Raw genomic sequence first — 57,671 nt, 5'->3', positions numbered from 1 at the left:
ATGTACGAAATGGAACAAGTTGCGCATAATGCCCGAAAAGAAATGGATCACGATTTACAAGTAGCTTCCTTAATTTTAGTGCATAGCAGTCCTTTGGCAATTAAATTTCGCATGGACGAAAAGCAGTTTGATGTTGATGGCGCATACAATATTCGTTACGAAATTATTAAAAAACGTATCGATAAAGCGAATATAAAAAACACCACAGAACGCTTGACGGTGCCTGGAAAAATTGCTATCGTATATTCGCAAGACAAAGACGCGCTTGAGTACATAAAATATATCAAATACATGCAAGCCAAAAATTACTTTGGCGAACTTGAAAAGCTTGAAATAGAAGATTTACAAGGAGTTTCAGGTTTACGTGCGTTACGTGTAGAAGTGATATATCAAGAAGATTTTAATGAAAAATCATCGTTAACTATTGATCAACTCATGGAAGAACTCAAATAGAAATAATCAAACCATAAAATAGTTAAAAAGCCTTCTGATGTTCATATGCAGAAGGCTTTTTATTATGAAGTAATTATTGGTAGTGTTTCTGGACGCAATGCAAATGCTATTGCAAACGCTATTACGGACACGATAATTCCGATCATAAAAACCAAATATGTCAATCGCAGAATCTTATACTTTCTATTCAGTACTTTTCCTAAAAAATACAAATCCTTGGTAAGTGATCCATACAAATAATCTCTGTCTTGCATTACTTCGCCAATTGCCCATTCAAAATCGGGGAGACTCATCTTATGGAAATTTCCAAAAAACAATAAATTTACCTTCTTCGCTTCAACATCTTTCTTGTCAAATTTGCCTTCCGTTACATTTGGTCGCGTTGCTAGAATAGATAATACCATCGAAATTACGGTAAATAGCGTAAAAATTATTGTTGGTATAATCAAGTGTTCGTTATCAGCTTTATCCAACTTTGATACCAAGGTCGATAAAACCAAAGAAATAATAATGGCATTTACCGATAAAAGTATATTTGCTTTGGTATCAGCAATATTACTTAGTTCAATATGATTTTTTAATGTAACACGAAACATGGTTTCAATTCCACGTTCGGGAGTATTAATTTTTGTTTTCTTATACTTCAATTCGGCTTTCTTCTGCTTCAACTTTTTTACCTCTTTTGAAACCTTATTTTTTGTTTTCAATAATTTGGCGAGATTTTTTCCTTTGCGTTTCTGCCAATTTTTTGAAGCATATGTAGTGTGAAACGTATGATCTTCAGATAAAAACCTAATATTTTCCTTCAGCCAATCAGATTCAGAAATAGATTCGTTTTGCGTCAATTCAATTTCCTTTCGAAGCAATTCGGTAACTTCCTCAAAATTTTTGCTTCCAATATGTCCACAATCGGCATCAGAGATAATTTGTTCAAGCAGATTTTCAGGTTTACGCCCCATTTTTGTTGCCAAAATAAGATCACTAATCACTTGTAAATCAGCGTCTGAAATATTATGTTTTTTTAGAAACTCCGTAGCAATTCGTACGCTTTCAATTTCGTGGTCATTAATTCCGTTTACATATCCTGTATCGTGAAACCAAGCGGCAATAATCAGCTGATTTGCTTGTGTTTCTTCAATTTCAAGTCCTTCAATAAGCTCTTGCGTTTTGGCAACAACAGCTTTTGTGTGCGTTAAATTGTGATATACGTATGATTGATCTACTTTTTTATTCAGAAAATCAACAACATACTTTTCAACTTCAACAATAAGAGTTTCCATATAGGTTTCTTTAATTTGAGTAAAAATACTAAACTTTAATTAATGTTTGCGAAAGATGCATAAAACGTAGCGATAAAGTATTTATTTTAAGACATAATTTCTAAGATTTTTTGAAATATTTTTTATGTAAGTTTAACTAAAAGAGAAGACTATAATTATATGAAACATTTTCCTGAAATAAAATTATACGGAACGGCAAGTTGCCACAAAACTAATTATTACAAAGCGCTGCTTGAAGAGAAAGAACTTTCATATCAATTTTTAGATGTCAGAGAAAATGAAGCACACGCGGAAGCACTACGAAATCTATACGAAAATAGGAAGTTAAACTTTCCAACACTAACTATTGGACATAAAAAACTTCGAAATCCGCGTAAAGAAGAATTGGAAAAATGGTTGCAAAAACTAATCAAATGAAACTACTAGAAAAAATTCAACAATTGCCACTTGGGTATTCGGAAGTACATTATAATGACAAAAAATATGGTGTCACTAAAAGTGAATTTAACTCAGGCAATAGTTTCAAAATTTATGCGGAAGAATTAGGAGGAAACAATTTCATAAGTCTTAATTACTATTGTACAAGTCAGCATGAAATTTTAAAACCTTGTGAAATGCCCGAACAGAAAGTCATTCACTTTTTAGAAAACTACAGCATCATATATTAACATTTTGCAAATGAATCAGTATCTTTAAGGTGCTAAAACGCTAACCAATGATAAAATCGTTACAATCGGTAGGAATAATAGTTCTTTTATTAATGTTTACTGCATGCGCAACCTTCGAAGCACAATACGCTAATGATCAGGTTCCTAGTACTTTCCCTAAAGATAAGGAAATAAAACACTCTTTCTATTTAATTGGAGATGCAGGAAACTCTGCATTAGGTAAAAAAGCCATTGCCTTGCAGATGATGGAAAAAGAACTGCAAAAAGCTTCCAAAAATAGTACGGCAATTTTTTTAGGAGATAATATTTATCCTTTAGGTTTACCAAAAAAATCAAATAAAAAAAGAGAATTTGCGGCACATCAATTAGATGCGCAAACTAGCATTGTAAAAAATTTCGAAGGAGAAACTATTTTTATTCCTGGGAATCACGATTGGTATAGCAAAGGTTTAGAAGGACTAAAACGACAAGAAAAATATATTGAGGATATTCTTGGGAAAAACACATTTCTACCCGAAAACGGTTGTCCAATAGAAAAAATTCACATAAGTGATGACATAGAACTCATTTTAATTGATACACAGTGGTACATTACCAATTGGGATTACCATCCAACAATGAATGACGATTGTCAAATAAAAACACGCACAAAATTTCTAGAAGAATATAGCAGTTTGGTCAAAAAAGCACGTGGAAAAACTACCATAGTTGCTTTACACCATCCAATGTATACGTACGGACCTCACAATGCACAATACACCTTCAACACTCATATGTCGCCAGTTCCAATTTTGGGAACTATAAAAAACTTAGTGCGTTCTACTAGCGGAACAGCAAACGTTGATCAGTCCAACAAACGTTACAACGAACTAAGAAAACGCATCATTACCTTATCGCAAGAAAACGATAAAGTCATTTTTGTTTCAGGACACGAACACAGTTTACAATATATTGTAGAAGATAATTTGCGACAAATCGTAAGTGGTTCTGGAGCTAAAATGTCTGGAACTCGCAGAGTTGGTGGCGCAAAATTCACCTACGGAACGTATGGATTTGCACGTTTAGATGTCTTTAAAGACGGTTCATCATATGTGCGTTTTTACAGTGCGGTAGACAATAAAATTGTATATGAAACACAAGTCATCAGAAAAGAAGCAGCAGAAGTTGATGTTGTATATCCTGAAACATTTCCAAAAGAAGTTTCGGCATCAATCTATACAAAAGAGGAAACTAATAAGTCTGGATTTTACAAGTTTCTTTGGGGCGAACGTTATCGTGAACAATACAGCACACCAGTAACTGCGCCAACGGTTGATTTAGATACCTTGTTTGGTGGACTAAAACCTGTTCGAAAAGGTGGTGGAAACCAATCAAAATCGTTACGACTAGAAGACAAAAACGGAGCGCAATACGTTATGCGAGCCTTGCGAAAACAAGCACTACGCTATTTACAAGCGGTTTTATTCAAAGATCAATTCATAAAAGGACAATTTGACGATACGGTTACAGAAGACTTGCTTTTAGATGTGTTCTCTGGAGCACATCCATACGCACCATTTGCCGTAGGTACGTTGGCAGATGCTGTTGGCGTTTACCACACAAATCCTGTTTTATACTATGTTCCAAAACAAAAAGCACTCGGAGATTTCAATGACGATTTTGGTGGCGAATTGTATATGATTGAAGAACATACTTCTGAAGGTCACGATGACAAAGCGAGTTTCGGATTTCAAAACGATTTAGAAAGTACGGATGACATGCTAAAAAAGCTCGACAAAGATGAAGACGTTATATTAGATGAAGCATCTTACATTCGTGCGCGTTTATTTGATATGCTAATTGGTGATTGGGACAGACACCAAGATCAATGGCGTTGGATAGAATTCAGAGAAAACGGACAACGTGTATTTCGTCCATTGCCGAGAGATCGCGATCAGGCTTTTTCCAAAATGTCAGATGGATTCTTACTTTCTACAGCTGTAAAAATAATTCCAACTGCACGTTTATTACGAGAATACAGTGGCGATCTAAAAGATGTAAAAGGTATCAATGTTGAGCCATATCCATTAGATATGACGTTAATTTTACAATCAGGAAAAGATGTTTGGGATGCGCAAGTAAAAGCAATTCAAGAAGGCTTGACGGATGAAGTTATTGAAAAAGCATTCTTACAATTTCCAGAAGCTGTACGCGATGCGCAAATGGAATCCATTAAACAAAAGTTGAGTTCAAGACGCGAAAATCTTCAGGCGATCTCAGATCGTTACTATAAATTGCTCAACAAACTTGCTATTATAAAAGGAACCAACAAAGACGATTGGTTTGATGTGCAACGTTTGCCAAATGGTAAAACCAAAGTAACAGCATACAGAATAAAAGATGGAAAACGGAAAGACATCTTTCATGAACGTACATATAATAGTGAAGAAACAGAAGAAATTTGGATTTACGCTTTAGACGATGATGACGTTTTTGATGTATACGGAATAGGAGATGAATACATTAAAATTCGTTTAATTGGTGGCCAAAATAACGACACATACAAAATTAGAAACGGGAAAAAAATTACTTATTACGATTACAAATCAAAGAAAAATACCTTTCTAACGACAAAAGGAAACAGAATATTAACCGACAATTACGATACCAATGTATACGATTACAAAAAGATAAAAAACGGTGCTACACAAATATTACCAACTTTAGGATTCAATCCTGATGATGGTTTCAAACTAGGATTCGCTACAACCATTACTGACTACGGTTTTGAACGCAATCCATTTACATCGCGTCATACCTTTAGAGGTTCATACTATTTCGCTACTAGCGGATTTGACTTTGGATATACAGGCGAATTTGGAAACGTTATCGGACGTTGGAATTTATTATTAAATCTAGATTTTACCAGTCCAAACTACGCCGTAAACTTCTTCGGATTTGGAAATAACACGCCAAATCCAGAAGCAGATGAAAACGATGGTTTGGATGTCGATTTAGATTACAATCGTGTAAAAATACGAACCATACGATTTACACCATCATTAATATGGCGCGGTCAACTTGGTGGAAGCTTTCGAGCAGGATTATCATACGAAAGCAATGAAATAGAACGTACACCTGGACGCTTTTTAGAACAAAATTTCCCTGCAAATTCAAGTGTGTTTGATCAACAAGATTTCTTTGGCGTCAACGCAAAATATCACTTTAAAAATGTGGACAATGCAGCATTTCCAACCATGGGAATCGAAGTAAGTTTAGAAACAGGATACAAAAACAATGTAAGTACTTCCAAAGGGTTTGCGTATGTAATTCCAGAATTTTCTATAGATCATCGATTAATAGCAAGCGGACAATTAGTATTAGCGACAAAATTACGCGGACATGTTAATTTTGGAGACGAATTTGAGTTCTATCAAGGTGCTTCTTTAGGCGCACGCACGGGTTTACGAGGTTTCAGACACGAACGCTTTACGGGTAAAAGTGCCTTTGTACAATCTACGGACATTCGATTAAATCTTCGCAAAATAAAAACAAGACTGTTACCTGTAAATGTTGGTCTTTTTGGCGGATTTGATTACGGTAGAGTCTGGGCTGAAAATGATCCTTCAAAAAAATGGAATACTTCGCTCGGTGGCGGAATTTGGCTTAGTGGAGCAGACATGCTAACAGCGCGTTTCTCACTATTTAGTTCTGATGATGGCGGACGTTTTGCATTTGGTGTAGGATTCGGATTCTAACCAAATCGAACCATATGAAACTATTCAGAAACCAAAGAAGCCAGCTTTTGAAAAACAAAAAAATAGGGAAATACATCGCGTACGCTACAGGAGAAATTATTTTGGTTGTGATAGGAATTCTAATTGCAGTTTCACTAAACAATTGGAATTCTAGTAGAAAAGAAAAACAACAATTACTCAACATTTACGGTATTATTGAGAGCGATTTACAAAATGATTTAAAAGAAATAGACGAAATTCAAAGCTTTTACAAAACGGTTGATCCATTGTACACAAAAATCCTCAATGATTCTGTGCGTGCTATCGATTATGTGATAAATCCGCAGTACACATACCTAACCATTGGTTTTCCCGAAATTACATTCAACAAACGCGGATACAATCAGCTTACAGACTTTAATACCGATAGTTATACTGATAGTTTGCCAACGCAAATCATAGAATTTTATACAGAACGTTTGCGTGAAATAAAGATTGATGACGACATGCGTGCTACTGATTTCAAAGAAAACTACTCACACTTCAAGAAAAACTATACATGGTGGGCAGATTTAATCTCTTTTAAACCCAACAAAGAATTTGTAGCATATGCATTAAAAGATCCTGACTATAAAAACAGAGTTGCAACGATTTATTTCATAACCTATAAAGTATTCTTACCCGAATTAGAAAAATTTAAAAAACAAGCAAAAGTCATACTAGAAGAAATAGGGAAGCGAAAAAAAGAATGATTTTTTATAACCAAAACTACTGAAAACCATGAAAAAAACAGCAGCAGAAATCAAACAACTATTTTCCGATAACGAAAATGATTTGGCATTTGTCATAGGAAACGGAATCAATTTAAGTTTTCAAAAAGATAATATTTCTTGGAACGATTTGCTGCTTGATTTATGGAAAAAACACTCAGAAGAACCCATTTCGGAAATTCCAGCAGGGATATCATTTATAGAATTTTATGACGCGCTCAATTTGCAAAACGTAACCCAAACAGGATTTTCTACACAATTGCAAAAAGATGTACAAAGTAGTATGCGCGATTGGCAACCCAATAATGATCAAAATTTAATATTGGATAAAATAAAATCGTTTGATGCGCCAATTCTGACGACAAACTTTGACGATCTCATTCCAAAATCAATGCAATTATCAGCACATAAAATCTTAGGAACAAGTTTTACAGACTTCTATCCTTGGACTTCGTACTACGCGCCAAACAAACTAAAAAGTCCACTAGACGGTTTTGGAGTTTGGTATGTAAATGGAATGATAAAATACCACAGAAGTATCAAACTTGGTTTGTCTGAATATATGGGAAATGTAGAACGCGCTCGAAAATTGGTTAACAACAATTACGGTCAAACTATCACGGAAGGTGTCAATCCTTGGAATACGAACAACACGTGGATAGACATCATATTCAACAAATCGATTTGTATTTTTGGATTAGGCTTAGATGAAACCGAAGTTTTCTTCCGTTGGTTACTCATTCAACGTGCCAAGTTTTTCAAACGCTTTCCAAATTTCAGTCACAAAGGTTGGTATATAATGCCCGCTTCAGAAAACAATCCAGGAACTGCTGGAAAGAAATTTTTCTTAAAATCAGTTGGTATAGAAGTAGTTGAGGTTGATGATTTTTCAGTAATGTATAACGATATTTGGCAATAACCATTACACTTTTGAAGTCAAATATAGAATGTTCAGCTCTTTTTTCAACATTCAATAGTTCAAAAACCGTTCGGCATAAGCTAATTTCCGTTCGTCATAATTTCGTTGTGTAAAACGACGTTGCAGACTACTTTTACATCGTAATCAAAAAACAAACAGACATGCAATCATTTACTTTATACAAAATTGTTTTTACAATAGCGTTTTTCTTAGCTACCGTTTTAGCTTCCGCGCAAGACATTTCAGGAACTTGGAAAGGTGCTTTAAAAGTACAAGGAATGGAACTTCCATTAGCACTCAATATTTCAGAAGCTGATGGCGAATATTCGGCTACATTAGACAGTCCAAAACAAGGTGCCTTTGGAATTCCGATTGATAAAACTACGTTTGAAAACAATCAATTGACAATTTCACAAAGTCAAATGGGAATGGAATATACAGCAACCTATGAAGGTGGAATGTTCAAAGGAACATTTAAACAATCAGGACAAGTATTTCCATTAGATTTAGAAAAAGGCGAAAAAGTAGAAAAAACAGAAAAAAAACCAAAACCACAAGAACCTAAAAAACCCTATCCATACGCTTCAGAAGATATCACTTTTGAAAATGCTAAAGCAGGAAACATCAAACTTGCAGGAACCTTAACTTTGCCACAAAATGTGAAAAATCCACCAGTTGTAATTCTTATCAGCGGTTCAGGTCCACAAAATCGGAATGAAGAATTATTGGGACACAAACCATTTTTAGTTTTGGCAGATCATTTAACGCGAAACGGAATTGCAGTTTTACGTTATGACGATAGAGGAACCGCACAATCAGAAGGCGATTTCGCATCTGCAACGTCATTTGACTTTGCAACAGATGTAGAAGCTGCAATGGCATATTTACAAACAAGAAAAGACGTTGTTGATACCAATAAAATAGGTTTGGTTGGTCATAGTGAAGGTGGACTCATTGCACCAATTGTTGCTGCAAGAAACAACAATGTAGCATTTTGTGTATTGCTTGCAGGTCCTGGAGTTGATGGAAAAGAAGTATTACTAACACAAGCCAAAAGAGCTTCCGAGTTGGAAAATTATCCAGCAATTGATATAGAAAATTCTCAGAAAACATATGTCAAAGTATTTGAAATTATCGACAATTACAAAGGTGAAGCTTCAAAAAAAGAAATCACTAAACTCTTTGAAGAGTTACGTGCTAAGATGACTTCTGAAAAAGCGAAAACAGAATTTACAGAATCGGCTATAACTACACAAGTAACAATGATTACCGCTCCTTGGATGAGAACTTTTTTAGGATACAATCCACAAACAACATTACCAAAAGTAACTTGTCCTGTATTAGCGGTCAATGGAGAAAAAGATTTTCAAGTACTGCCAGAATTAAATCTAAAGTCTATTGAAAAAGGCTTGAAAAACAATAACGATGTTACCATCAAACAGTTTAAAGATTTAAATCATTTATTTCAAACTTCAGAAACAGGCGCTTTAAGCGAATACTCAGAAATAGAAGAAACATTTGCTCCAGTAGCGTTGACATACATTTCAAACTGGATCAACAAACGATTCTAATAACCAACCCAAAAAAATGCACTTTTTTGACGCCAAATAAAGTTCGTCAAAAAGTGCATTTCAAATTTTACAAGTATATTTAAGCCATGGCAAATTCATCCAAAATAAACACAATACTATTCTGGGTATTACAAATTATAGGTTGGGGATTTATAACCGCCGCAAATGTTTGGTCCAAAATGTACTTTGTGCCCGAAGAAAAAAGCAAAGCCATCTACTTTTTCTTTGAAGGATTGTTTTTTATCGTCTTAGGAATTGGGTTGACGACACTTCTTAGAAATTATCTAAAACGAATTAATTTTGTCGCCAATCAAAATCAAAAAAACTACATACGAGTATTCATCGCATACGGATTGGCTTCTTGGATTTTTACCATACTACTCATTGGAGGATCGTACTATGCATTTTCATATATCAACGGAAGATCATTAGAAATTTCAGCATTAGAATTCTTATCAACAACGCTAAATATTGCTATTTTTATCTTCTTTTGGCTCATCTTTTACATCGTAATCAAGTCATTAGCACGCTTGCGCAAAAACAAAATTGATCGTTTACGGCTTGAAACTGAACTAAAAGATTCACAACTAAATACGCTAAAAGGACAACTGAATCCGCACTTTATGTTCAACAGTCTCAACAATATTCGCGGATTAATGTTAGAAGATGTTGACAAAGCAAGAGACATGCTCACACGACTTTCGGAAATGTTACGCTATTCGCTAAACATGAATAAAGTTGATGTCATTCGTATCGAAGAAGAACTCGAAATTGTAGACAATTACATAGCATTATCCAAAATACAACTAGAAGATCGATTGGAATATGTGCAAGAAGTAAAAAATGAGCTCACACAAATTAAAATTCCGCCAATGATTTTGCAAATGTTGGTCGAAAATGCCATCAAACATGGAGTTTCCAATCAAAAAAATGGTGGAAAAATAACCTTGATTGTCACAGATAATAATGATAAAATTATCCTGCAAGTCAACAATACAGGAACGCTTCAAACGGAGACAGATTCTACTCAAATCGGATTAAACAATATTAAAAAACGCTTGGAATTACACTATGGAAATGATGCAAATTTTACACTAAAAGAAGTTGCAGACGAAGTACATGCCATCATTCAAATACCTGTATCGTAGTATGGAAAATATCACCGCAGTTATCGTAGAAGATTCTCGTTTGGCACGAAACGAATTAAAAGAATTGCTCAAAAAACATCCGCAAATTGAATTGCTTGGCGAAGCTGAAAATGTAGATAAAGCGTATGATTTAATAAACGATGTGCAACCACAAATTCTGTTTTTAGACATCAATATGCCAGAAAAAAATGGTTTTGAATTGTTGGAAATGTTAGAAAATGTACCACTTACAATTTTTACCACAGCGTATGATGAATATGCTATAAAATCGTTTGAATACAATGCGTTTGATTACTTGCTAAAACCCATCAATCAAGATCGATTTTCCAAAACAATAGAAAAAGTAGTGGCAACTATTGAAAAAGAAGCAACTGATGAAAAACCGTTTGAATTGCATCGTCAGATATTTATAAAAGATGGCGAAAACTGTTGGTTGATAAAAATTGCTGAAATTGCTGTTTTTGAAATCGTTGGAAACTACACACGTGTATATTTTGAAGATCACACACCGTTAATCTACAAATCGCTCAATCAAATAGAAGCGAAACTACCTGAAGAAACTTTTTTTAGAGTGAATCGACAACAAATCATCAATCTCAACCATATAGAAAAAGTAATTCCTTGGTTCAACGGAAAGTTAAAAGCCGTGATGAAAAATTCTGGACAACAAATTGAAGTTTCTCGACGTCAATCGTATAAATTTAAAGATATCTTTGGCTTTTAATACATCGCAATGCAACACAGAGAAATTATAGAAAATATCACAGAGGAACTATTGTTAGACGATATCAATTATCAATCACTAAGAGATAAGTTGCAAGAATTTATGAAGTTTTTAATAGAACTTACGCAATTGGAGTTTCATGAGCCCATCAAAGATGCAGACATTCAGTTTGAAAACGGTATTGCTTTAAACACACGAGATGCTGCCATGTGTGTGGTAGATATTATTCGTACACGACAATTTATTAGAGGAATTTTGAAAGCTGTACAACACGTGCAACAACAAAAATCGACAACAATAAAAATCATGTATGCAGGTACAGGTCCGTTTGCAATGCTCATTCTGCCATTACTCACAAAATATACGAGTGATCAATTACAACTAACGTTATTAGAAGTCAATAAGGATACAATTGCTTGTTTAAAAAGATTGATAAAGAAGTTAGAAATAGAAGAATACGTTGCGGAAATTATACAAGAAGATGCTTCCAAACACAAAACAAACAAAAAAGAAGAAATAGACATTTTCATAAGTGAAACGATGCAGTTTGGTTTGGTAAAAGAACAACAAGTGCCAATAGCACTAAATCTAGTTTCTCAATTGCGAAAAGATGTCATTATGATTCCGCAAAACATAAAGTTAGACTTGACATTGATGAATGCAGATACGGAATTAATAATCAACAATAAATTTGAATCACGATTTAAAGTGTTAAAAACCGTCTTGGAATTTGACACTGAGTTCATTCATACAAACGCAGAAAAAATAAAGCGAAGCAACCGAATTGAATTGTGTGAAGGGTTACAATTTATAGAAGAAACCAACAATACATTTGATAGATTGGCAATGTTAACGTCCATTCAAGTATACAGAGATGAATGGATTCATATAGATTTAAGTAGTTTGACAATTCCTAAAAGAATCTTGAACATTGCAGATGTCAAACCAACAGTAAATAGTATCTCCATGGACTATGTAATAAAGGAAATTCCTGATTTTGAATATAAGCTAACCTGATTTCGACGTTAAAAATTTAGTTCGATACTTTTCTTTTGTTTCTTTTCTTTGGGAAAGCAAAGAAAATGAAAATAAAATACTGAAAAAGTGGTGTTTAGTAAGGAGTTTCTAAGCTCAATTATAAATATGAATTGAATCACTTATATCGAACTGACGTTAAGCTACACTAAATACCTTATTAAGTTTTATCAAGATGCGTTTTTGAAGAATGATTTGTAGAATCATAAATACCTTGCAGTTCTTCCGCAGTCAAATCACGCCATTGTCCAACAGGAACATCTAATGGAATGTGCATAATTCGCGTACGTTTCAACTTTACCACATTATAATCCAAATACTCACACATTCTTCGAATTTGACGATTCAACCCTTGTGTTAAGATAATTTTGAAAGTATACTTCGTAAGTTGTTCCACTTCACATTGTCGTGTCAGCGTTCCCAAAATAGGAATTCCATCGCCCATTTTTTGAATAAAATCATCGGTTATAGGACGATTTACCGTTACTTCGTATTCTTTCTCATGATTATTTCGCGCACGCAAAATTTTATTCACAATATCGCCGTCACTTGTAAGGAAAATTAAACCTTCACTAGGCTTATCTAAACGACCAATAGGAAAAATTCGACTCGGATAATTAATATAATCAATAATATTATCCTTCTCAACTTTTGTGTCGGTTGTACACACAATTCCAACAGGTTTATTAAACGCCAAATACACAGGTTTCTCTTTCGGATCAGAAATCAATTTGCCGTCCACACGTACTTCATCGCCAGGTGCAATTTTAGTTCCCATTGCAGGCACTACACCGTTAATCGTAACGCGTCGTTGTTCAATTAATTTATCAGCAGCTCTGCGCGAACAGTAACCGGCTTCACTTAAAAACTTATTGATTCGTGTCAATTGTATATCGCTCATTTAATTTCCTTTCAAAATGCAAAGCTACGCAAAATAAACATGCCGTATTTACAGACTTAACTAGAAATGATACTTTGTGAAATAAATCGTTTCATAGCTTGTAAATTTCCATTAAAATAATCTTCATCCACCGTAACACCATTAATATTTCCTGTAAAACTATATTGCCATAATGTCCAATTTGTCCAATTAGTTGGCAATGTCGGTTCGGAAGCATCAGGATTGGCAACCCAAAGTGGATACGCGGCAAGTCGTTGATCGTTTAAATACTCGTTTGCCGTATTTGCATTGCTATAAATCATTGGAGTACGACCGTATTTTTGCGCTATAAGATTTAAAAAAGATAACAAATCTTCTACAATTTGACTTTTATCTGTCGTTTTAATACTCGATTCTTCAAAATCAACAATTGGCGGCAACGCGTCCGTTGGATAACTATTTCCAACGACATTAAAAAAGTTATCTGCTTGCGATTGTGCGGCATCGTTGGTATAATAAAAATGGTAGGTTCCTCTAATAAAACCCTTTTGAGGAATGGTTTCCCAATTGTGTGCAAAATCTGGATCTTGAATCGTAATTCCGCCAGTTGCTTTGCAAATTACAAACGATATATCGGTATTATTGGTGTCAATAGCATCAATCAAATTTCCTTGATTGTATGAAATGTCAATTCCTTTTACGTAGTTAGACATGGTGGTAATTTAATAGATTAATAACAATCAAATTACGGAAAAACTACTTCACAAGAAAATAATACCCATTAATCAAGTGGAAATACGTATAAATTTCGTCCTTTACCATGTGAGCCTTCGTCGGTAATGTATACCGTATTAGTGTCTTTAAAACAAATGCCTTCTTTCTGTGACTTGTGATCCAAATCAAACTTTGTCATCTTTCCATTCAAAAAGTCATCTCCTTTAAAATTGGTAAACTGCCATACATTTTCATGCGAAAGTAATACTACTTTTTTTCCATCAGGACTTATAGCGGCGGAAGTTACCCAACAATCCATGTCGTCACAAGTAGTAAATGTGCTAATAAATTGCGCTTTGTGTTTTCCAGCTGTTGCAGGAATTTTATACAAATTTGTACGTCCGTATGCTTTTTTTGAACGACTTTTTGTAAACAAATACAAGTTCCCATTATGGTGAAAAAACGACTCTACATCAAAATGTCTATCATTCTTCTTTGGTGGAAACTTTTTCTGATCTGGAAACGAAAACTCAATTGTTATCGGATCAATATTTTTCTTAGTTGCCAAATCCGATGCCGACAACTTATAAATTTTCAAATGCTTTCGTTCATTTTCGTTATTTCCAAAATCACCCACATATAAATTTCCTTCGGAATCAGTGGTTAAATCTTCCCAATCATTATTCTTTGCTTGAATATTTGCCGTTTTTTCAATCTTTCCTTTTGAATTTACAAAATACAATTTTGAACCATTTCCGCCATCATTTATCATATAAAAACCATTAGAATCACTTGTCATCTCAACTCCTGAAACCTCCTGTAAATCGCCTTGCAAATGGGCAATCATATTGAGTTGACCGTAATTAACAGTGCAATGTGTAAACAATAAAATAATCGATAAACGTTTAAAAAATGTAAGTATCATGTATCATGGGTTTTTGTAAAAATACTGCTTTCCTTACGGAAGACGAAATTTTACATGCGTATTAAGAAGAGTTTATGATTTAGAAATTATAAACGTAAAATGTTGAATTTTAAAATAAAAAGTATTTCTTTACGATCTTTGAATCTTTGAATCTTTTAATCAAATCAAACATGCAACCTATAGACGTACTCATCATTGGCGGCGGCGCGGCAGGATTTTTCACAGCAATTAACTGTGCAGAAAAACATCCTGAGAAATCTGTAGTTATTCTCGAAAGAGGAAAAGAATTTTTGACCAAAGTACGTATTTCTGGTGGCGGACGTTGCAATGTTACTCATGCTTGTTTTGATCCTAAAGAACTCACAAATTACTATCCAAGAGGCGAAAAAGAACTTTTAGGACCATTTCATCAGTTTTGTTGCGGCGATACGATGGGCTGGTTTGAAGAACGTGGCGTGGAACTCAAAATTGAAGATGATGGACGAATATTTCCCGTAACAAATTCTTCGCAGACGATTATTGATTGTTTTTTGCGTCAAGCGCGAATGTACAATGTAGATTTTAGAACCAACCATGCCGTAAAAAATGTGTCAAAAACAAACCATTTGTGGCAGGTAGAAACAAATCAGGGAACGCTGGAAGCTACAAACGTAATTTTCACAACAGGAAGCAATCCAAAAATGTGGAATTTACTGGAAACGCTCGGACATAAGATTATTCCTGCGGTTCCTTCACTATTTACATTCAACATAAAAGATCCGCGCATCAAAGATTTGCTCGGAATTGCGACACAAGCAAGTGTAACAGTTGTTGATACAAAACTAGAATCTAACGGACCTTTATTAATAACACATTGGGGAATGAGTGGACCAGGAATTCTTAAACTTTCAGCTTGGGGCGCACGAATTTTAGCAGATAAAAACTATAACTTTCAAATAAAAGTCAATTGGTTAGATGAGGTTTCAAAAGAAGATTGTATGACCAACATAAAAGACTTTAAAATAGAACTCGCTAAAAAAACGGTTCAAAAAAACAATCCATTCGAATTGCCAAAACGATTGTGGCATCGAATCATCGAAGCAGCTGGAATTAAAGATCAAACACGCTGGGCAGATTTAAACAAACAACAAACAGAACAATTGGCGAGTCAACTCACAGAAGCAATTTTCAATGTAAAAGGAAAAAGTACATTCAAAGAAGAATTTGTCACGGCTGGCGGCATTGATCTCAAAGAAGTAAACTTCAAAACCTTTGAAAGTCGCAAACATAAAAACCTATACTTTGCCGGCGAAATTCTAAACATTGATGCCATTACTGGCGGATTTAACTTTCAAAATGCTTGGACAGGAAGTTATATTGTAGCGAATAGTATTGAGTTTTGAGAATTGAGTAGTTAGAAGTGAGTATTGAGAAGAGCTTTCAAATGCAAAATGTTAAAGTATTTCAACAACTCAACAACTCAACAACTTGACAAAGAACAAAGAACATCATTCGTGACTAAAATAATAAATGCTGAATGTTGAATTATAAATATCAAAGTAGTTTTGAACACCGAACACCATCACTTCGAGTAATTTTGAAATGAAATAAAGAAAATTGTATCGAGAAGCAAACGCGAGTTTCTCATTTGTATTCCATAGCTTTTTAAGCTGTTAAGTACGTTCTACTTTGTGCTCATAGCGAAGCGATACTAAAATACTAACAGGCAAAGCCAATACGAATATACCAAAATCCTTATCTTTGCATAAATTTTAAAATCGTCCATGGAAATAGCTACATTTCTACCGAAAGCATACACAAAAAGTATTGAAAACGGAAACGTCACTTGGAAATCGCCAAGCAACATTGCATTAATCAAATATTGGGGGAAAAAGGAAGACCAAATTCCGCAAAATCCTTCGATCAGTTTTACACTTGATGCCTGCGCAACCACTACAACATTGACGTACAAAAAACGTGAAACTGTATCTGAAGAATTCTCTTTTGAATTATTCTTTGAAGGAAAACAAAAAGATGATTTTAAACCAAAAATCAATACATTTTTAAACCGAATAGCACAATACCTTCCATTTTTAAAAGAATACGATTTCACGATAGAAACCTCAAATTCGTTTCCACACAGTAGCGGGATTGCATCTTCTGCATCAGGAATGAGCGCGTTGGCGTTATGTTTAATGAGTTTAGAAAAAGAACTCAATCCGAGTATGACTGATGAAGAATTTAACAAAAAAGCATCGTTTTTAGCACGCTTGGGTTCTGGAAGTGCAAGTAGAAGTATAGAAGGCGATTTAATAGTTTGGGGAACACACGAAGATACGTTTGGAAGCAACGATTTATACGCGGTAAAATATCCGTACAAAGTTCATGATGTTTTCAAAAACTTTCACGACACTATTTTATTAGTCGACAAAGGCGAAAAGCAAGTCAGTAGTACAGTTGGACATAATTTGATGCACAATCATCCGTTTGCTGCACAACGTTTTGCGCAAGCACATGAAAACCTAACAAAAATTCAGTCCGTTTTAGCAGATGGCGATTTGGACGCATTTATCGCTATTGTTGAAAGTGAAGCCTTAACGCTTCATGCCATGATGATGACGTCAATGCCATATTTTATCTTAATGAAGCCAAATACGTTGGAAATCATCAATCGCATTTGGAAATTTCGTCAAGAATCAGGAACGCATATTTGTTTCACGCTCGATGCAGGAGCAAACGTTCATATATTATATCCTGAAAGTGAAAAAGATAGCATATATCCATTTATTCAGGAAGAATTGGTAAAATTTTGCCAAAATGGACATCACATTTGTGACAGAATAGGTTTTGGAGCAAAAAAAGCGTAATTTTACATATATAAAAAGCCTCAAACAAAGTAGCAATAATGAAAGGACCACTTTTTTATTCAAAAATTTTACTCTTTGGAGAATATGGAATCATCAAAGATTCTAAAGGATTATCTATTCCTTACAATTTCTACAAAGGAGCGTTGAAAATTGATGAAAATCCTTCGCAAGAAGCCATTGAATCAAACAAAAGCTTGGTAAAATTCGCAGATCATTTAGATGCATTAGATAATGAATTAGTAACGTTTGATATTGAAATCTTAAAAGATGATTTAGCGAAAGGAATGTATTTTGATTCTTCTATTCCACAAGGATACGGAGTTGGAAGTTCTGGTGCTTTGGTGGCTTCTATTTATGATAAATATGCACATGATAAAATTACCGTTTTAGAAAACTTGACGAGAGAAAAGTTGCTAAAATTGAAGGAAATTTTTGGTGCGATGGAATCATTCTTTCATGGAAAAAGTTCTGGTTTAGATCCACTAAACAGTTACTTGAGTTTGCCAATTTTGATCAATTCGAAAGACAATATTGAACCTACAGGAATTCCTTCTCAAAACGAAGTTGGAAACGGTGCCGTATTTTTATTAGATAGCGGAATTATTGGCGAAACTGCGCCGATGGTCAACATTTTTATGGAAAATATGAAGAAAGAAGGTTTCCGTAACATGCTAAAAGATCAATTTATAAAACATACAGATTCCTGTGTGGAAGATTTCCTAAAAGGAGATGTAAAATCATTGTTTGGAAATCTTAAATCTTTATCAAAAGTAGTGTTCAATAATTTCAAACCGATGATTCCAAAACAATTTCATTCGCTTTGGAAACAAGGAATTGAAACCAACGATTATTACCTGAAACTTTGTGGTTCTGGTGGTGGTGGATACATTTTAGGATTCACACAAAATATCGAAAAAACAAAAGAAACATTAAAAGATTACAAACTTGAAGTAGTCTATAACTTCTAAAGTTTAGACACACATGTTATCTAGAAAACGCAAGCTATTTTATTACAAACTCTTCAGCTTGTTCTCTGTTGTAAGAGGCTACAATATTCTCATTATCGTAATAGCACAATATTTGGCAGCTAAGTTTATTTTAGCGCCCAATAAAGGCTTTATGGAAGTTGCTTTTGACGGACATTTATTTGCGTTAATTTTTGCTTCCGCAGTAGCCATCGCCGCAGGATATATCATCAATAATTTTTACGATGCAGAAAAAGATTTAATCAACAGACCCAAAAAGTCCATGTTAGATCGTTTGGTAAGTCAGCGAACCAAAATTATGGCATACTTTACGTTGAATTTCATTTCGGCTGTCATTGCAAGTTTTGTCTCGTTGAATGCTGTAATTTTTTTCTCAGCTTACATTTTTGGAATTTGGTTCTATTCGCATAAAATGAAGAAAATTCCACTCTTAGGAAATCTTACTTCGGCAATGTTAGTCATTACGCCATTTTTTGCCGTTTTTATCTACTACGGAAATCTCAGCAGCGTTATTTTTGTGCATGCAACCTTTTTATTTTTGCTCATTCTTATTCGCGAATTCATCAAAGATTTGGAAAATATCAAAGGTGATTTGGCTCAGAATTACAAAACAATTCCTGTTATCTACGGCGAAAAAGTCTCCAAAGGATTCATCACACTATTTGCAGCTATTGCAATATTTGTAACGATATTTCTAACTTCTCAATATGATTTGGGTTACATGCGATTTTACTTTTATGGCAGCATTCTTCTATTACTAATTTCTATTTTCATACTACACAAAGCAACTTCAAAATCACACTATTTAATATTGCATAACATTTTAAAATTTGCCATTGTCGCAGGAGTTTTTAGCATTCCACTATTAAATATAGAAGCCATTTTAAATAAAATAAATACGGTTTTGTAATGTAAAGAAGAAAGTGATGTTCAAGAATTTTTTACGTTTCATTGAAAGCATCAGCAAAAATATCGTCAAACTATAAAAAATAAATCTATGTCATCTTCACATGAATTAAAAGTTGCCTTAGCGCAAATTGCTCCAGTTTGGTTAGATAAATCAAAAACATTAGACAAAATAAAACAGCAAATTCTTGACGCAAGTCAACAAAATTGTGAACTTATCGTTTTTGGAGAAGCACTATTGCCAGGCTATCCGTTTTGGGTTGCTAATACCAACGGCGCTGCATTCAATTCAACGACGCAGAAAGAAATTCATCGTCATTATGTGCAAAATTCAATTCAAGTAGAAAAAGGCGATTTAGATGCAGTTTGCAATTTGGCTAAAGAGCATAACATTGCTATTTATTTAGGTTTAATGGAACGCGCAGCAGATCGTGGTGGGCACAGTATTTACTGTTCGTTGGCATACATAAATCAAGCAGGAAGCATTGAATCGATGCACAGAAAACTAATGCCAACGTATGAAGAACGACTCACGTGGGCAAGCGGTGATGGAAATGGTTTGCGAGTGCATCCATTAAAAGATTTTACCGTTGGCGGACTCAATTGTTGGGAAAACTGGATGCCGTTACCAAGAGCAGCTTTGTATGGAATGGGCGAAAATTTGCACATTGCAGTCTGGCCAGGAAGCGAAGCTAATACCAAAGATATTACACGATTTATAGCCCGCGAATCACGTTCCTACGTAATTTCTGTGTCTAGTTTGATGCGTAAAAGTGATATTCCTTCCAATATTCCGCATGTAGACGAAATATTGAACAATGTACCTGACGAACTCGCAAATGGAGGATCGTGTATTGCAAGTCCTGATGGCGAATGGTTAATTCCGCCAGTATTGCACAAAGAAGGTTTAATTATTGCTACGCTCGATTTTAATCTCGTTTTAGAAGAACGACAAAACTTTGATGCTGTCGGACATTATTCGCGCCCAGATGTGACACAATTGACTCTAAACAGAGAACGTCAACGTACAATTAAAATTAACGATTCGTTTAGTAGTTGATGCTGAATGCATTATCTTTTCTAATACTATAAAACGAATAATTGAACTTAGATTCGTTTATCATAAATTAAAAAGTATCTTTGCGCAAAATTTATAGCATTAAGTACAATGGCAAAAGAAAGACACGGAAAGAGCAAAGCGAAGTCAGGCAGTAAAGATCCTGGAGGAAAAAAGCCTTTCAAGAAAAACAAAACTTCTGAGGAAAAACAATCTTTTCAAGGAAAGAAGCCTTTTGATCTAAAAAAGCCAAATTACAGAAAGAAATCAACAGCTCCAAAAGCGAAATCATCAAGCAATCCGAATGAAATTCGTTTAAACAAGTATATTTCAAATTCAGGTATTTGCTCACGTCGTGAAGCAGATATGCATATTTCTATCGGAAGCGTAACGGTTAATGGAAAAGTAATCACAGAAATGGGTTATAAAGTTCAGTTGACTGATGAAGTTCGTTTTGATGGACGTATTATAAATCCTGAAAAAATAGAATATGTATTACTCAACAAACCAAAAGGTTTCTTAGTGACTACAAAGGACGAAAAAGATCGTAAAACAGTGATGGATTTGGTGGCAGCCGCTACAAAATCTAGAATTGTACCTGTAGGACGTTTAGAGCGTCAATCAACCGGTTTGCTGTTGTTTACCAATGATGGTGAGTTGGCAAGAAAATTGACAGATCCGAATCAGAAAGTTCGTAAAATATACCATGTAGAGTTGGATAGAAATTTGAGTCAAGCAGATTTCAACAAAATAAAAGATGGTGTCAATATTCGAGGAGATGTGTATGAAGTTGATGAAATTTCTTGGATTCAAGGTGCTTCAAAACGTGAAGTTGGCATCAAGCTCAGCACAGGAAGTAATGGATTGGTAAAAGCTATTTTTGAACATTTGTCGTATACTGTTGCTCGGTTAGATAGAGTAGTTTTTGCGGGATTAACGAAGAAAGATTTACCGCGAAGTAATTGGCGACATTTGACAGCTCAGGAAGTCATAAATTTAAAAAACTTATAAAGGAAAGCCTCTCAATTTTGGGAGGTTTTTTTAGTTTAAAACGATTCACAAATATACTTTCGAATCATATATGGAGTTATTTTTTTCAATGTCTTTCCAGTTTCGGGATGTAATCCAAATGAACTAAAAAACTCTAATTGTCCACTTACAGACTTTTGATACCATAAATTTTCACTTCCATCAGGATTAAAAAAAGTGTAATTACAATCAGGTGTTACTTTTTGAAAACCCTTAATCCGTTCATGTTTGTAGAGCTTTAAATTTTTCATTCCGTACTTATCTACGTCAAAAGGTACTTCTACATAATGAGTATCATTCCAAATCATCCACCGTTGCCGATTAACTGCATACAACCCAAAATAGAGTAAAAAAATAAGCGAACAGAAAATGAGTGTTACCTTATTTTTATGAATTACAATTTTCAATTTTTCTCCAAAAGAAGTTGGTTCGGGTTTTACTGTTTTTGCGGTCTTTACAGGAGCACTAATTTTATGTTCCGTTACTGAGAACGTTTCTGCTTGTACATCATTTTTAATTACAAACTCTTCATAATTTTTATAGCCCAAATAGCAACAAAGACAGTTGGCTACAGCGCTTTTCAGCTCTAGATTTTCAGTAGCTTTCAACGCTAAATTATACTTATTTCGCAGGCTTTTTTCATGATATTGAAATCGACATTCTTCCAACATATAATCTGAAATTTTTTTAGCTAATGCGGTAACTGACATATTTACACCAGTTGCTGTTTTTGCTTCTTCTCTTGCTTTCTTAAAAGCACTTAATACTAATTCTCTATGCATGATTTGTAGTTTTAGGTTTCTTTTTTTAACAAAGCGTCAATTAGAATTACATAGAAAAATACAGGGAAATAACTTTCCCTAAACTTTCCCAAACTCTTCCCTAAACCTTCCATTAATTCCAGCAAATCCTCAGTTAATTTGCTTCAGAAATATTTCTCAAACTGAGGTTTTAATCAACTTGATCTCCTGCATTATACTCGGTTTATTCTTGAGATAAGAAGCAATAGGACGGCTCCTGGAAGTAGCTACTCTATTTGTTATTGTCTCTACACTTCCCAAAACACAAGAAAACGGCGCCTTTTCTATTTCGATGCGTTGCTGCACATGAATACCTGAGTATTTCTCGGACAGCAACACTTATGTCCAATTTTAATTCTAACAAAATGAAAAAATTCAGCTTAATAATACTTACGGTTTTCCTCAATGCGGCAATATTTTCTTGCACACCGACCTCAATTGCAGAGGACGAAATACAATTTGAACAACAAGCAACCGAAGGCGATGATGGAGAAGTCTCTGATGGAGGAGATCCACCAACAAAGGGAGACGGATCATAATTGTAATGATATTTTTACTATTTTAGAAGGATGAAACTACTACCAGTGACATCCTTCTTTTTATTTGTATTAGGAATGACCTTTTTTGTCTCTTGTGATGATAAAGTAACTACTGAAAAGCCTGTGTTTGCGCCTATTATCATTCAGCATGAAGATTCTGCGGCTATATATTTAAAGAAAAGAGAATATCAAAAAGCCGTTTTATTCCAAAAGAAAGCACTTAAAGAAGCACTTAAATTAAAAGACTCAATTTCTATACAATTTGAGTATTCTAGTCTATCTCATCTTTATGAAAATCAAAAAATGTATGATTCTGCATTTGCATATTCAGACAAATATTATGCATTTTCTGGAAAAATGAAAGATAGTTTTGGAATGGCGAAGGCTTTACATCGTAAAGGCTTTATTAAGAAAAGTATCGGGAATTTTGAATTAGCCTATAAAAACTATACCTCTTCAAAAGAATTATTTCTAAAAATTGGAGATGCAAAAGAAGTTGCTAATACGCTCTTGGCTATATCTGAACTTGAAAAAAAAATAGGAAGTTTTGGAGAAAGTCAGTCATCAGCATTAGAAGGATTAAAATATATTGAAAATACTTCTGAATATATACTCAAAAGTAAGCTTTACTATAGCATTGCTGTTTCTGCAAAAGAGCAGGGAGATTTAGCTACCGCGGAACATAGAATAAATCAAGCATTAAATTTAGTGAAAGCTCCAGAAGTTATTAAAAAAATAAAATTAAAAACTTTAATTGACTACAATAATACAAAGGCAAATATTCTTAAAGAAAAAGAATTATATGATGAGGCAATAAAAGTTTACGAAGATTTATTAGTAAATAAAAGAGACAAACTGTCTGAACAACAAATAGCACGTATTAATGGGAATTTAGCACATGCTATTTATAAGCAAAAGGGATATAATGAGAATTCTAATTCATTATTAATGAAATCTTTAGCTGTTAATAAAAAGTTAGGATATAAATCGGGTTTACATTCAATTTATTTAAAATTAGCGCAGTTATATAAAGAATACAACAAACCTAAAGCTATTGAATATATTAATGAATCTATTTTTTATGCTAGAGGATTAGAAAATAAAAATGCAGTAAGTGAAGCATTAGCAACAAGAATGGATATTAGTTTCAATGTTAGTGATTTTCATGAATATCAAAACATAAGAAAAAGAATTAAGCAAAAAGAGTATACAATGCAGAGTTTGATTGCGAATGTGAAATTTGACTTTGATTCCTCAGAAAAGAAAAGACTTGCGGCAGAACGGAAAGAACTAGAAACAAGTAGAGCTGCTGAAAAAACAAAAGCAGGTAATTTACTTTTATTGCTTACGCTGCTTATACTAATTATAGCAACCTACTTCATCTACCAAAAAATAAAACGTCGTCATAAAATTGAAAAAGTAAAAACAGTTCACAATACAGAAGTACGTATTTCTGCGAAAGTACACGACGAACTCGCCAATGATATTCATAATTTGTTGGCAAAATTAGAAACATCTGATCCAGATAAAGAAAATGTATTGGACAAATTAGAAATGATTTATCACAATGCACGCGATATTTCTAAGCAAAATAGAAGTGTAGAAACTGGTAAAGAATTCCCTGATGAATTGATCAATTTGTTTACTAGTTACCAATCTGATACCGTAAATGTGATTCTAAAACGCTATGATGAAACTATTTGGAACGGAATTTCTTCACATGTCAAAATTACCTTATATCGAGTACTGCAAGAATTGTTGACCAATACGAAAAAGCACAGCAATGCTACGCTTGTGGCGGTTTCTATAGAAAAAAAGAAAAAAGAATTATTGATTCAATTTTCGGATAATGGAGATGGTTTTTCAGAAAAAATTTCCAAGGGAGGACTTAAGAATGCGGAAAACCGTATTCATGCAATTAAAGGAAAACTTACTTTTGATACAGAATTTCATCAAGGATGTAAGTTTAATATCAATGTTCCATTATGATAGATTGCCTATGTTTACTAAAGTATTAATTGCCGAAGATATGGATGACATCAATACAGGTGTCCTAACTGCACTTTCCGAATTGGAAATCGCTACAATTGACCAAGCTCAGTATTGTGATGATGCTGATCTAAAAGCCAGAAAAGCTCGCAAAGACAATGCGCCGTACCAATTGTTAATCACAGATTTATCTTTTAAAGAAGATCACAGAAAACAACAATTAACTTCTGGAGAAGAGTTACTCATAAAAATAAAAGAAGATCAACCAGACATTAAAGTAATTGTATATTCCGTGGAAGATAAACTACAACGTGTACGTAGACTTTTCAACAAGCATAAAATTGATGCGTATGTGTGTAAAGGTCGTAAAAGTTTAAAAGAACTAATCAAAGCTATCAAAGCCGTTTCAAATGGAAAAACGCATCTTTCTCCTGAAGTAAAAATAGCGTTGAGCAATAAAAAGAATATGGAAATCGATGATTACGACATTGGATTGCTAAAATTACTTTCTCAAGGAATGAATCAAGATGAAATTGCAGAAGATTTACGCGAACGCAGCATTTCGCCAAATAGCTTAAGTACCATAGAAAAGCGTGTAAGTAAGCTTAAAATTTACTTCAAAGCCAACAATGCTGTGCATTTAATAGCTAATGCAAAAGATTTAGGTTTGATCTAAAAAAACAAAAAATCCGTTACTTTCTGTGCAAAACATTTGAAACGGATTTTTGTTATAGGATGTCGTATCTTTTGCTAAATAGACGCTAAATAGGTTATCAATTTCGCAAAATCTTCTTGTCTTTTTAATTTTAAATTTTCAGACTTTATATATTTTTTAATTTCCTCTTTCTTAGCTGGAAATAACTTCAAAATAGCTTTCTTTTTTGGATCAACTTGTACTGGTTTGGCACCATCTTTCACAATATAATAGCGATCGTATTGTGTAAATTTTGCCGCTCTATCTGCCTGATTTGCTGTTAATGCCTTCTCATTAGGAGAAAACACACATTTTTTTCGGAGTAATAAAGAAATATTTTCCTGTTCACTCAATACCAAAAAATAACCTTCTTCTTCGTATCCTTCTTCAGTATTATATTTGAATAATTTTAAAGTTTCATTTCCAAATTCAACTCTAGAATTTTCTACTTTTCTCAATGCGCCAGTTTCTTCTCCATCTTCAGTAAGTAGTTCAATTTCATCACTATAAGTGTTAAATCTCACCATTAATTGTCCATACGATTTATCTCCAATAAAAAATGTTCCTACTTTATATTTTTCATACAAATACGGACTTCCTTTTACATTATCCCAATCAATTTCATACGGATCTTTTTCTTTTTGATTTAAAAAATCTCGGAGTTTATCATAAATCTGTGACGTACTTTCAAACTCTCTCGGTGCGCCACTAATTTGTGCAAATAATGAAGCACTAAACATGAATAAAAAGGCTATTGGTAACAGTCGTACTATTTTCATAACAAAATAAAATATTGGTTTCACTATAAAATTACTGAAAAAAAGTGAAGAAAATCAGCGATTTAAGAAGAAAGTAGTGGTTTTTTCTTCGTCTGATTCCAAATTTCGTACACTATAAAACCATATACAACGACATATTCAAATGCTACAAACGCTAAATTTTCTGCATAACCTTCATTTCTATATGCGGTATAACTAAAAATGATCATAAATGACCAAACAACCGTAAAACGATAATTGGTAAAAACACTCAACACAAGCAAAGTTGCCAAATACCAAGGATGCATGGTTGTCGTCGTAAAAAAGTAAAACGAAAGCCCAAAAAGGAAGGCCGTAATCGTTTTTTGAAAACTTGTATTATTTCGAAATAGACTGATTCCGATAACGAAAAGCAATACGATAATTGGTATAATTTTACCAATAGTAGCAATCATATTCCAACCTACCATTTGATAACCAATCCAGCGTACAATGTAATATATACTTGCGTTGAATTCGAAATTTTGAAACCACAATCCAACAGTCGCTTGATAGTTTTCAATAAATTGTTGAGAAAGAAACGGTAAAAATAAAACGACAATGGTGCCGATGACAATTGCGTAAAAAACAAGCAATTGTAATATTCCTTTCCAAATGGTTGAAAAAGTATTTTTAGAGAATTCTGAAACTGTATGCTTGGTAAACCATTGAAAAAATAGCGGTAGAAAAATCAGCGGAATCAATTTTACAGAAATGGATAATGCCAATACAACGGCTGCCCATTTCCAAAATCCTTTGTGTAACAAATACAAACTCCAAACTAAAAAGAAAATCATAACACCTTCAAAATGTAGATTTCCTGTAAGTTCAATAATAATAAACGGATTCAGAATGTACAACCAAATATTTTTGATAGGAATATTTAAGCGTTCCAATAATTTCTTGCCGAAATACAGCGTTCCAATGTCTGCTGCAATGATGATCATTCGTAAAATGACAACGGAACCTAGGATGCTTTTTCCTGAAAAGAAACCAGCAATTGCAAAACACAATTGATTTATAGGCGGATAATTGGTGTAATGTGAAGCACTCAAATTGCCCATTCCGTCAAATAATTCTTGCGCTTCCGCGATTGGTGCCGTTCCAGAAGCCATCAAATCGTTTGGCAAGTACAAATACGGATTCCAGCCAGCAATGAGCATTCTTCCATCCCAAATAAAACGGTAAAAATCTTGTGATAAGTTTGGAATACTTCCTGCAAAAACCAATCTCAGCACAATGGCAATTCCCGTAAGGAACATAAAATTGGACTTTTCTAACGTAATCAATCCAAGAAAACTTAGAAAAGCAATACTGTATACCGAAATTAAAATGGTAACATCAGTTCGAATTAATGGATAGCCAATGTAGTAGTATACAAAGGCGCTGAGAAGCACAAGTACAATGGAAATTTTGTGATATTTCGCTGCGGAAGCAATCACACTTTGGAACGAATCGAATTAAAAAACACAAAGGCAAAGCCTAAGAATAACATTAAGTGAAACGGAAATAATCCGAAGTCATTTAACGGATATGCGCTGTACATTCCGAACAAAAAATAGATCATTAAAAACGCTTCAATAATCGTATTTGTTGAAATTTTCTTTTTGATGTATTTGTTGTTTTTCCAAGAATCTTTCAACGTTTTAATGTTGAATTTTGGTGTTCGTACAAATTCACTTCGTTTTCCCATATGACCTTCCAACACGGCAACTGAGTTGTGAACGGAAAATCCCATCGCTACAGAAAAAAAAGTAAAAAACATCTTTATATAATCTATAAAATTTAGGAAACCGCCACCTTGTACGCGTTTGTATGGAAACCAAAAACACACGAAAAATATGATGGTACTAATGATAAAGAAACTTGAAATGGTAAAGTAAATTTCTAAATGTCCGTAGGTGTTTTTGATGTATAACATGGGAATGCTCAACACGCCAACAATCAACACATTTAAAAACATGGTACTATTGAGTAAGTGTAAAATTCCGTGAATTTTTGTTTTAAAAGAGATGTTTTTTGAAAAAATAACTCGCTTTATCATTTTTCGGAAATTCTCTGCGCCACCTTTATTCCAGCGGAATTGTTGCGAACGTGCCGCACTAATCACTACAGGCAATTCGGCAGGCGTTTCTACATCTTCTAAATACTTAAACTTCCAGTTTTTCAACTGTGCGCGGTAACTCAAATCTAAATCTTCGGTTAAGGTGTCGCCTTCCCAGTTTCCCGCGTCAATAATGCAGGTTTTACGCCAAATTCCGGCAGTTCCATTAAAGTTGATAAAATGTCCTTTAGAATTTCTCCCTACTTGTTCTAGCGTAAAATGTGCGTCGAGCGCGAATGCCTGAATCTTGGTTAACAATGAATAATCGCGGTTTATATGTCCCCAACGTGTTTGTACCACGCCGATTTCTTCATCTTTAAAATACGGAATCGTTTGTTTGAGCCAATCTTTTTTCGGCAAGAAATCAGCATCAAAAATAGCAATGAATTCTCCTTTGGCGTCAACTAAGCCTTCTTTCAATGCACCAGCTTTAAAACCTGTACGATCTTCACGACGAATGTGTAAAATATCAAGTCCTTTTGCTTTGAGTTCGTTAATTTTTTCAGCTGTAGAAAGTACGGATTCATCTGTGGAATCGTCTAACACTTGAATTTCAAGTTTCTCGGTTGGATAATCGATTTCAGCAATATTATCGAGCAAACGTTCCATAACATACAATTCGTTGTACACAGGAAGCTGAATAGTTACATACGGAACTTCATTTGGATTGTTTAAATCAAACTTTGGGCATGTATCTTCATTCTTTTTTGCTTTCAAGTAATTGACTAACAAGTTCAACTGTGCCAAACTGTACATTAAAATCAGTATCAGCGCAATTGAATATATTGCCATTATAAAAAAAGACAACGCTAGTTTAAAAAACTCTGCATCAAATTCCATCTATTTAAAACTATATTTAAAAATCCAACCTAAAATTTTTACGCCAGCAAATATAGTACCTTTTACGGTTCCTGAAACTTTTGAGACGCCAATTCTCTTCTTATATTTTACAGGAACTTCTGTGTATGATAATTTCTGTTTCAATGCTTTGAGCTGCATTTCTACCGTCCAGCCATAAGTTTTGTCTTCCATTTGCAACTGTAAAAGCTTCTGGTATTTTATAGCTCTAAATGGACCTAAGTCTGTAAATTTAGCGCCAAAAAATAGTTTCATCAAAAAGGTAGCAAGCCAGTTTCCGAAGACTTGTTGTGGTGTCATGGAACCGTCTTCGCGTAATTTTTTTACTCTTGAACCAATAACAAAATCGATATCATCTTCAATAATTGGGGCAACTATTTTTGTCAATTCTTCTGGATAATCGGAATAATCGCCATCCAAAAACACTAAAATATCAGGTTTTACATGTTGATTAGCAATGTATTCCATTCCTTTTAAACAAGCATATCCATAGCCTTTTTGGGGTTCTTTTAAAACTGTTGCACCAGCCGTTTGTGCATTTAGTTCAGTATTATCTGTTGAATTATTGCTGACCACAATAACTTCCGTTACATTTTTTGGTATTTCCTGTATCACATTCGCAATAGAATCCTCTTCATTGTATGCAGGAATAATGACTTTTATAATCATATTATTTTACTTCTGTTTTGTCATTCCTGTGCAGGCAGGAATCTATATTTAATTCAAAGTGGATTCCGCATCAAGTGCTGAATGACACATCTTCTCAGTTTTAGTTTTTTTTTGGTATTTCTAGTTTTAAAAGGAGTTTTCGATAGATCCTAAATCAAGTTCAGGACATTCGAACTGACGTTTTGTTGAAAACCCAAGACCCAAGACCCAAAACCAAAAAACCAATCTACCTCAAATCCCAAACACTATTTTCTTTTTTAAAACTCTTCAAATCTGTCCACTCGCCAATTTTTTTGCCGTTTTTATACTTTTCAGCGCTTACGAGTTCTTCATTTTTATATCGTAAACAGTATCCATTTTTTTGATTGTTTTTCAATTGGCATTTATGATTTACTTTTTCATTTTCATCATAAAAAAGCCACCATTTACTTTTTACACCTTTCACATAATGTCCTTCGCGTAGCTTCGTTTTATTTTCGCGATAAAAGTACCAATATTTGTTTGGTTTCCCATTTTTGAAACTACCTTCTTTTTGCACAACACCATTTTCGTAATAAAACTTCCAATAGTTGGTTTTGATATTATTTTTCATCCAACCTTCTTCCTTCAATTGTCCGTTGTCGTAATAACTTTTATGATATTTTTTTTGTCCGCTTACGCTGAATGTGACGCAGAAACATATAATGATTAATAGGTGTTTCATAATTCTTATTCTATAATTTTGTCATTCCTGCGCAGGCAGGAATCTATATTAATAGTTCTTGGATTCTGCAATAAGTGCGGAATGAAAGTTCTATCTCAATACTAATTTCTCATTACTTATTATCCTCCAACATTTGAAACAAATCAACATCGTTTCCTAACATAACTTCAGGAACTTTGTGACGTGTTGCTCCGTCGTCGCTTCCATTTTCTAATTTTAAAACTCCTCTTGGGCAAACGGCACTACAAATTCCACAACCAACACATGATGATCGCACAATATTTTGTCCTTTTTGTGCATACGCTCTCACGTCAATTCCTTGTTCGCAATACGTAGAACAGTTTCCACAAGAAATACATTGTCCGCCATTCGTTGTAATTCTAAATTTCGATTTGAAACGTTGTACAATTCCCAAATAAGCAGCTAACGGGCAACCGAAACGACACCAAACTCTGTTTCCGAAAATTGGGTAGAATCCTGTTCCGATAACGCCCGCAAAGATAGATCCGATTAAGAATCCGTACGTATCTTGAACGGTTTGTGTTTTGATTCCTAATATCATATCTGCTCCCGTAAAATAGGCGTACAAAGTCATTCCTGTCATTATGATGGCAAAAACCAACACGCCATGAATCAACCAACGTTCTACTTGCCATGATCTTAAGGATTTGTCTGATAATTGTCGGTACGGATCTCCGAGTGTTTCTGCCAATCCACCACAACCACAAACCCATGAACAGTACCAACGTTTTCCAAAGAAATACACCATGACAGGCACGACGACGATCGTTAATAAAATTCCCCAAACAAGGATAAAAATTCCGATAGCGCCACTATTGATTAATTCTTTCAAGTTCCATTGGAAAAAGAAATCATAATCTAGTGGAAACGCATTTTTAAAATCGTACCAAGGCATTTCAAAACTTACCATTATTTCTGGAATCAAGAATGCAAATACAATTTGAAAGAACAATACCGAAGTCGTTCGTAGCATTTGATATTTATTATGACGATATTTTATATACATACGAATTGCCATTACCGTCATTACTGTACAATATAGGAATCCGTATAAAAACCATTGACTTGCCAAATTGCCGCTGATACTTTGACTTATCGGATCTACCAAATAAGTCCAGTTCACAATATAATCAGGGTAGAAGTAGAGCAAAATGTAAAATCCGACAAGGAACACAAAGACAAACCAAGCGATCCAACCTCTATTGGTGGAAGCATTGAGCCAAATTCCATTGTTTTTAATTCCAGGAATTGGTTTCAAGTAGAGTTGTGGAATGATGAAGAGTAAAGCACCAATTATTCCCAAACCGAAGGTTAAAAACCAAAACAATCCTTTATGTTCCTTTACAGGTCCTGAACCGACATCTTTGGCAATTTCGTATGAAAAACTGTGTGGTTTATTCCAAATTACTTTGTCCCACTCGCTATTTGCTTTGTGTTTTTCATTCGCGTCAGCAATGGCAGTTGTAATGTTTGATGAAAAAGAAAACGGATTTGAAAATTCTTTGTCAACTGTGGTTGCTTTTAAATCTTCAATAAACAATTCGCTTTTAATGCCTTTGTTTTTGACAATTTCGTCAAATTTTTCAGCGTTCAGTTCGTATGAACCTACAAATGGAAGTATGGTAAAAATGGCGAGTCCTACTAATAGTAAACTCAATCCTATATGTTGTAATGTTTTCATAATAGTTGGTTAAGAGAATTGAAAAATACGTTTCCAACTTCTCTTTTTGAGTTGGATATTTGTGTTGTTTTCTTTGTTGAATTGTGCTACGATTTCTTTTTCGTGAAGTTTGTAAAATTCAGGATCAAAATTAGCATCCGCCAAATGTTCCAACACATATGCTACCGAACGTCCTTCGTTGAGCCATGTATCAAAACTGTGATGACGCATGCGAATTCCAAACGTATTAATTCCTAAGAACTTGTTAGTTTCTTTGTGATACGCAATGGTAATGCAGAGATGTTGTTCAGGATGTTTCCAGTGAAAATGCTGTTCATAATCAGGTCGTCCACGTTCGCCAAAAACCCAACCGTAGGTTTGATATTCAATGTCTAAAAACTTCGCTGAATTGAACCAATGCCCAGGATTGTATTCCTTCGGATTTCCGCAAATGGTTTGTGCAACCGTTTCGCCCATCATACGACCTGTATACCAAACGGCTTCAATAGGTCTGCGATTTCCAATAGCTTCATGTTGTTCGGCACAATCGCCAATTGCATAAATGTCAGGAACATTTGTTTCTAATTTTCGATTCACTTTGACGCCACGTCCAATTTCAATATTGGAAGTTTTCAAGAAATCTACATTTGGCGAAACTCCAGCCGTTAATCCGACAACTGTGCATGGAATTTCTTCGCCAGTTTCTTTGATGATTATAGACTTTACTTTTCCGTTTTCGTCTGCTTTTATTTCTTGTAAATTCACGCCCAAGCGTAAATCAATATGATGTTCTTTTATATGTTGATTAATCATTTCTGATTCGCCAGCAGGCAACACGCCATTCCAAAAACTACTTTCACGTACCAAAAAAGTAACTTTAATATCTCTACTTTGAAGCATTTCTGCCAATTCAATTCCGATAAGTCCGCCACCAACAATAACCGCACGTTGACATACTTTATTATTAGGTGCATATGTTTCCAAATTTTCTAAATCTTGCTTGTGATACATACCCATTACGCCGTCTAAATCTTGTCCTGGCCAACCAAATTTGTTCGGTTTTGAACCTGTAGCAATGATTAACTTATCGTAACTCATGGTTTCTCCATTGACAAAAATCAATTCTTTAGAAGCGTCTTTTATCTGTTCCACATATCCTTTTTTAAGTTCGATACGATTCTTTTTCCAAAACCAATTTTCGTACGGTTGTGTATGTTCAAACTTCATATGTCCCATATAAATGTACATGAGCGCAGTACGTGAGAAGAAATATTCCGTTTCAGCGGAGATAATAGTAATCCGTTTATCGGAAAGTTTTCGGATATGTCTGGCAGCCGTAACTCCAGAAATTCCATTTCCTATAATAACAATGTGTTCCATATAAATGCGGTTGGTTTTTTAACTTCCTGTTGTGCAGGAATTGGTTTGTGTCGAGGATTCTGTCGCTAGTAAAGTTAAGAACTTATATTTTGAGTTTGAATTTAGAATAATTATAAATTAAAAATCAATTGTAAGGTTTTAAAGAAAACAACAACTCGTTTTGCGCTTGAAAATCAAATGCATACAGCGAAATTTTTTTTTTGAAAGATTTGTAAGTTCCTAAAAGTTTTGTGGACTTACCCAGCATTACAAATTGAAATTCATACTTATGAAACATATCACAATTACATTTTTAACGGTATTATTTACAACAGTAAGTTTTGCGCAAGATACCGCTACATTTTTTAAAGCTTCAGATGCTTTTTTTAAGGAACATGTAAAAGATGGAAAGGTAAATTATAAAGCCATTAAAAAAAATACAGCCGAATTGGATAAAATTTTAGCGTCTACCAATACGATTTCGGTTGCTAAAAGCGATGCCGAAACGTTTCAAGCATTTTGGATTAATGTGTATAATTTATCAGTAATTAAAGGAATTGTAGAAAATTATCCTGTAAAATCTCCGTTAGATATTAACGGTTTCTTTGATAAAACACAACATGCAGTTGGTGGAAAGAAAATTACGCTAAATGATATAGAACACAAGTTACTACGTGGAAATTTCAACGATGCACGATTTCATTTTGTATTGGTTTGTGCAGGTTTAGGTTGTCCGCCAATCATCGCGGAAGCATATATGCCAAACACTTTAGATTCACAATTAGACAGACAAACGCGAATCGCCTTAAATAACGATGATTTTATCAAGGTAAACGCAAAGAAAAAACGTGTACAATTGTCTGAAATTATGAAATGGTATAAAGAAGATTTTACGCAAAACGGAAATGAAATCGATTTTATCAACAAATATAGAGAAGAAAAAATAGCCGAAAAATCTAAAATTAGCTACTATCCGTACAACTGGAAATTGAATGAAACAAAGTAGCATCTCGACTGCGCTCGATGTGACATTGTAAATTTTAAATGTTGAATTGTAAATAATTTAAAACTCAACATTTAGCATTCAACATCAAACAAGAAATAAAAACTAATTACACTACTAAATACAAACTAACATGAACACTAAAAATTTATTTGTAACCATACTTGCCTTATTATTTGTAGGCGTCTCTTTTGCACAAGATCAAGATCAAGATGATGATACGGCAGATCAAAAAAATAATATTCAGGAGTTTACACCTTCAAAATTATTGAAAAAAGGACAATGGGATATAAAATTTTTCAATAGTATTTACACACAAACCGAACGAACCGATGCAGGAAATAATTCGGTAACAATTCCGAGAGAAACGTTTTTTACAAACACAACAGAAATTTACACAGGAATTAGTGATAATAGACGTGTAAATATTGGATTTATTTTTCAAGTACGATCAAATACATTTGGTGGCGCTGGCGCTTTAGACGTATTGCAATTTAAAGATAATGACAATGCTAGAAGCGGATTAACGACGATTGCGCCTTCTATTCGTGTACAACCTTTCAAAAATATTTCGAACTTCTCTTTTACAAGTTCTGTGTATTTACCAATCTTTAAAGACAAAGCAAATGCACCATATTTAGACAAACGAAGTGTATTTTGGGAAACTAAATTTTTCTACGATAAAACTTTCGGGCAAGACAAATGGCAGTTATTTACACAAGCTGATTTTGGATTCAATTTTGGAGAAAAAGGTAGCGATGCAGATCCAAACTCAGCGAACATAAGCGAGCGTTTTGCAAACAACAGTTTATTTTTACCATTGGCGGTATTTTTAAGCTACTTTCCAACGCCTGAGTTAACGTTTTATGGAAATACAAAACAAGCTTTCTTAATTGATTTAGGAAACGATTTTGCACAAAATTCAACCTCATTAGGAATTGGAAGTAAGTATCAATTAACAGATGTATTGAACGTAGAAGCGTCATTTGACAAATTTGTAAGAGGAAATAATTTTCAAGGATTAGGACAAACTTTTAGCATAGGTTTAAGAGCCATTTTTTAATAATAATAGTACATTAGAAGTCTAAAAAAATCATTGATGAAATGTAGACTTCTTTTCGTATGTGTTGGCTTATTGTTGTTTTCATGCACAAGTCAGTCCCAAAAAATGAATGGTGTAAGTTTTGTAGCGGCTCCAAACGCTATTGATCAAACGAATATTGATCCTGTCATAAAGCTTCACGCAAATTATGCCGCAATCATGCCATTTGGTTTTATGAAAAAATTGGCGGCAACTGAAATCATTCACAATACGGATCGACAATGGTTTGGTGAAACCAGAAAAGGAGCAAAGCAATATGCGGAACTCTTACAAAAAAACAATATCAAAATCATGATTAAGCCGCAAATTTGGGTTTGGAATGGTGAGTTTACAGGGTTCATTACAATGGAAAATGAAGCAGATTGGAAAGCGTTTGAAGCGTCATACGAACGTTTTATTTTAGAATACGCAAGTTTGGCAGAAGAAATCAACGCTGAAATGCTCTGTATTGGTACCGAATTGCACAAATTTGTTGCAGCTCGACCAGCATTTTGGAAGGAGTTTATCGGTAAAGTTCAAAAAGTGTACAAAGGAAAATTAACCTACGCTGAAAACTGGGATTCGTTTGACAAAGTTCCGTTTTGGGAACAACTTGATTTTATAGGAGTTGATGCGTATTTTCCATTGAGTGAAGAAAAAATGCCATCTGTTGAAAGTTTGCAAAAAGGTTGGCAATCACACAAAGAAAAAATGCAAGCGCTTTCCAAAAAGTTAAACCGAAAAGTGATTTTTACCGAATACGGATATCGTAGTGTAGATTACACAGGAAAAGAACCGTGGGATTCAAGCAGAAAAGGAAAAACGCTCAATTTGAAAGCACAAGAAGTTGCTTTGCAAGCCATGTATAATGAATTTTGGAACGAAGAATGGTTTGCTGGCGGATTCATTTGGAAATGGTTTCACAACTATGAAAAATCAGGTGGTTTGAAGGATTTTAATTTTACACCACAAAACAAACCTGCTGAAGAAATCGTTCGGCAGCAATATAAATTACATCAATAATAAACACATGAATACCTTTAAAACAATTGTAACCCAACTTATATATATCACATTGTTTTTTACAATTGTCTCCTGTGTGTCTGATGATGCTTCGGAATCAATTCAGATCGAAAATTCCCCAAGATTATCTCAAATCATAGACAATCAAATCATTGAAACTGGCGCTGTAATTGCTTGTGCGGCAAGTGATATTGACAATTCAGCAATCGTACATGTGTATTATTATTTAGAAGAAGGCGCTACCAATGTGCAGTTTTTTGAAACGAATACCCTAAATGTTGATCAAAATGACTATTCCAATTATAAAAAATTAGCCATTACCTCGCAACCACTTTATGAAGGTTTTATTCAGCAATTTATACGACCTTTTGAGTTGGAACAATGGATAATTATTACTTTTGAACTCAACGGCGAAGTAAAACTTTCCAATCCGATTAGAACTAAAAATATCTCGAAAGCTACCGTTTGGACAGACGATATTACTGTGAATCAGCAAACACCAAAAATGCCAAATTTTACTTGGGAACACAACGCAAATGGCGATAACGAAATATACTTTCAAGTAGTTTCAACGCTTGATAACGGACTGCTTTCAGGAACCTATACATATGATAATCACTTTCAATACTACAACACTTCCAATGTAGTTTTAAACATCACTCCCGAAAATCCACTAATGCTAACAACTGGAAATTCATATAAATTTTTAGTCATGGATGTCAGTGAAGATAATTGGGTAAATACAGTATTTCAGAGTATCTTTATGGCTGAATAGCTATGAAAAAAACAATACTTCTTTTACTATTTTTTTTAATTGCTTCCTACGGATTTGCGCAGGACAATATTGTGTATGATGTAAAATTTCAAGGACAAAAAAAGAACAAAGTTGGCTTTCTGAAAAAATATGTAAGCGTTCGTGCTGGCGATGTATTAGATTCGCTGCAGCTCGAACAAGATGTCATATTATTAAAACGTTTGGCTGGTGTTTCACATGCGTATTACCAAGTATTTCTATCGCATGATAACTTATACAATGTATTTTTTAATATAGAAGAAAACTTTACGCTGATTCCTAATGTGAATGTGTGGACAACTACAAATGAGCAAGTTGCATACAAAGTAGGTTTGTATGATTATAATTTTTTGGGAAGAAATATTGCTTTTGGCGGATTTTACCAAAATAACGGATTTGATTCGTATGGAATCAATTTACGAGCGCCAAATTTGTTTACCCGAAACTTTGGAGTTGCCATCAATCATCAAAATTGGACAAGTGAAGAACCGTTATTTTTTGATGGTGGTTCGGCAAATTACAAATACAGCAATACCTCATTTGAAGTATTGGCGTTGTATCAAATAAATTTCAAACATCGATTGCAATTTGGAGTTAATGTCTTTAAAGAAGAATATAGTTATCTCAATGGAATCACTTCGGATGCCATTCCGCAAAGTTTAGCATTGGACAAGCAAATGTTGAAATTTGTGTATGAATACGACAATTTAAACTACGATTATCAATATGTAGAAGGCATCAAAAACACCTTTTACTTACAATATGTTACGACTGAAAACGATTTTCAAGATAACTTTTTAATTGGTTGGAGCGACTTTTTATATTTTGAACGCGTAGGCGCGAAAGGAAATTGGGCAAACCGTTTCCGATTTGGTGTTGCTTCCAATAATGCAAGTCCGTTTGCACCTTTTTCCGTAGATAATAATTTGAATATTCGTGGTGTAGGAAACATTATTGATCGTGGAACGGCAAGTATGGTGTTAAATTCTGAATATCGTTATACATTGTATGAAAAAGGTTGGTTTATTCTGCAAGGAAACGGCTTTGTAGATGCAGGAACTTGGCGAAATCCAGGTGGCGATTTTGGCGATTTTGTAGAAAGTAGGAATTTCAGAATTTATCCTGGTGTTGGTTTACGATTTATTCACAAACGGATCTTTAACGCAATTTTCCGAATCGATTATGGTTACGGAATTACCAGAAAATCTAGTAGCGGAATTGTCTTCGGAATTGGACAGTATTTCTAATTCTCACGAAAGTGGAAATCTCAGTTGTTAGACCGCTTGTGCTGTTAGAATTTGGATTACTTTGCTTTTAGAGATGTTTCAGTAAAGCTTACATGACGGATCAATATCAAATTAACCAATACATGAAAAACACTTCCTATTGCTGAGAAGTGTCTTTAATTTTTTTTGAAAGAAAAGCTTATTAACGTACGATAAGTTTCTTTATTGTTGATTTTGAACTGTTGTCTTCAAGAATTTTCACTAAGTAAATACCAGCATTTAATGAAGATACATTTAATGTATTGTTCGTAACAGTTGTATTTACAACTTCTTTACCGAGCATATCATAAATTACCACAGAAGTATTTCTATTAGTCAATCCTTGGATAGTCAAAGAAGTTGCTCCATTTAAAGGATTTGGATACAATGAAAAATCTTTACCGATATTATTTTGTGGAGTAGATAATGTACTACTGGACATAAAATTCTCGCTCACGATTAGGTTGTCTACTGTGATTGTTTCATCAGATGAAGAATTTGATTGTCTGAAACAAAAGCTTGTTACTGCTGTTGGTGAAGTTGCAGATCCTAAAATGGATGTATCACTTTCTAACGATGGGTCAATCCATAATTGCGATTGTCCGCTAGTTTCATCATATCTTACTACAATTCTATATGTTACACCAAATGTTAAGTCAGTTGCCCAAGTTGCTTCTGCTGTACTCGAATTAGAAGCAATTCCTATTCTAAAATCCCCTGCTCCAGTTGGAGGAACTACATCTATACGCGCTCTGAAACCAGTACTATTAAAATGTGCAAAATACTCATTATCTGTTCCACTAATTGCCGCTCCGTTCGTAACAGTAATATCAAATCCAGCATATTTTACTGTGGACGTACTTGTAAAAGGAATGTTTACATCTTCCCTAACTCCACTTCCATGTAACATAGAAATTTCCCCGCTAGAGACTTGTATGGCATTTGTTCCCGCACCCGAATGCGACGCCCAAGTTCCGTTGCCTACAAGCGATCCATTCGGATAATCAAAATCTTCATCGATCAAAATTTGACCAAATGAAAGTGAAGTGATAAAAAGGAATACTAAAAAAGTAATTTTTCTCATAAGATTCTTATTATATAATTAGAATTCAAAGTTACGAAAATTGAGAAGGTAACTATATTAAGAATAATTTATTTAAAGATGAAGAAGAAGTTAAGTGTGTTTGTATTATCATCTTTAATAAGATGTAGCCTAGTTTTACATAGTTTTTAAGATAAAATCAAAAAATATTGCTTAGTTCAAAAATGATAATGACATATGTTGCTAAAAATAATGTAAATACAGTTAAAAGAACTGGTTGCTTTGTCGAAATATTTTATCTAAACCATCACAAAAAGTAATATCACTACTAAAAACAGATTCTTGTAAAGATTCCTTAAATTTACGCTCAACTAAAAACCAAATCTTGTGAAAACCATCTTTTCGCTTTGTCTTTTACTTTTATGTTTAGCAAGCTGTCAGACTTCAAACGACAACAATACAACCAACAATGATAGTGGAAAACTAACATTTCATAAATCGCACTTGCCACAACGACAAAATACACCGTTTAGTGCTGCTGTAGAAACGGAAAATTTATTGTTTTTATCGGGTCAAATAGGAAAAGATCACGCAAAAGGAATGTTGGCAACTGGTGGCATTGAAGCCGAAACCAAGCAAGCAATTGAAAATATAAAAGCAGTGTTAGCACAACACAATTCGTCATTAGATCGTGTGGTAAAATGTACAGTAATTCTTTCTGATATCAACGATTTTAAAGCGTTCAATAGCGTGTATGTGCAGTATTTTCCAAACAAACCTGCACGTACAACATTTGCTGCTGGCGGATTGGCCGCCAATGCAAAAATTGAAATTGATGTCATTGCTGCGAAGTAAGAAAATAATATATACTGAAAAGTATAACGAAGCTGTCTGAAAAGCTAAGTTTTCGTCAAGCCGAACTTGATTCGGTTTCTCATCATCATTGAAAATCAGTGTAATGAGATTCTGAATTGATACTGAATCAAGTTCAGCACATAGTTCAGAACGACGTTTTTTTATACTTTTTAGACAGCTTCGTTTTTTTGTTTCTGTTTGTGATTTCGTACTAGCAAGTTGGTTTCCAAGAAGTACAATTTCCACAGTTAGAATAGCTAATTGTCATAGGTCTTGGATCTTGTGGTACAGGCAATGGAATGTCTGGAATTGTCAATACTGTTGATTGTTGCGTAGTTGGCAATCCACCTTTAAGTTGACTTGTTTGCAAATCAGAAATGGTCGATTTTTTTAATTGTAAGCTAGTGTTGATTCTTAATTTTTTCATTTGTTTTCTATTTTTTAATTTCGGCACAAAGAAACGTTCGAATAAAAATTTTTGAAATAGGAAAAACACTAAGTTAGTTCCATATACAACCTTTTCTTTAGGGGAAAATACCTCTCAACTGACTAGCCAGCGATGTGTTTTTGATAATAGGAGTAAAGTTCGTCAGGCGTGGCACCTTTTGATTTTTTAATGTGAATCATCGCAAAATGATATTGCAATTTCCAAGTGCCTCTTTCACGATACTTGCGCGCAGAAGTTTTGACACTTTTTGGAATAATGGTAAATGTTTCTTTTTCATACACACGATTGATAAATTCACAATCTTCATAAATAATATAATCTTCATTGAAACCTTGTAAAGAGTCAAAAAATGACTTTTCAATGAACAATGATTGATCGCCGCCGCGACACCAATTTACATTAAATCGGGTAAAAAATTGAGAAACTAACAATACAGGATGTGGATAATCAAACTTCATGCGGAAACAACCTACTTTATTGCCTTTGGTTATTTCTTTGAGAATGTACGTATCGAAATATTTTGGCGGAATTGTGTCTGCGTGTAAAAAGTATAAAATTTCGTTTGAAGCTTTCTGCGCGCCGAAATTTAGTTGTTTTGCACGTCCTTTTTCAGAAGAAAATAGTTGAATTTGAATCGTAGTATTTTCTGTTTCAAACAACGAATCAATACACCTTTTTTTGTCAAAATGTTGTGCTGCTTGATGTTTTGAAATAAAAGAATTGAGAAGATTTACGGTGCCATCTGAACTTCCGCCATCAATCAATAAAATTTCATGATTTGTACGTTTTATACGTGTCAACAAAGTTTCTAAAAGCGGAATAATGCTGTCAGCTTCATTCAAAATTGGGATGATGATAGAAATACTATTCATTCAAAGTCCAATTGTAATCTTTGTAACTCTTCTTTGCAGTTGCGTTGATTTTGATGTCACTATATTGATTTAAAAAATCGATCAATGAACCATTTTCTTTAAAATCTGAAGCAAACCACTTGAAAATTCTTGAAATTTCAATTGCATCTGCTGTAATCGTATTGTGAGTTTTGTTTGCTAAAAAGTCTTTAGTTACTTTCGTCAATTGTGTTTCTAATTTCGTTTCCGTAAAGGCTACATTCAATAATGGCGGACACGAAAATGATGCGCAATTGATGGCAAAGTGAATTCTGGGTTCGTTCATTTTGCGCAATATGAAATGCTCTATTTCATCCAAATCGTACATTTTATCGCCCAATTGCCACAAACGTTGATGCCAAGGTTTGCGAATATCTTTGATACTTTTTAATGGATAATTTTTTAAAATTAAATCAACGGTCAACGCATTATACGCATTAATCCAATAGGCTAATTTTGCTTCTCGTGTCCAATTTTCCGTCGGTGTATTTTGCTGTAACGAAGTAATATACGTTTGTAAAGTAATATGATCTTTTTGGAAGTCAGTATAGCGCACCTTTCCGTCATCAGTTACGTGTTTTTGGAGTAAATCATTCCAAATTGTATGTTGAAAACTGTCCTTTTTTTGAGTAGTTACGGCAACAGTTTCTTCGTCTTTAAAAGGACCATTAAAGGTAATTTTGTCAAATTCTGAATTTACGGAGTCAATCGCTTTGTTGGATACTCTGGCAACATCATTCATAGAACTTTTTAACACTTCTTGCGCGCCATCACAGGAAATTATCAAGATTGAAATTGTCAAAATATATAGTAATCGCTTCATAAAATTAGTCTTTTTTTAGATTGATAGGATAGATTTCTTGTTGAATGAAATCTTGCGGAAAAGTTTCGTCGTTTGCAAAACCTAGTTCAATATCACGTCCGTTTTTTGGAACGTAATTCGTTTTAAATAGATAATCCCAAATACTTAACGTAAGTCCAAAATTGACGCCATAACGTACAGGCAATTCTTTACTGTGATGCCAAATGTGCATTTTTGGATTGTTGAAAATATATTTTAAAAAACCATAATCCCAACCGAGATTTGCATGGTTTAAATGTCCGATAGCAATGGTAAAAAAGTATACAAAAGCTACATAATTTACACTAAATCCGCCAATGATAGCAAGCGGAATGTACAACATAGATTTGTATACAACGGTTTCCATCCAATGATAACGTAAGTGTGCGGCAAAGCCCATTTCTTTTACAGAATGATGTACTTTGTGAAAGTTCCATAAGAAGTCAACTCGGTGCAACATTCGGTGTGTATTCCACTGTACAAAATCGGCCACAACGAAGAAGATGAGCAATCCTAACCAAGTTGGCAAATCGTCCACGTCAAATAGTTGAAAACTGTCAATTGACAAACCAACAACGCCTAAAATATCATTAAAAAATGCTGCGGCTGTATTGGAAAGTGCCACAAAAATGATGAGGTTAAAGATGAAAAAGTTGAAAAACATATAAAATGTATCTAACCAAAAGTCTTTACGAAAGATCGATTGATTTTTACGCCAAGGAAAGATAATTTCCAATACCCAAACGAGTAACGAAATGATAATTAAACCATAAAAATAGTTTTCCAAGTTTTGAAAAAATACTTGTCCTTGAAAGTAATTCCAATAGTCGCTATACGATTGTTTGATGATTTCGAGATACTTTTCCATGCAGTGCAAATTTACATATTCTTTTCCGTTTTTGTGCTGCTCATTTTTTGTTCGTTTGACAATATAAGCTTCTTAGAAAATATTTAAAATTTGTCGTTTTTTTGAAAGCAACCTTTCATTTAGTTATGTTGGATATCATTATTTACTTCAATCCAATAGTTGTCAGGATCTTGAAAATATACTTGTTTTATTCCATCGTTTCGGATGTAACCTTTGTTTGGCGTATTGCGCCAATCAGAATAGGGAATGTTTAGTTTTTCTAAGAATGATACAAAAGCGTCAAAATTCACGGTGGTTAGTGCAAAATGAACTGCTTTGTTGGTTTTTATTTCAGCATCTGGACGCGGAATGAGATGCAGTTGTTTTCCATCGCCAATTGCTAACCATCTTGTTGTAGAAGTAGAAGCTGTATTTTGAATTTCTTTGAATTGAAATATTTTTTGATAAAACGCAACTGATTTGTCAACGTTTGTTACGGAAAGTGCGATATGATTGAATGAAAATGTGTGCATTTGTAAAAGTTTGCGAAAGTTAGATATCAAATATCATATTTATTATAGTATCATTGAAAAGAATTGGTGTAAAATTTTCTTTCATAGAATTAACTTTTCAAGATCGTTTTAAAATGGATTCCGCATCAGGTGCGGAATGACAGGAAAAGAAAATGTACGTTGGATTTATTTTATTTAGATTTATGATGAATATATTTTGTTTCAAAGTACTTCTTGATTGTCATTGACTTCGTCGAATCTTCGATTTCCTGCGGTTTGTGCTGAACTAGATTCAGTATAGGCAGGAATCTAAAATATATAAAATGGATTCCGCATCAGGTGCGGAATGACAAGAGCACACATTTTATAAAGTACTTTATTTCGAAAAATTACTGAAGTGACGACACTAGTTTAAAGACTAAAAAATCTCACTACTAGTATCTCACTTCTCAATACTTTCCATTAACAACATCCGCCACCATCATAATGGTAGGTAGAATCTGAAATGAAGATATCATCTCTGCCTAAATCTGCTAAAGCTTGCGCTGTTTTGTCACAGATAGCAATTGGCTGATTTTTTAGTAGAATGTGTCCTTTTTCGTCATCAAAATAGTCTTCTGAACCAAAATAGATTGCTGCTTTTCCAGTAAAGATACATGGACCATCTGCTGGCATTGGATCTTTGATTGCAGCAACTTCAATTGATTCTATGTAGATAAGTTCGTCTGTTGGATAGTTTTTCGGATCTAAGATTCTGTATGGTTTACGTGCACGAATTTCGATGGTTCCAAATCCAGCATCGGTCAGCATTTTTACGTATTCTGCAATTGGCAAGCTTCCACTTAGACATAATGCGCGTAAGCGTTCGTCGTTGCGAAGTGTTTCGTTCATTGGTTGTTCGCAAGTTGGATCGCTCATGACGAGTTTTCCATTTGGTTTTAACACACGATACATTTCGGCAATTGCCTTTTTTAAATCGTCTGTTTTAAAGATGTTGAATAAACAATTTTGTGCGGCAACATCAATAGAGTTATCATCTACAGGTAAGTTGAGTGCATCTCCTTTTCGAAGGTCTACAAATTCACTTTTGAACCAATCATTTTGCGCTTCCGCTTCCACAAAGTTTTTGCGTGATGCTTCTAACATTTCATCAACGACATCTAAACCGATAACGCCACCTTTGTTGCGATTGAAGTATGCAAATTGCAATAATTCCATTCCGCCACCAACACCTACATATAACATGGTTGGGTTGTTTGTTAAATCGCGCGCATGTACGGTGCTTCCACAGCCATAGTTCATTTCTTGCATGATTCTCGGAATTTTTAATCCTGGCAATTCCCATATTGGATTTGTAGTGCAACACAGTCCAACATCAGGAGTTAATGCTGCTTCTTTGTATACGTCGTGTGTAGTATCTAAATAGCTCATGTATGTTTTTTGTTTTTTGTCAATTCGTTGATTTGTCGATTCGTTTGTTTGCCAATCTTTTTCATCTGTTTTTTTATGACTCACAACTATTTTGAGATTCTCATTTTCACGGGAACTTCTGCGTGAGCGATGGAGCTATTGTTGGAGCTCTTTTTAAAGCGACTAGCGAGAGCGCGGCGAAAACGCTTCACCGTAGTAGTGAAGCGTTTTGGACACGCCCAAATTTATAGTGTTTTGATTAACTCGCTGAAGAGTGTAATCATTTTTGGTTCTGTTTTTCCTGCAATTTCGATGATTTCGGCAATGTTTACAGGTGCTAAGTTATCAGGATCGCATTCGTCTGTGAGTACTGAAACTGCCAAACAAGGTACGTTGAGATGATTAGCAACAATGACTTCGGGCACTGTGCTCATTCCGACAGCATCTGCTCCGATTATTTTGAGCATACGATATTCGGCACGTGTTTCTAGTTGTGGACCAACGACACTTGCGTACACACCTTTTTGAATATCAATGTTTTGCTCTGCGGCAATTTGCTCCACTTTTGCAATCATATCGGCATCGTACGGCGCGCTCATATCGACAAAACGTTCGCCAAATTGGCTTACACCTTTGAATGCTAACGGCGAGCCACCTTGCAAGTTGATATGATCGTCAATAATCATAATGTCTCCTTTTTTGTATTTTAAATTGATAGCTCCCGCAGCATTTGACACCAATAGTTTTTGAATTCCTAATTGGTGCATGATGCGAATTGGGTACGTAATGTCTATAAAATCATAGCCTTCATACAAGTGAAAACGTCCTTGCATTACGATTACTTTTTTGCCAGCCAAGTTTCCAAAGATGAGTTTTCCTGTGTGAAATTCGACTGTTGCTAATGGAAAGTATGGAATGTTGTTGTAATGCGCTTCCGCGATGATTTCTATTTCGTCAATGAGTTTTCCTAAACCTGTACCGAGAACGATTCCGATTTCTGGTTTGTCAAATCCTTTGTTTAATAAGTATTCCGTTGTTTCTGTGATGTGTTTTAGCATACGTATGATTATGAAATGTATTTTTTAAATATTTGGTAAGGTACTAAATCTTCTGCATGATCTATATCGTTGAGTGTTTCTAACAAATGAATTGTTTGATTGCCTAGATCTTTTAGCGTATCGGCCAAGACGGTTTCTGTTCCCCAATTTTTAGGTGCAAATGTTTTTTCGTGCAGTGTTTTCATCCCTAATAAGTAATAACCGCCATCTTGTGCAGGACCAATGACAATGTCATTTTGATCTAAAGCTTCGATCGCTTCTTCAATGTGTTTTGGTTGTAAATCATACAAGTCGCTTCCGATGATGATTACTTTTTCATAGTTGTGTTGAAAAGCATCTTTGAATGCGTTTTGCATGCGTTCTCCTAGATCGTTCCCGAATTGCACCTTTTTTTGATAAGAATCATCACGCCATATATCGTTTTCTCGAACAGCCACCGAATACCATACACATTTGTCTGTCTGTATGTTTTGAAGTACATGTTCGGTATGTTCTAAAAGTTTGATGTAGACTTCTAAAGCGGCTTCTTTGCCAATACCTTTAGCTAAGCGTGTTTTCACTTTTCCGAGTTCAGGATTTCGTGTAAACGTCATCAAGAGCGTTTCGCTATGTTGCATGTTTATTGCTTGTCTTGTTTTGATTTTTTCTTTTCGAAGATTTTGATGCCTTTTTTGAGCCAAATGCTCCAATCTTCATTGAAAGTGTGCACATTTTCAGTAGCTTCTCCATCATTGTCAACTACAGGATTGTCTTGATTTTTCCATTCAAATATACCGCCGTATAGATTGTAAACGTTGGTGTATCCTGCTTTTTTGAGTTTTTCGGCAACATCTTCTGAGCGAATTCCTAAAGAGCAATACACAACAATAGGTTTGCTTTTATCTTTTGGAAGGAGTTTTTTTATTTTTTTGAGTTTGAATTTGTCATAACCTACACAGATAGCATTTTCTATGTGACTGGTTTCAAATTCTATTTTTTCACGACTGTCGAGCAGTATGATATTTTCTTTTTTGACTAATTCTTCCACCGTAATGTATGGAATGGATTGTTGATTTTCTTTTTGTAGAAGACTGTCGAGCGCCGTTTGTCCATTCGCGAAAGCGAAAGCGAAAACAATTATAAACGATAGTAGATATTTCATTTTTAGTTTTAATAGCATCTTGACTACGAACCGACAAGATTAATGATTTTCTATTGTGTTATTACGCAACCGTTCCTTGGCAACTACTTCCTGCGCCAGCTGTGCAACCGTAGCAATGTTGTGAGATGATGATGTTTCGTTTGCTTAAATCTTCTTCGTTGTATTCTGAGATGTGTTTTACTTTGCTGGCCACTTTTAGATCGAGCATTTGATTGAAATCACAATCGTATAACCAGCCGTCCCAACTTACGGAAATGGTATTGGTACACATTACATTGGCAACCGCACTTGGATTGAACGCTTCGACTAACGAATACATGTAATCTTCATAGTTTTCAGACGCAATGAGATAATCTAAGAAACGACTGATGGGCAAGTTTGTTATGGCAAATAGGTTATGAAATTGAATACCGAAATCGTCAAATAATGCTTTTTTGAAATCTTTTTCCATCGCTACTTGATCGCCAGGTAAAAATGCTCCAGATGGATTGTATACTAAGTCTAGTCGTAAGTCGCTATCAGGCATTCCGTAACCAACGGCATTGAGTTCCTGCAAGGCTTTGATTGATTTGTCGAAAACGCCGTCGCCACGTTGTTTGTCTGTTTTTCCGCGTGTCCAATGTGGCATTGAGGAAACGACATGTACGTTGTGTTTTTTGAAAAATTCAGGTAAGTCGTGATATTTTTTGTTTGCACGAATGATGGTGAGGTTCGATCGGACAATGAAATCTTTCACACCAATTTTTGAAGCTTCTTCTACAAACCAACGAAAGTGTGGATTCATTTCAGGCGCGCCACCAGTTAGATCGAGCGTATGTGCGCCCGTTTTTTCAATGACATCTAAACATTGTTGCATGGTTTCGCGCGTCATGATTTCTTTTCGATCTGGACCAGCATCTACATGACAATGTGAACATACTTGATTGCACATGTAGCCAACATTTATTTGAAGAATTTCGACTTTTTTAGGCGTTAGGGGAAATTGATTTGTTTCTTTTATTTTGTTTGCAAACGTTGGCAATTCGCCACTTTGAAATATTCCATTTGATAGAATTTCCAATTGTCGTTGCGTGCTTGCGAGTTCGCTTTCTCTTTTTTGTAGGGACTTTGTCGCCATGTATCAATTTTTGATTTTTGTTCCTATATTTTAATAGGATTTACTATTAGAAATATCCTTCGACTTCGCTCAGGATAAGTGACTTGTACAATTTTACGCTGCAAAATTAACAATCTACTTACATCTCTAATTTATTTACTTTGTTCATCATTTGTACGCCGTGAACCAAGGTTGCGCCACTTTTTATGGCGGCACCAACGTGAATGGCTTCCATCATTTCTTCTTTGGTAATGCCACGTTGCAAACCGTCTTGTGAATACGCATCAATACAGTATGGACATTGTTCGGTATGTGCTACAGCTAAAGCAATTAGTGATTTTTCACGCGGTGTTAATGCGCCTTCTTCGAAGACTTTTCCGTAGTATTCAAAGAATTTATTTCCAAGTTCTTCACTCCATTCTGTGATGGATCCGAATTTTTTTAAGTCTCTTGGGTTATAGTATGATTTATCCATGTGGTACGTTTTTTAATTTGAGATTTGCAAAAATACGCAAAATCAAACAGTCTACAGTAAGACGAATTTTTTTTAGAAACTTTACAGGGAAATGAAAGAAAATTTTTGTTGTTTTTTTTAAGATAAAAGATCGTTGTGCTTTTAGATACAAGAAGATAGATACATAAGATAAATGATTTTGTGAATTCAGTTAAAAGACTGTAACAATTTAGAGTTTGCTTTGCAAGCTTTTCAATCTTGTATTTTATTGAAATAAAAATCCTAAGTGCCAGACTTAGGATTTTCGGAAGTTCGATTTTAAAATGTACTTATAATTTTATGAATGACTACAACCTCTATTCACAAATACATTTCTGATCAGATTATTTTTCGAACTTTAAGCGTCAAATGTACGCGCTTCTAAGAAGTTAGAGATTAGGGAATACCTTAAAAATAAAAGGGAAAATAACCCTTGTTATGAAGTTTTGTTTGTAGGAATAAAAGTAAATCTCAACTCCTTTATACCAAAGAAGTTGAGATTTTATAGTTGCTAGTTGGTTGAATTATTTTTTATGGCACCAACGCAGAAGGAATATTGGTTGCATCTTCTAAACGTAAGTAAAACATGCCTGTTCCTGAAAGTCCTAACATGAGTCCAGGATTTTCTTGTTGTCCTATGGTTAATCCGCTAGGATCATTGACACCACTTGGAAATGTAACGCCTGTAGCATCGTATTGTGAAATACCAAAGTTACCTGCTTTTTTAGCGATTTCTACATATTCAGGAATGTTTAGTATTTGATTTCCATATAGTAGAATATCAGCATTTCCTGCCAAACCATGACATAGTGAAAAGTTTGATTTTGAGTTCGGATTCGTTTCTTGTATGACGGCTCTTTTCGTTGTTTCTAACGCAATTTTTGCTTCTTGCAAGAAGTATTCATGCTTCGTCATTTCGTATGCTTTGAGTTGTGCAATGGCAATTCCTGGCGCACCATGACACCACATTGTTCCGTAAGTTAAAGCTTTGTCTCCTTTGTATTCACGTAAGTCTGGCCAGTTTTGCGTTTGTTGGTTAAACCACTTTTTTTCGTAGTTATATCCGCCTATTGCCGCATGCCAATATTCTTCACTTTTTGTAGTAGCGTATAGTTCCATGAGAGCTGAGGCAATACCAGAAGCACCATGCGAATATCCTGTTAGAGCGTTTGTAGCATCAACCGTCATCCACGCACATGTATCTCCATTTTTGATGGTTTTATTTAAAAGAAATTGACCACATTTTTTTGCAATTTCTAAACATGCTTCATCTTGTTCAGCATAATGTAATTTTAATAAAGCAGAAATTGATCCTGCTGCGCCAGAAATGATATCTACTTCATAGTCAGCGACGTCTTTGTCTTTTACAGATTTAACATAGTTGAGTCCTTTGTCTGCAATTTCATCGTTTCCTAGTTTTTTTCCGATTTTCCACAAGGTATATCCAACACCAATTTTTCCTGAATAGTATCCGAAGTTGTTTACTTTATCCTTGTCAAGATTGAAATAAATTGTATTTAACGCACCTTGTAACGTATGAAAAATGATAGGATCTTGTGTTTTGGCATATAGTTCGGCAAGAAATAAGGCAATTCCTGTGAGTCCGCTATAGAGTTCAATACTGCATGCTTTTACGACCGTTTCGTATTTTCCATTTACTGGAGAAACTTCATGTCCTGTCCAATTGCACATATCTTTATACCAAATGGCTTCTTTTGCTAAATATTTACCAATGTTATGCGCTGTTTTTACATACATCTGCACGTCTTTTTTTGGTGTGGTTTCTATACTATTCATAAGTTGGGAACGTTGGAGTTAGTGTTGTGTGTTTGTTAAGGTGTAATCGATTTAATGTCATTCCTTTACGTGATAGAAAGTTGATTACAGTGTCAAGTGTTTCCTTTTTGCTTTTTTCTTGTTGAAACGCATCAACTAACGCTTCTGCTATGGTTGATGATCTGCTCATTCCAAAACTTTGCCCTTTCCCAGGATCTTCCGCGTAGCCAACACCTTTGTGAAGTTGTTTGGTAAACATCGGAATTTCGTCTACAAGATACGGTTCTAAATTTGGAATTACATTTTTTAGAATGATGGACACTAATTGTACGTGTTTTTTGCTGAGGTATAACACTGCGGAGTCCGAACGTACGTAAAGGTCAGGATGATTTAGGCACTTAAATTGAAACGGAATTTTATAATCATTAAGTGTAGTAGTAAGTAAATTGATGAGTGGTGCAGCGCCTTCAGGAGTTACGTTCCAATAAATTCGTCCGAGTTCTACTTCTTGTGGAAACATTTCATTACTGAATACATGGTAGAATACAGGTTGAATGTTTCGGTGTTCTTTTTGACGTGATATGTTAACTTTTGTGTTTACAGCCGCTTGTTTTTGTTGCGGATTTACAAATTGATAACCGTTTGGTTGCAACCAACGCAATTCGCCATTTTTTTGTACATATGCGGTTCCTGTTTTAGCATCAATGTTGTAAATATTCCAATGATAATCGAATCCGTTAGTAGTTGTGTTTGCTTGTGAAAGTTGATCCATAAAGGCTTCTCGTTCATTTTTTGGTGGAATTTTAGAAGTATAATCTCCATTTTTGATGCCGCAGTAAAATTTGGTGTATATCGTATTTGTAAGTGCGTTGACTAAGTTGATACGTTGTTGTTGTGCATCCACTGTAGCGTTACTTCCAAATGATTTAAAATCTTCTGCAAAAGTTTGATACGGCATCTGATTTTTTACATATTCTTCTTCTCCGTGAACTTTATACGTGCTTAACGAAGTAATTTTAATGGCTTCGGTAATTTCTTTTATTTGGTTTGAATGTGTAGTGTCTTTCATCTTCTTAGTCTATTAAGTTCCACTGTTTAGCAATTTCTTCTGGATTTTCTAGTACGTGATTGCAAAATTGTAAGATTCGTACAGAGTTTGGGTTCAATTGTTGTTGTGCTACATTGTTTTCGAAAGCCGTTTGAATCATACGAACTGTCATGTAAGAAAGTGTTTTTAGTAGCTTTTCTTTGGATACTGAAGGTGTAAATTTTTGTTGTTCAGCATAGGTGTTCCAGAGTAGTTTTACAACTGGCGTAATGGCATCTATAGTAAGAAATTCGCTTCCTTGCATTTGTTGATGATGTTGTATGTTTTGATTGTTGAAGCTTAAAACCCACGCGCTAAAGTACGATTGAAAAACGCCTGCAACATCCCATAAAGGATCGCCCAAATCGGCAATCTCCCAGTCTACCAATTTAACATCTTCATTGTTTGGCATTACAATAAAATTCATCCATTTGATATCGCCGTGAATTAAGCTTGTAGTTTCCCACTGATTTGCTACTTTTTCTATTTTTTTAACTAAGTCTTGGTGTTTGTGAATTTCGGCTATGACCGTATTTGTAATACCATTAGAGCTTGAATTTAGTAGTTGTCCTGTGTTTAATATCCAAGGCAATTGTTTGCTAAAAAATTGTAAAGAACTGTTGTCTTTAATTTCTTTTAAAATATCAAAATGAAAAGAAGCTAAAATATGCGCCATTTTAACTGCATGTGGTTTCGATAATTGTTTATCTCTATACGTTACTTCATGAATATTTTGGGTATTGGTAAAATACTCGGTAACTAAGATGTTGTGATACGGATCATATCCATAATAATCTGGAATGTGTTTCGCTGTTTCTTTGTATAATTCTGATTGATGAATTAAATAGTGACTTGTTGCATCTTTCTGCATTAAGTAACTATTGGTAGCATCTTGTGCTATAAGTTGCTTAACAAATAATCCTTTTTCTTGTTCTTGTTGAATTTTGAATATAGAATTTCTGCTTTGTGTTTGTGTTAGCATATAATCTCCTGACATGAAAGAAGAAGGTTCAAGAAAACCTTTGTCTAGTAGGTAATGAGTGATGTTTTTCTTTGTTAAGCGCATAAATGTAATTTTTTTGATTTTTTTTGAAAGCTGCCTGCAATTTACAGGCAGCTTTATATACAAAATAGCTTTATCTAATTAAGATAAGCTATGATTAACATGCTGGCCATGCTCCTGTACAACTACGTGTAGGAATACAGTCAGCTACTGGAATACTGTGAACTTGTGCTTGTGCATTTCCATCACTGTGACATCCTTCGTACCCTGTACATCCTAAAAGGTGTGTTGGTCCACATCCAATCTGAGTACATACTGTAGCTTCAGTTCCATGTTGTCCGCAACCTTGGTAAGCAGTATGTCCAAGTGTTTGTGCTTGTGCATTTCCACCATCATGACAACCTTCATATCCTGTACATCCTATAAGATGTGTTGGTCCGCATCCAATTTGAGTACAAAGTGTAGCTTCAGTTCCATGCTGTCCGCAACCTGGATAAGCAGTATGTCCAAGTGTTTGTGCTTCTGCATTTCCACCATCACATGCTACTTGAGTGCACACTGTAGCCAATGTACTTTGTTGGTGACAACCTTCGTATCCTGTGCATCCAATATGAGTTGGTCCACACATTGGCGATTGCGTACAAAGTGTAGCCGCAGTTCCATGTTGTTGACATCCTTGGTAGGCTGTTGGTCCTAACGTCTGTGCTTGTGCAGTACCAGTTGGTTGTGGGCAAACCGTAGCAGGAGGTGTTCCAGTTGGTGTAAGACATCCTTGGTATCCTGTACATCCTAAAAGATATGTTGGCTGTGGACAAACCGTTGCTGGTGGTGTTCCAGTTGGTTGAATACATCCTCTCCATCCTGTAATTCCTACATTTTGTGCTTGCGCAGCATTATTTTGCGGGCACGTTAAAGTTACTGGAGGTACTCCACATTGTCCAAACCAAGTTGGAGGTAAAGTTATTTGTGCTTGTGCATTTCCTCCTTGTGGACAAGGAATAGTTGGACAAGGCGTAATTGCAGTACAACCAATTGTGTGTGGTACACACGCTGGCGGTAATGTTGGCGGTAAAATAGTTTGCGCTTGTGCGTTTCCCCCTTGTGGACAAGGAATAGTTGGACAAGGCGTGATTGCAGTACAACCAATTGTGTGTGGTACACACGCTGGCGGTAATGTTGGCGGCAAAATAGTTTGTGCTTGCGCATTTCCACTAGTACGACACGGTGTAATTGCAGTGCAGCCTACTGTATTTGGTATACAGGCACCTACTGGTATTGTTGGCGGTAAAATAGTTTGTGGTTGTGTACAACCTTGCGTTCCTGTAGGTCCAACAACTGTGCATCCTTGCGTTCCTGTAGGTCCTAAACAGTGACCAGGTTGTGTACAACCTTGTGTTCCTGTAGGTCCAATTAAACAATGTGGAGGTACCGTAACAACAGTACAACCTTGCGTTCCTGTAGGTCCAAAACAATGACCGGGTTGCGTACAACCGTATGTCCCTGTTGGTCCTACATTTTGCGCATGTGCACCACCGCCATTACCGCAAGTAAGGGTAACAGGAGGTATTCCACATCCATGAAAAAATGTAAACATAATAATTAAATTTAAAGGTTAATAATATGATTTGTAACTCCTTATGATTTTCGTGTATTGAAGGAATTAAGTTTTCTTTGATGATTTATTTTCCACATTGACCGCAACCACAGATAGAACCTTGTGGTTGTGTAGCAGTATTTCCTTGCGCAGTATTTGCATATTGTTGATAGATATCTCCTTGAAAGAATTGTTGCGCGTGATCTTGTTGCGATTGTGCTGTGTTTCCTTGCAAATAACTAGACGCATTTTTAACCCAAATGATGGTTCCGCCAATAGCACTGTGTGTTTTTGTGATATTTACATCATGAATGATATCTTCATCTTTGATTATTACAGAAGTTTTTAGTAGTGTATCTAAGTAAAATGTGATATTGTCTTCATCAGGACCTTCTGCAACAAATCCGTAGATCATCATCACATCTTCTATTTTTTTTCCATCTATGATTAAGCGTTTAGGAAGTTCATCTAATGCTAATTTTTTTGCCATGATTTTGTGTTTTTGTGTGATTATAGGTGCTTTTAGTCCAAAGCATTAATAGCTTCCATGAGTTTTTTCCCGTCAGGAGATCCTAAACCTGTACATGCATTCCATCCTGAAGCTGCTTCATATAGGTTGTTGTTTCCTTCTAAAATTTGACGAAATGCATCAGAATTCATGATGGCATATAAGTGTTTACTAATAAATCCTAATCGGTAGCCAAGGTTTTGATTCATGCGAGCAACTAAAGCAGCCCAAAGTGGCGTTGCCAAACTTGTTCCGCCAATTTTTGCCCAGTTTCCTTGAAATAAAATGGCATAGCCTGTTGCATCTGCTGCATTTGCGGCAACATCAGGAATGCCTTTTCCGCCAGCTCTTTGGTACGGTTCAAATTGTGGGAATCGCTCAATGTATTCTTCTATGGCTTTTTCTTGATATTGTGGTGCAGCTACTCGTTGACTGAATCCGCCGCCAGTTCCTATTTGTGCTTGTCGTGTAGTTTCGTTCCAAACCGTTTCAGCAATGATTCTTTCTTCAAGTATTTCAAGTCGTGTTCCTCCACAGCCTAATACGTATTCGAAGTTGACAGGAACATTCACATTTGCATATTCTTTGTTGTTAAAAGCGCCATTGTCTCCTGAAGCACCTATAACGGTAATTCCTTTTAGCGCTGCTTCATGAAAAACATTATTTAGTTCCATGATTTCCTGTTGAGAGTATCCTAATTCTGATCCTGCCCAACTGATAGAAATTACGGTGAGTTTGTTTTTAGTATCTGCCAAAGCAGCTTTCATGGCACTTAAAATTGTAGTTCCGTAATACACAACCAATTTTGCTTTTGGAACTAATGCTCCTAAGACTTGAATGTCTGCCGTAACTTCTACATTATCATTTATGGGTGTTGTAGCTGGCTCACCAACGATTTGAATTTCTGGAACATCTAAATCATACGTTTTGAAGTAAGTTTCTAAATCACTTTGTTCAAATTTTCCGCCTAATTCTATGATTCCAATGGTTTGTTTTTCCCCATCGCCTTCAGGAAAGTTATAGGCTTCTGCAATTTCAATAGCACTATGTCCATGAGCTGGTTCTTGAATTGGTACCATATGTCCTTTACCAACTCTTTTTTCTGCATTATTTTTTATAAAACCTGTTTTTTGAGAAGGATTTAAAATATCTTCCGCATTAGCACCATCTTTTTCTTTTCCACTTGCATCAAGATGAATATCGCCTTGTTCGCTCAAGAATTTTAAGGCTTCCAGCGTTACAGGACTATCTTCGTTAGCAATGTCTTCAGAGTTTATTTTTATAGTAATTTCGCGTGCTATTTTATCAAATTGTACTTCCCAATTGTTTGCTTTGGCATGTTCAATAATTTCATCAGCATCATTTTTGCTAGGCGCGAAAATTTTAGAATGTGATGTGTTCGATAGGTATTTACGATCTTTAGGGTGTTTGTGAAGTGCATTGTTGATCATTCCTTGTTGTCGTTTTGTGACTTCGTTAATAGGAACGTATACTTTAATTTCTAATACATCGGTTTGTGGCGCGTTTTCTTGACTTGTTTCCATAAAAAATGATAAAGTTGGTTAGGTTCTCAAAGTTGCAAATAAGACCTGTGTAATAGATGCGTAGATTTACTTGGTTTTGAGATTGAGTATTATCACTTTTTAGGTAGTTAAAAATACCTAATGACGATTTTATGTTATTTATGAAGTGTTATTTTTTTATTGATTATCAATTGATTATGATTGTATTTAATGTGTGAAGCTTCTTTTTTATGATAACTAATACGTAATTGTTACGTCGTTTGCTTTGATGGTCTGCTATGATTAAAAGATGTGTTATAGCTATTAATATATTAGTCAAAAAAAGAAAAGTTCCAACATCTGTATTCGGTTAGATGAAGGAACTTGTCAGTTCAAGAAAATTGAAAAAAGTATTTTTATGATTTTAATCGATTCAAATAATTTGAAGGATTTACTCCTGTATGTTTCTTAAATGTTTTTGAAAATACTTCACTACTTGTAAAACCCAACTTTTTAGCCAATGTTTTTATTGTTTTGGTTTTTAACATTTGGTCATTTTGCAATTCTTTTAAAAGATATTTTA

Annotated in this window: 56 protein-coding genes (1 of these 56 running past the window's edge); 25 read left to right on the top strand and 31 right to left on the bottom strand. The window is 34.7% G+C overall.

Features of this window, described 5'->3' with window-relative positions; all coding sequences use genetic code 11:
* Positions 1-453: the 3' end of a GAF domain-containing protein gene (locus AA089_RS07390; RefSeq protein WP_046756295.1), read on the top strand. Its footprint begins 1,920 nt before the window's first position; 453 of the gene's 2,373 nt are visible here — the last part of the coding sequence; the start codon falls outside the window, past its left edge; its stop codon occupies positions 451-453.
* A gap of 62 nt (positions 454-515) precedes the next feature.
* Here the strand turns inward: AA089_RS07390 and AA089_RS07385 are convergent, their stop codons facing one another.
* Positions 516-1,733: a Pycsar system effector family protein gene (locus AA089_RS07385; RefSeq protein ID WP_046756294.1), complete on the bottom strand. Its 1,218-nt coding sequence runs from the start codon at positions 1,731-1,733 to the stop codon at positions 516-518.
* A gap of 159 nt (positions 1,734-1,892) precedes the next feature.
* Here AA089_RS07385 and AA089_RS07380 point away from each other — a divergent pair, with 159 nt between their 5' ends.
* From AA089_RS07380 to AA089_RS07340, 9 genes are all read left to right on the top strand, one after another.
* Entirely contained in the window at positions 1,893-2,150 is a 258-nt protein-coding gene (locus AA089_RS07380) for a glutaredoxin family protein (RefSeq protein WP_046756293.1), read from the top strand.
* On the top strand, positions 2,147-2,401 hold the full coding sequence (locus AA089_RS07375) for a hypothetical protein (protein ID WP_046756382.1): 255 nt from the start codon (positions 2,147-2,149) through the stop codon (positions 2,399-2,401). Before AA089_RS07380 ends, AA089_RS07375 begins: the two co-directional genes overlap by 4 nt.
* Positions 2,402-2,448: 47 nt before the next feature.
* Positions 2,449-6,138 (top strand): metallophosphoesterase, encoded by a 3,690-nt coding sequence (locus AA089_RS07370; protein WP_046756292.1) that lies wholly within the window; start codon positions 2,449-2,451, stop codon positions 6,136-6,138.
* 47 nt (positions 6,139-6,185) lie between these two features.
* Entirely contained in the window at positions 6,186-6,869 is a 684-nt protein-coding gene (locus tag AA089_RS23600) for a DUF6090 family protein (RefSeq protein ID WP_053002265.1), read from the top strand.
* A 28-nt stretch (positions 6,870-6,897) separates the two neighbouring features.
* Positions 6,898-7,806 carry an SIR2 family protein gene (locus AA089_RS07360; RefSeq protein ID WP_046756291.1) on the top strand — a complete coding sequence of 303 codons (909 nt, stop codon included), beginning with the start codon at positions 6,898-6,900 and terminating at the stop codon, positions 7,804-7,806.
* A 161-nt stretch (positions 7,807-7,967) separates the two neighbouring features.
* Entirely contained in the window at positions 7,968-9,377 is a 1,410-nt protein-coding gene (locus tag AA089_RS07355) for an alpha/beta hydrolase family protein (protein WP_046756290.1), read from the top strand.
* Between the two features lie 86 nt (positions 9,378-9,463).
* On the top strand, positions 9,464-10,525 hold the full coding sequence (locus tag AA089_RS07350; RefSeq protein WP_046756289.1) for a sensor histidine kinase: 1,062 nt from the start codon (positions 9,464-9,466) through the stop codon (positions 10,523-10,525).
* A 1-nt stretch (position 10,526) separates the two neighbouring features.
* Positions 10,527-11,249 (top strand): LytR/AlgR family response regulator transcription factor, encoded by a 723-nt coding sequence (locus tag AA089_RS07345; protein WP_046756288.1) that lies wholly within the window; start codon positions 10,527-10,529, stop codon positions 11,247-11,249.
* 9 nt (positions 11,250-11,258) lie between these two features.
* A complete protein-coding gene (locus AA089_RS07340; RefSeq protein WP_046756287.1) occupies positions 11,259-12,266 on the top strand; it encodes an SAM-dependent methyltransferase in 1,008 nt (335 codons plus the stop codon).
* Positions 12,267-12,444: 178 nt separating this feature from the next.
* Here the strand turns inward: AA089_RS07340 and rluF are convergent, their stop codons facing one another.
* The 3 genes from rluF to AA089_RS07325 form a co-directional block, all read right to left on the bottom strand.
* The gene (gene rluF / locus AA089_RS07335; RefSeq protein ID WP_046756286.1) at positions 12,445-13,185 is read right to left on the bottom strand and encodes a 23S rRNA pseudouridine(2604) synthase RluF; all 741 of its coding nucleotides are present in this window, start codon (positions 13,183-13,185) and stop codon (positions 12,445-12,447) included.
* A gap of 56 nt (positions 13,186-13,241) precedes the next feature.
* Positions 13,242-13,877: a GH25 family lysozyme gene (locus tag AA089_RS07330; protein ID WP_053002263.1), complete on the bottom strand. Its 636-nt coding sequence runs from the start codon at positions 13,875-13,877 to the stop codon at positions 13,242-13,244.
* A 68-nt stretch (positions 13,878-13,945) separates the two neighbouring features.
* Complete coding sequence (locus AA089_RS07325) at positions 13,946-14,803, bottom strand: NHL repeat-containing protein (RefSeq protein WP_046756285.1); 858 nt, start codon at positions 14,801-14,803, stop codon at positions 13,946-13,948.
* A gap of 170 nt (positions 14,804-14,973) precedes the next feature.
* Between AA089_RS07325 and AA089_RS07320 the strand changes: the two genes are divergently transcribed.
* The 6 genes from AA089_RS07320 (at position 14,974) to AA089_RS07295 (ending at position 21,609) form a co-directional block, all read left to right on the top strand.
* Positions 14,974-16,185, top strand: a complete 1,212-nt coding sequence (locus AA089_RS07320; protein ID WP_046756284.1) for a BaiN/RdsA family NAD(P)/FAD-dependent oxidoreductase — start codon at positions 14,974-14,976, stop codon at positions 16,183-16,185.
* Between the two features lie 381 nt (positions 16,186-16,566).
* Complete coding sequence (locus AA089_RS07315; RefSeq protein ID WP_046756283.1) at positions 16,567-17,649, top strand: diphosphomevalonate/mevalonate 3,5-bisphosphate decarboxylase family protein; 1,083 nt, start codon at positions 16,567-16,569, stop codon at positions 17,647-17,649.
* 38 nt (positions 17,650-17,687) lie between these two features.
* Entirely contained in the window at positions 17,688-18,617 is a 930-nt protein-coding gene (locus tag AA089_RS07310; RefSeq protein ID WP_046756282.1) for a mevalonate kinase family protein, read from the top strand.
* Positions 18,618-18,630: 13 nt separating this feature from the next.
* The gene (locus AA089_RS07305) at positions 18,631-19,545 is read left to right on the top strand and encodes a geranylgeranylglycerol-phosphate geranylgeranyltransferase (protein WP_046756281.1); all 915 of its coding nucleotides are present in this window, start codon (positions 18,631-18,633) and stop codon (positions 19,543-19,545) included.
* 87 nt (positions 19,546-19,632) lie between these two features.
* Positions 19,633-20,601 (top strand): carbon-nitrogen hydrolase family protein, encoded by a 969-nt coding sequence (locus AA089_RS07300; RefSeq protein ID WP_046756280.1) that lies wholly within the window; start codon positions 19,633-19,635, stop codon positions 20,599-20,601.
* Positions 20,602-20,709: 108 nt separating this feature from the next.
* Entirely contained in the window at positions 20,710-21,609 is a 900-nt protein-coding gene (locus tag AA089_RS07295; protein ID WP_046756279.1) for a pseudouridine synthase, read from the top strand.
* Positions 21,610-21,644: 35 nt separating this feature from the next.
* Here the strand turns inward: AA089_RS07295 and AA089_RS07290 are convergent, their stop codons facing one another.
* A complete protein-coding gene (locus AA089_RS07290) occupies positions 21,645-22,409 on the bottom strand; it encodes a hypothetical protein (protein WP_046756278.1) in 765 nt (254 codons plus the stop codon).
* Between the two features lie 383 nt (positions 22,410-22,792).
* On the opposite strand from AA089_RS07290, the gene AA089_RS07285 reads away from it, so the two are divergent.
* The 3 genes from AA089_RS07285 to AA089_RS07275 are packed head-to-tail and all read left to right on the top strand — an operon-like array spanning position 22,793 to position 25,631.
* The gene (locus tag AA089_RS07285; RefSeq protein WP_156168942.1) at positions 22,793-22,966 is read left to right on the top strand and encodes a hypothetical protein; all 174 of its coding nucleotides are present in this window, start codon (positions 22,793-22,795) and stop codon (positions 22,964-22,966) included.
* Between the two features lie 30 nt (positions 22,967-22,996).
* Positions 22,997-24,955, top strand: coding sequence for a tetratricopeptide repeat-containing sensor histidine kinase (locus tag AA089_RS07280; RefSeq protein ID WP_156168941.1), 1,959 nt, complete (start codon positions 22,997-22,999; stop codon positions 24,953-24,955).
* A gap of 10 nt (positions 24,956-24,965) precedes the next feature.
* Positions 24,966-25,631 (top strand): helix-turn-helix domain-containing protein, encoded by a 666-nt coding sequence (locus tag AA089_RS07275; protein WP_046756379.1) that lies wholly within the window; start codon positions 24,966-24,968, stop codon positions 25,629-25,631.
* A 74-nt stretch (positions 25,632-25,705) separates the two neighbouring features.
* Here AA089_RS07275 and AA089_RS07270 read toward each other — a convergent pair whose 3' ends face one another.
* The 7 genes from AA089_RS07270 to AA089_RS07240 form a co-directional block, all read right to left on the bottom strand.
* The gene (locus AA089_RS07270) at positions 25,706-26,428 is read right to left on the bottom strand and encodes a hypothetical protein (RefSeq protein WP_156168940.1); all 723 of its coding nucleotides are present in this window, start codon (positions 26,426-26,428) and stop codon (positions 25,706-25,708) included.
* Between the two features lie 62 nt (positions 26,429-26,490).
* Complete coding sequence (locus AA089_RS07265) at positions 26,491-27,888, bottom strand: mannosyltransferase (RefSeq protein ID WP_046756274.1); 1,398 nt, start codon at positions 27,886-27,888, stop codon at positions 26,491-26,493.
* Positions 27,885-29,390 (bottom strand): cellulose synthase family protein, encoded by a 1,506-nt coding sequence (locus AA089_RS07260; protein WP_046756273.1) that lies wholly within the window; start codon positions 29,388-29,390, stop codon positions 27,885-27,887. The genes AA089_RS07265 and AA089_RS07260 overlap by 4 nt, the downstream gene beginning before the upstream one ends.
* Positions 29,391-30,077, bottom strand: a complete 687-nt coding sequence (locus AA089_RS07255) for a glycosyltransferase family 2 protein (protein ID WP_046756272.1) — start codon at positions 30,075-30,077, stop codon at positions 29,391-29,393.
* A 226-nt stretch (positions 30,078-30,303) separates the two neighbouring features.
* Positions 30,304-30,780, bottom strand: coding sequence for a toxin-antitoxin system YwqK family antitoxin (locus AA089_RS07250; protein WP_046756271.1), 477 nt, complete (start codon positions 30,778-30,780; stop codon positions 30,304-30,306).
* Between the two features lie 112 nt (positions 30,781-30,892).
* Positions 30,893-32,482 carry a 4Fe-4S binding protein gene (locus AA089_RS07245; protein WP_046756270.1) on the bottom strand — a complete coding sequence of 530 codons (1,590 nt, stop codon included), beginning with the start codon at positions 32,480-32,482 and terminating at the stop codon, positions 30,893-30,895.
* A gap of 9 nt (positions 32,483-32,491) precedes the next feature.
* Positions 32,492-33,841, bottom strand: a complete 1,350-nt coding sequence (locus AA089_RS07240) for an NAD(P)/FAD-dependent oxidoreductase (RefSeq protein ID WP_046756269.1) — start codon at positions 33,839-33,841, stop codon at positions 32,492-32,494.
* Between the two features lie 268 nt (positions 33,842-34,109).
* Between AA089_RS07240 and AA089_RS07235 the strand changes: the two genes are divergently transcribed.
* The 5 genes from AA089_RS07235 (at position 34,110) to AA089_RS07215 (ending at position 38,967) form a co-directional block, all read left to right on the top strand.
* Complete coding sequence (locus tag AA089_RS07235; protein WP_046756268.1) at positions 34,110-34,826, top strand: DUF547 domain-containing protein; 717 nt, start codon at positions 34,110-34,112, stop codon at positions 34,824-34,826.
* Between the two features lie 130 nt (positions 34,827-34,956).
* Positions 34,957-35,886, top strand: coding sequence for a hypothetical protein (locus tag AA089_RS07230; RefSeq protein WP_046756267.1), 930 nt, complete (start codon positions 34,957-34,959; stop codon positions 35,884-35,886).
* 36 nt (positions 35,887-35,922) lie between these two features.
* Positions 35,923-36,927, top strand: coding sequence for a glycoside hydrolase family 113 (locus AA089_RS07225; protein WP_046756266.1), 1,005 nt, complete (start codon positions 35,923-35,925; stop codon positions 36,925-36,927).
* Between the two features lie 7 nt (positions 36,928-36,934).
* On the top strand, positions 36,935-37,702 hold the full coding sequence (locus tag AA089_RS07220; protein ID WP_053002261.1) for a hypothetical protein: 768 nt from the start codon (positions 36,935-36,937) through the stop codon (positions 37,700-37,702).
* Positions 37,703-37,704: 2 nt separating this feature from the next.
* Complete coding sequence (locus AA089_RS07215; RefSeq protein ID WP_046756265.1) at positions 37,705-38,967, top strand: BamA/TamA family outer membrane protein; 1,263 nt, start codon at positions 37,705-37,707, stop codon at positions 38,965-38,967.
* Positions 38,968-39,148: 181 nt separating this feature from the next.
* Here AA089_RS07215 and AA089_RS23595 read toward each other — a convergent pair whose 3' ends face one another.
* Entirely contained in the window at positions 39,149-40,069 is a 921-nt protein-coding gene (locus AA089_RS23595) for a T9SS type A sorting domain-containing protein (protein ID WP_053002259.1), read from the bottom strand.
* 345 nt (positions 40,070-40,414) lie between these two features.
* On the opposite strand from AA089_RS23595, the gene AA089_RS07205 reads away from it, so the two are divergent.
* Positions 40,415-40,882: a RidA family protein gene (locus AA089_RS07205; RefSeq protein ID WP_046756264.1), complete on the top strand. Its 468-nt coding sequence runs from the start codon at positions 40,415-40,417 to the stop codon at positions 40,880-40,882.
* A 211-nt stretch (positions 40,883-41,093) separates the two neighbouring features.
* Here the strand turns inward: AA089_RS07205 and AA089_RS07200 are convergent, their stop codons facing one another.
* The 18 genes from AA089_RS07200 to AA089_RS25790 all read right to left on the bottom strand — a co-directional run bounded on the left by AA089_RS07200 (position 41,094) and on the right by AA089_RS25790 (position 57,636).
* Entirely contained in the window at positions 41,094-41,309 is a 216-nt protein-coding gene (locus tag AA089_RS07200; protein ID WP_156168939.1) for a hypothetical protein, read from the bottom strand.
* A gap of 122 nt (positions 41,310-41,431) precedes the next feature.
* Positions 41,432-42,202: a TIGR04283 family arsenosugar biosynthesis glycosyltransferase gene (locus AA089_RS07195; protein ID WP_046756262.1), complete on the bottom strand. Its 771-nt coding sequence runs from the start codon at positions 42,200-42,202 to the stop codon at positions 41,432-41,434.
* On the bottom strand, positions 42,195-43,043 hold the full coding sequence (locus AA089_RS07190) for a DUF547 domain-containing protein (protein WP_046756261.1): 849 nt from the start codon (positions 43,041-43,043) through the stop codon (positions 42,195-42,197). Before AA089_RS07190 ends, AA089_RS07195 begins: the two co-directional genes overlap by 8 nt.
* A 4-nt stretch (positions 43,044-43,047) precedes the next feature.
* The gene (locus tag AA089_RS07185) at positions 43,048-43,929 is read right to left on the bottom strand and encodes a sterol desaturase family protein (RefSeq protein WP_046756260.1); all 882 of its coding nucleotides are present in this window, start codon (positions 43,927-43,929) and stop codon (positions 43,048-43,050) included.
* Positions 43,930-44,048: 119 nt separating this feature from the next.
* The gene (locus AA089_RS07180; RefSeq protein WP_046756259.1) at positions 44,049-44,441 is read right to left on the bottom strand and encodes a VOC family protein; all 393 of its coding nucleotides are present in this window, start codon (positions 44,439-44,441) and stop codon (positions 44,049-44,051) included.
* A gap of 441 nt (positions 44,442-44,882) precedes the next feature.
* Positions 44,883-45,851: an arsenosugar biosynthesis arsenite methyltransferase ArsM gene (gene arsM, locus AA089_RS07175; RefSeq protein ID WP_046756376.1), complete on the bottom strand. Its 969-nt coding sequence runs from the start codon at positions 45,849-45,851 to the stop codon at positions 44,883-44,885.
* A 224-nt stretch (positions 45,852-46,075) separates the two neighbouring features.
* Positions 46,076-46,888 carry a purine-nucleoside phosphorylase gene (locus AA089_RS07170; protein WP_046756258.1) on the bottom strand — a complete coding sequence of 271 codons (813 nt, stop codon included), beginning with the start codon at positions 46,886-46,888 and terminating at the stop codon, positions 46,076-46,078.
* Between the two features lie 8 nt (positions 46,889-46,896).
* Positions 46,897-47,505, bottom strand: coding sequence for a TIGR04282 family arsenosugar biosynthesis glycosyltransferase (locus tag AA089_RS07165; RefSeq protein WP_046756257.1), 609 nt, complete (start codon positions 47,503-47,505; stop codon positions 46,897-46,899).
* A gap of 2 nt (positions 47,506-47,507) precedes the next feature.
* Positions 47,508-48,029: a rhodanese-like domain-containing protein gene (locus AA089_RS07160; RefSeq protein WP_046756256.1), complete on the bottom strand. Its 522-nt coding sequence runs from the start codon at positions 48,027-48,029 to the stop codon at positions 47,508-47,510.
* 61 nt (positions 48,030-48,090) lie between these two features.
* Positions 48,091-49,146: an arsenosugar biosynthesis radical SAM (seleno)protein ArsS gene (gene arsS, locus AA089_RS07155; protein WP_046756255.1), complete on the bottom strand. Its 1,056-nt coding sequence runs from the start codon at positions 49,144-49,146 to the stop codon at positions 48,091-48,093.
* Between the two features lie 118 nt (positions 49,147-49,264).
* Positions 49,265-49,600, bottom strand: a complete 336-nt coding sequence (locus AA089_RS07150; protein ID WP_007095315.1) for an arsenosugar biosynthesis-associated peroxidase-like protein — start codon at positions 49,598-49,600, stop codon at positions 49,265-49,267.
* A 549-nt stretch (positions 49,601-50,149) separates the two neighbouring features.
* Positions 50,150-51,415 (bottom strand): lanthionine synthetase LanC family protein, encoded by a 1,266-nt coding sequence (locus AA089_RS07145; RefSeq protein WP_046756254.1) that lies wholly within the window; start codon positions 51,413-51,415, stop codon positions 50,150-50,152.
* Positions 51,408-52,463, bottom strand: coding sequence for a T3SS effector HopA1 family protein (locus AA089_RS23590; protein ID WP_053002257.1), 1,056 nt, complete (start codon positions 52,461-52,463; stop codon positions 51,408-51,410). The genes AA089_RS07145 and AA089_RS23590 overlap by 8 nt, the downstream gene beginning before the upstream one ends.
* 4 nt (positions 52,464-52,467) lie before the next feature.
* Positions 52,468-53,547, bottom strand: a complete 1,080-nt coding sequence (locus AA089_RS07135; RefSeq protein WP_046756253.1) for a phosphotransferase family protein — start codon at positions 53,545-53,547, stop codon at positions 52,468-52,470.
* Positions 53,548-53,641: 94 nt separating this feature from the next.
* The gene (locus tag AA089_RS07130) at positions 53,642-55,078 is read right to left on the bottom strand and encodes a hypothetical protein (RefSeq protein ID WP_046756252.1); all 1,437 of its coding nucleotides are present in this window, start codon (positions 55,076-55,078) and stop codon (positions 53,642-53,644) included.
* An 85-nt stretch (positions 55,079-55,163) separates the two neighbouring features.
* The gene (locus tag AA089_RS07125) at positions 55,164-55,568 is read right to left on the bottom strand and encodes a hypothetical protein (protein WP_046756251.1); all 405 of its coding nucleotides are present in this window, start codon (positions 55,566-55,568) and stop codon (positions 55,164-55,166) included.
* A 32-nt stretch (positions 55,569-55,600) separates the two neighbouring features.
* Complete coding sequence (locus AA089_RS07120; protein ID WP_053002255.1) at positions 55,601-57,130, bottom strand: S53 family peptidase; 1,530 nt, start codon at positions 57,128-57,130, stop codon at positions 55,601-55,603.
* A gap of 374 nt (positions 57,131-57,504) precedes the next feature.
* The gene (locus tag AA089_RS25790; RefSeq protein ID WP_156168938.1) at positions 57,505-57,636 is read right to left on the bottom strand and encodes a helix-turn-helix domain-containing protein; all 132 of its coding nucleotides are present in this window, start codon (positions 57,634-57,636) and stop codon (positions 57,505-57,507) included.
* Positions 57,637-57,671 lie beyond the last annotated feature (35 nt).

It is taken from the genome of Kordia jejudonensis (genome assembly GCF_001005315.1).
In the GTDB taxonomy this organism is placed as follows: Bacteria; Bacteroidota; Bacteroidia; order Flavobacteriales; family Flavobacteriaceae; genus Kordia; species Kordia jejudonensis.
Note: the sequence above shows the minus strand (reverse complement) of the source record. Positions and strands in the feature narration are given on the sequence as shown.

Excerpts from the sequence above, each read along its gene's own strand:
- AA089_RS07385 (WP_046756294.1), bottom strand. The coding sequence starts at position 1,733 with ATGGAAACTCTTATTGTTGAAGTTGAAAAGTATGTTGTTGATTTTCTG.
- AA089_RS07380 (WP_046756293.1), top strand. The coding sequence starts at position 1,893 with ATGAAACATTTTCCTGAAATAAAATTATACGGAACGGCAAGTTGCCAC.
- AA089_RS07375 (WP_046756382.1), top strand. The coding sequence starts at position 2,147 with ATGAAACTACTAGAAAAAATTCAACAATTGCCACTTGGGTATTCGGAA.
- AA089_RS07370 (WP_046756292.1), top strand. The coding sequence starts at position 2,449 with ATGATAAAATCGTTACAATCGGTAGGAATAATAGTTCTTTTATTAATG.
- AA089_RS07360 (WP_046756291.1), top strand. The coding sequence starts at position 6,898 with ATGAAAAAAACAGCAGCAGAAATCAAACAACTATTTTCCGATAACGAA.
- AA089_RS07355 (WP_046756290.1), top strand. The coding sequence starts at position 7,968 with ATGCAATCATTTACTTTATACAAAATTGTTTTTACAATAGCGTTTTTC.
- AA089_RS07350 (WP_046756289.1), top strand. The coding sequence starts at position 9,464 with ATGGCAAATTCATCCAAAATAAACACAATACTATTCTGGGTATTACAA.
- AA089_RS07345 (WP_046756288.1), top strand. The coding sequence starts at position 10,527 with ATGGAAAATATCACCGCAGTTATCGTAGAAGATTCTCGTTTGGCACGA.
- AA089_RS07340 (WP_046756287.1), top strand. The coding sequence starts at position 11,259 with ATGCAACACAGAGAAATTATAGAAAATATCACAGAGGAACTATTGTTA.
- rluF (WP_046756286.1), bottom strand. The coding sequence starts at position 13,185 with ATGAGCGATATACAATTGACACGAATCAATAAGTTTTTAAGTGAAGCC.
- AA089_RS07330 (WP_053002263.1), bottom strand. The coding sequence starts at position 13,877 with ATGTCTAACTACGTAAAAGGAATTGACATTTCATACAATCAAGGAAAT.
- AA089_RS07325 (WP_046756285.1), bottom strand. The coding sequence starts at position 14,803 with ATGATACTTACATTTTTTAAACGTTTATCGATTATTTTATTGTTTACA.
- AA089_RS07320 (WP_046756284.1), top strand. The coding sequence starts at position 14,974 with ATGCAACCTATAGACGTACTCATCATTGGCGGCGGCGCGGCAGGATTT.
- AA089_RS07315 (WP_046756283.1), top strand. The coding sequence starts at position 16,567 with ATGGAAATAGCTACATTTCTACCGAAAGCATACACAAAAAGTATTGAA.
- AA089_RS07310 (WP_046756282.1), top strand. The coding sequence starts at position 17,688 with ATGAAAGGACCACTTTTTTATTCAAAAATTTTACTCTTTGGAGAATAT.
- AA089_RS07305 (WP_046756281.1), top strand. The coding sequence starts at position 18,631 with ATGTTATCTAGAAAACGCAAGCTATTTTATTACAAACTCTTCAGCTTG.
- AA089_RS07300 (WP_046756280.1), top strand. The coding sequence starts at position 19,633 with ATGTCATCTTCACATGAATTAAAAGTTGCCTTAGCGCAAATTGCTCCA.
- AA089_RS07295 (WP_046756279.1), top strand. The coding sequence starts at position 20,710 with ATGGCAAAAGAAAGACACGGAAAGAGCAAAGCGAAGTCAGGCAGTAAA.
- AA089_RS07290 (WP_046756278.1), bottom strand. The coding sequence starts at position 22,409 with ATGCATAGAGAATTAGTATTAAGTGCTTTTAAGAAAGCAAGAGAAGAA.
- AA089_RS07285 (WP_156168942.1), top strand. The coding sequence starts at position 22,793 with ATGAAAAAATTCAGCTTAATAATACTTACGGTTTTCCTCAATGCGGCA.
- AA089_RS07280 (WP_156168941.1), top strand. The coding sequence starts at position 22,997 with ATGAAACTACTACCAGTGACATCCTTCTTTTTATTTGTATTAGGAATG.
- AA089_RS07275 (WP_046756379.1), top strand. The coding sequence starts at position 24,966 with ATGTTTACTAAAGTATTAATTGCCGAAGATATGGATGACATCAATACA.
- AA089_RS07270 (WP_156168940.1), bottom strand. The coding sequence starts at position 26,428 with ATGAAAATAGTACGACTGTTACCAATAGCCTTTTTATTCATGTTTAGT.
- AA089_RS07260 (WP_046756273.1), bottom strand. The coding sequence starts at position 29,390 with ATGGAATTTGATGCAGAGTTTTTTAAACTAGCGTTGTCTTTTTTTATA.
- AA089_RS07255 (WP_046756272.1), bottom strand. The coding sequence starts at position 30,077 with ATGATTATAAAAGTCATTATTCCTGCATACAATGAAGAGGATTCTATT.
- AA089_RS07250 (WP_046756271.1), bottom strand. The coding sequence starts at position 30,780 with ATGAAACACCTATTAATCATTATATGTTTCTGCGTCACATTCAGCGTA.
- AA089_RS07245 (WP_046756270.1), bottom strand. The coding sequence starts at position 32,482 with ATGAAAACATTACAACATATAGGATTGAGTTTACTATTAGTAGGACTC.
- AA089_RS07240 (WP_046756269.1), bottom strand. The coding sequence starts at position 33,841 with ATGGAACACATTGTTATTATAGGAAATGGAATTTCTGGAGTTACGGCT.
- AA089_RS07235 (WP_046756268.1), top strand. The coding sequence starts at position 34,110 with ATGAAACATATCACAATTACATTTTTAACGGTATTATTTACAACAGTA.
- AA089_RS07230 (WP_046756267.1), top strand. The coding sequence starts at position 34,957 with ATGAACACTAAAAATTTATTTGTAACCATACTTGCCTTATTATTTGTA.
- AA089_RS07225 (WP_046756266.1), top strand. The coding sequence starts at position 35,923 with ATGAAATGTAGACTTCTTTTCGTATGTGTTGGCTTATTGTTGTTTTCA.
- AA089_RS07220 (WP_053002261.1), top strand. The coding sequence starts at position 36,935 with ATGAATACCTTTAAAACAATTGTAACCCAACTTATATATATCACATTG.
- AA089_RS07215 (WP_046756265.1), top strand. The coding sequence starts at position 37,705 with ATGAAAAAAACAATACTTCTTTTACTATTTTTTTTAATTGCTTCCTAC.
- AA089_RS23595 (WP_053002259.1), bottom strand. The coding sequence starts at position 40,069 with ATGAGAAAAATTACTTTTTTAGTATTCCTTTTTATCACTTCACTTTCA.
- AA089_RS07200 (WP_156168939.1), bottom strand. The coding sequence starts at position 41,309 with ATGAAAAAATTAAGAATCAACACTAGCTTACAATTAAAAAAATCGACC.
- AA089_RS07195 (WP_046756262.1), bottom strand. The coding sequence starts at position 42,202 with ATGAATAGTATTTCTATCATCATCCCAATTTTGAATGAAGCTGACAGC.
- AA089_RS07190 (WP_046756261.1), bottom strand. The coding sequence starts at position 43,043 with ATGAAGCGATTACTATATATTTTGACAATTTCAATCTTGATAATTTCC.
- AA089_RS07185 (WP_046756260.1), bottom strand. The coding sequence starts at position 43,929 with ATGGAAAAGTATCTCGAAATCATCAAACAATCGTATAGCGACTATTGG.
- AA089_RS07180 (WP_046756259.1), bottom strand. The coding sequence starts at position 44,441 with ATGCACACATTTTCATTCAATCATATCGCACTTTCCGTAACAAACGTT.
- arsM (WP_046756376.1), bottom strand. The coding sequence starts at position 45,851 with ATGAGCTATTTAGATACTACACACGACGTATACAAAGAAGCAGCATTA.
- AA089_RS07170 (WP_046756258.1), bottom strand. The coding sequence starts at position 46,888 with ATGCTAAAACACATCACAGAAACAACGGAATACTTATTAAACAAAGGA.
- AA089_RS07165 (WP_046756257.1), bottom strand. The coding sequence starts at position 47,505 with ATGCAACATAGCGAAACGCTCTTGATGACGTTTACACGAAATCCTGAA.
- AA089_RS07160 (WP_046756256.1), bottom strand. The coding sequence starts at position 48,029 with ATGAAATATCTACTATCGTTTATAATTGTTTTCGCTTTCGCTTTCGCG.
- arsS (WP_046756255.1), bottom strand. The coding sequence starts at position 49,146 with ATGGCGACAAAGTCCCTACAAAAAAGAGAAAGCGAACTCGCAAGCACG.
- AA089_RS07150 (WP_007095315.1), bottom strand. The coding sequence starts at position 49,600 with ATGGATAAATCATACTATAACCCAAGAGACTTAAAAAAATTCGGATCC.
- AA089_RS07145 (WP_046756254.1), bottom strand. The coding sequence starts at position 51,415 with ATGAATAGTATAGAAACCACACCAAAAAAAGACGTGCAGATGTATGTA.
- AA089_RS23590 (WP_053002257.1), bottom strand. The coding sequence starts at position 52,463 with ATGAAAGACACTACACATTCAAACCAAATAAAAGAAATTACCGAAGCC.
- AA089_RS07135 (WP_046756253.1), bottom strand. The coding sequence starts at position 53,547 with ATGCGCTTAACAAAGAAAAACATCACTCATTACCTACTAGACAAAGGT.
- AA089_RS07130 (WP_046756252.1), bottom strand. The coding sequence starts at position 55,078 with ATGTTTACATTTTTTCATGGATGTGGAATACCTCCTGTTACCCTTACT.
- AA089_RS07125 (WP_046756251.1), bottom strand. The coding sequence starts at position 55,568 with ATGGCAAAAAAATTAGCATTAGATGAACTTCCTAAACGCTTAATCATA.
- AA089_RS07120 (WP_053002255.1), bottom strand. The coding sequence starts at position 57,130 with ATGGAAACAAGTCAAGAAAACGCGCCACAAACCGATGTATTAGAAATT.
- AA089_RS25790 (WP_156168938.1), bottom strand. The coding sequence starts at position 57,636 with ATGTTAAAAACCAAAACAATAAAAACATTGGCTAAAAAGTTGGGTTTT.